The organism is Streptomyces sp. NPDC001156 (assembly GCF_053598275.1).
In genome coordinates this window covers 1-55,866 of record NZ_JBSFJX010000017.1, presented here as the reverse complement: position 1 = coordinate 55,866, position 55,866 = coordinate 1, and the positions used below count along the sequence as shown (strand labels likewise).

54 protein-coding genes, 1 tRNA gene and 2 pseudogenes (1 of these 57 only partly in view) are annotated in these 55,866 nt (G+C 69.5%); 29 read left to right on the top strand and 28 right to left on the bottom strand.

The annotated features are described in order from the left end of the window. The 4 genes from ACWDA7_RS11950 to ACWDA7_RS11935 all read left to right on the top strand — a co-directional run. Positions 1-540, top strand: the 3' portion of a protein-coding gene (locus tag ACWDA7_RS11950) for an RsiG family protein (RefSeq protein ID WP_450603989.1). 63 nt of this gene lie to the left of the window's left edge; 540 of the gene's 603 nt are visible here — the last part of the coding sequence; the start codon falls outside the window, past its left edge; the stop codon is at positions 538-540. Positions 541-677: 137 nt separating this feature from the next. Beyond that, the gene (locus ACWDA7_RS11945) at positions 678-1,658 is read left to right on the top strand and encodes an asparaginase (protein WP_450603988.1); all 981 of its coding nucleotides are present in this window, start codon (positions 678-680) and stop codon (positions 1,656-1,658) included. A 374-nt stretch (positions 1,659-2,032) separates the two neighbouring features. Continuing rightward, on the top strand, positions 2,033-3,289 hold the full coding sequence (locus ACWDA7_RS11940; protein WP_450603987.1) for a GNAT family N-acetyltransferase: 1,257 nt from the start codon (positions 2,033-2,035) through the stop codon (positions 3,287-3,289). A 359-nt stretch (positions 3,290-3,648) separates the two neighbouring features. After that, positions 3,649-4,551: a winged helix-turn-helix domain-containing protein gene (locus tag ACWDA7_RS11935; RefSeq protein WP_450603986.1), complete on the top strand. Its 903-nt coding sequence runs from the start codon at positions 3,649-3,651 to the stop codon at positions 4,549-4,551. Between the two features lie 28 nt (positions 4,552-4,579). Here the strand turns inward: ACWDA7_RS11935 and ACWDA7_RS11930 are convergent, their stop codons facing one another. Continuing rightward, complete coding sequence (locus ACWDA7_RS11930; protein WP_450603985.1) at positions 4,580-4,768, bottom strand: hypothetical protein; 189 nt, start codon at positions 4,766-4,768, stop codon at positions 4,580-4,582. Positions 4,769-4,997: 229 nt separating this feature from the next. Between ACWDA7_RS11930 and ACWDA7_RS11925 the strand changes: the two genes are divergently transcribed. Beyond that, positions 4,998-5,876 (top strand): GntR family transcriptional regulator, encoded by an 879-nt coding sequence (locus ACWDA7_RS11925; protein ID WP_450603984.1) that lies wholly within the window; start codon positions 4,998-5,000, stop codon positions 5,874-5,876. Further along, positions 5,825-6,613: an HAD family hydrolase gene (locus tag ACWDA7_RS11920; protein WP_450603983.1), complete on the top strand. Its 789-nt coding sequence runs from the start codon at positions 5,825-5,827 to the stop codon at positions 6,611-6,613. The genes ACWDA7_RS11925 and ACWDA7_RS11920 overlap by 52 nt, the downstream gene beginning before the upstream one ends. 59 nt (positions 6,614-6,672) lie before the next feature. On the opposite strand, the gene ACWDA7_RS11915 is transcribed toward ACWDA7_RS11920, so the two are convergent. Beyond that, entirely contained in the window at positions 6,673-6,894 is a 222-nt protein-coding gene (locus ACWDA7_RS11915; RefSeq protein WP_450603982.1) for a hypothetical protein, read from the bottom strand. A gap of 135 nt (positions 6,895-7,029) precedes the next feature. Here ACWDA7_RS11915 and ACWDA7_RS11910 point away from each other — a divergent pair, with 135 nt between their 5' ends. Next, complete coding sequence (locus ACWDA7_RS11910; RefSeq protein ID WP_450603981.1) at positions 7,030-7,938, top strand: winged helix-turn-helix domain-containing protein; 909 nt, start codon at positions 7,030-7,032, stop codon at positions 7,936-7,938. Here the strand turns inward: ACWDA7_RS11910 and ACWDA7_RS11905 are convergent. After that, positions 7,857-8,711 carry an HAD family hydrolase gene (locus ACWDA7_RS11905; RefSeq protein ID WP_450603980.1) on the bottom strand — a complete coding sequence of 285 codons (855 nt, stop codon included), beginning with the start codon at positions 8,709-8,711 and terminating at the stop codon, positions 7,857-7,859. The genes ACWDA7_RS11910 and ACWDA7_RS11905 overlap by 82 nt on opposite strands. A gap of 240 nt (positions 8,712-8,951) precedes the next feature. Here ACWDA7_RS11905 and ACWDA7_RS11900 point away from each other — a divergent pair, with 240 nt between their 5' ends. The 4 genes from ACWDA7_RS11900 (at position 8,952) to ACWDA7_RS11885 (ending at position 12,109) form a co-directional block, all read left to right on the top strand. Further along, the gene (locus ACWDA7_RS11900; RefSeq protein ID WP_450603979.1) at positions 8,952-10,094 is read left to right on the top strand and encodes a phosphotransferase; all 1,143 of its coding nucleotides are present in this window, start codon (positions 8,952-8,954) and stop codon (positions 10,092-10,094) included. Positions 10,095-10,408: 314 nt separating this feature from the next. Further along, positions 10,409-10,891: a helix-turn-helix domain-containing protein gene (locus tag ACWDA7_RS11895; protein WP_361825412.1), complete on the top strand. Its 483-nt coding sequence runs from the start codon at positions 10,409-10,411 to the stop codon at positions 10,889-10,891. Between the two features lie 90 nt (positions 10,892-10,981). Then, complete coding sequence (locus ACWDA7_RS11890; protein ID WP_450603978.1) at positions 10,982-11,638, top strand: hypothetical protein; 657 nt, start codon at positions 10,982-10,984, stop codon at positions 11,636-11,638. A gap of 135 nt (positions 11,639-11,773) precedes the next feature. Further along, on the top strand, positions 11,774-12,109 hold the full coding sequence (locus ACWDA7_RS11885) for a DUF2516 family protein (protein ID WP_450604032.1): 336 nt from the start codon (positions 11,774-11,776) through the stop codon (positions 12,107-12,109). Between the two features lie 135 nt (positions 12,110-12,244). Here ACWDA7_RS11885 and ACWDA7_RS11880 read toward each other — a convergent pair whose 3' ends face one another. The 3 genes from ACWDA7_RS11880 to ACWDA7_RS11870 form a co-directional block, all read right to left on the bottom strand. Beyond that, positions 12,245-13,540 carry a PP2C family protein-serine/threonine phosphatase gene (locus ACWDA7_RS11880; protein WP_361825410.1) on the bottom strand — a complete coding sequence of 432 codons (1,296 nt, stop codon included), beginning with the start codon at positions 13,538-13,540 and terminating at the stop codon, positions 12,245-12,247. 342 nt (positions 13,541-13,882) lie between these two features. Further along, positions 13,883-14,965: an NlpC/P60 family protein gene (locus ACWDA7_RS11875; RefSeq protein WP_450603976.1), complete on the bottom strand. Its 1,083-nt coding sequence runs from the start codon at positions 14,963-14,965 to the stop codon at positions 13,883-13,885. Between the two features lie 229 nt (positions 14,966-15,194). Further along, complete coding sequence (locus ACWDA7_RS11870) at positions 15,195-16,013, bottom strand: class I SAM-dependent methyltransferase (protein ID WP_450603975.1); 819 nt, start codon at positions 16,011-16,013, stop codon at positions 15,195-15,197. A 281-nt stretch (positions 16,014-16,294) separates the two neighbouring features. On the opposite strand from ACWDA7_RS11870, the gene mshA reads away from it, so the two are divergent. From mshA to ACWDA7_RS11855, 3 genes are all read left to right on the top strand, one after another. After that, positions 16,295-17,632: a D-inositol-3-phosphate glycosyltransferase gene (gene mshA / locus ACWDA7_RS11865; protein WP_432929546.1), complete on the top strand. Its 1,338-nt coding sequence runs from the start codon at positions 16,295-16,297 to the stop codon at positions 17,630-17,632. Between the two features lie 23 nt (positions 17,633-17,655). Next, entirely contained in the window at positions 17,656-18,156 is a 501-nt protein-coding gene (locus ACWDA7_RS11860) for a YbjN domain-containing protein (protein ID WP_450603973.1), read from the top strand. A gap of 160 nt (positions 18,157-18,316) precedes the next feature. Beyond that, positions 18,317-19,984 carry a glycosyl hydrolase family 28-related protein gene (locus ACWDA7_RS11855; protein ID WP_450604031.1) on the top strand — a complete coding sequence of 556 codons (1,668 nt, stop codon included), beginning with the start codon at positions 18,317-18,319 and terminating at the stop codon, positions 19,982-19,984. 17 nt (positions 19,985-20,001) lie between these two features. On the opposite strand, the pseudogene ACWDA7_RS11850 reads toward ACWDA7_RS11855, so the two are convergent. Further along, a pseudogene (locus ACWDA7_RS11850) lies at positions 20,002-20,580 on the bottom strand (TetR/AcrR family transcriptional regulator). A gap of 86 nt (positions 20,581-20,666) precedes the next feature. Here ACWDA7_RS11850 and ACWDA7_RS11845 point away from each other — a divergent pair. Both ACWDA7_RS11845 and ACWDA7_RS11840 read left to right on the top strand, forming a co-directional pair. After that, positions 20,667-21,038 (top strand): DUF4267 domain-containing protein, encoded by a 372-nt coding sequence (locus tag ACWDA7_RS11845; protein ID WP_450603971.1) that lies wholly within the window; start codon positions 20,667-20,669, stop codon positions 21,036-21,038. Between the two features lie 31 nt (positions 21,039-21,069). Further along, positions 21,070-21,558: a cupin domain-containing protein gene (locus ACWDA7_RS11840; protein WP_450603969.1), complete on the top strand. Its 489-nt coding sequence runs from the start codon at positions 21,070-21,072 to the stop codon at positions 21,556-21,558. A 42-nt stretch (positions 21,559-21,600) separates the two neighbouring features. Here the strand turns inward: ACWDA7_RS11840 and ACWDA7_RS11835 are convergent, their stop codons facing one another. Beyond that, a complete protein-coding gene (locus tag ACWDA7_RS11835; protein ID WP_450603968.1) occupies positions 21,601-22,854 on the bottom strand; it encodes an MDR family MFS transporter in 1,254 nt (417 codons plus the stop codon). Between the two features lie 174 nt (positions 22,855-23,028). Here ACWDA7_RS11835 and ACWDA7_RS11830 point away from each other — a divergent pair, with 174 nt between their 5' ends. Next, positions 23,029-23,790, top strand: a complete 762-nt coding sequence (locus ACWDA7_RS11830) for a phosphoglyceromutase (protein WP_450603967.1) — start codon at positions 23,029-23,031, stop codon at positions 23,788-23,790. Between the two features lie 820 nt (positions 23,791-24,610). Here ACWDA7_RS11830 and ACWDA7_RS11825 read toward each other — a convergent pair. The 9 genes and pseudogenes from ACWDA7_RS11825 to ACWDA7_RS11785 form a co-directional block, all read right to left on the bottom strand. Next, positions 24,611-24,928, bottom strand: a pseudogene (locus tag ACWDA7_RS11825) (tyrosine-type recombinase/integrase); the annotation flags it as partial. A 574-nt stretch (positions 24,929-25,502) separates the two neighbouring features. Next, the gene (locus ACWDA7_RS11820; protein ID WP_450603966.1) at positions 25,503-27,836 is read right to left on the bottom strand and encodes a bifunctional polysaccharide deacetylase/glycosyltransferase family 2 protein; all 2,334 of its coding nucleotides are present in this window, start codon (positions 27,834-27,836) and stop codon (positions 25,503-25,505) included. 16 nt (positions 27,837-27,852) lie between these two features. Beyond that, positions 27,853-28,683, bottom strand: coding sequence for a hypothetical protein (locus ACWDA7_RS11815; RefSeq protein ID WP_450603965.1), 831 nt, complete (start codon positions 28,681-28,683; stop codon positions 27,853-27,855). 1,175 nt (positions 28,684-29,858) lie between these two features. Next, positions 29,859-31,079 (bottom strand): S53 family peptidase, encoded by a 1,221-nt coding sequence (locus tag ACWDA7_RS11810; RefSeq protein WP_450603964.1) that lies wholly within the window; start codon positions 31,077-31,079, stop codon positions 29,859-29,861. A 692-nt stretch (positions 31,080-31,771) separates the two neighbouring features. Continuing rightward, positions 31,772-32,371, bottom strand: coding sequence for a cation transporter (locus tag ACWDA7_RS11805; protein WP_450603963.1), 600 nt, complete (start codon positions 32,369-32,371; stop codon positions 31,772-31,774). A gap of 37 nt (positions 32,372-32,408) precedes the next feature. Continuing rightward, positions 32,409-32,897 (bottom strand): hypothetical protein, encoded by a 489-nt coding sequence (locus ACWDA7_RS11800; protein ID WP_450603962.1) that lies wholly within the window; start codon positions 32,895-32,897, stop codon positions 32,409-32,411. Positions 32,898-33,387: 490 nt separating this feature from the next. Then, positions 33,388-33,804 carry a hypothetical protein gene (locus ACWDA7_RS11795; protein ID WP_450603961.1) on the bottom strand — a complete coding sequence of 139 codons (417 nt, stop codon included), beginning with the start codon at positions 33,802-33,804 and terminating at the stop codon, positions 33,388-33,390. Beyond that, positions 33,801-34,205, bottom strand: a complete 405-nt coding sequence (locus ACWDA7_RS11790) for a hypothetical protein (RefSeq protein ID WP_450603960.1) — start codon at positions 34,203-34,205, stop codon at positions 33,801-33,803. The genes ACWDA7_RS11795 and ACWDA7_RS11790 overlap by 4 nt, the downstream gene beginning before the upstream one ends. A 29-nt stretch (positions 34,206-34,234) precedes the next feature. Continuing rightward, a complete protein-coding gene (locus ACWDA7_RS11785; RefSeq protein ID WP_450603959.1) occupies positions 34,235-34,357 on the bottom strand; it encodes a hypothetical protein in 123 nt (40 codons plus the stop codon). A gap of 942 nt (positions 34,358-35,299) precedes the next feature. Here ACWDA7_RS11785 and ACWDA7_RS11780 point away from each other — a divergent pair. Both ACWDA7_RS11780 and ACWDA7_RS11775 read left to right on the top strand, forming a co-directional pair. Further along, on the top strand, positions 35,300-35,833 hold the full coding sequence (locus ACWDA7_RS11780) for an RICIN domain-containing protein (protein WP_450603958.1): 534 nt from the start codon (positions 35,300-35,302) through the stop codon (positions 35,831-35,833). A gap of 227 nt (positions 35,834-36,060) precedes the next feature. Further along, positions 36,061-36,186 (top strand): hypothetical protein, encoded by a 126-nt coding sequence (locus ACWDA7_RS11775; protein WP_450603957.1) that lies wholly within the window; start codon positions 36,061-36,063, stop codon positions 36,184-36,186. 80 nt (positions 36,187-36,266) lie between these two features. Here the strand turns inward: ACWDA7_RS11775 and ACWDA7_RS11770 are convergent, their stop codons facing one another. The 6 genes from ACWDA7_RS11770 to phoU all read right to left on the bottom strand — a co-directional run bounded on the left by ACWDA7_RS11770 (position 36,267) and on the right by phoU (position 41,036). Beyond that, positions 36,267-36,476, bottom strand: coding sequence for a hypothetical protein (locus ACWDA7_RS11770; RefSeq protein WP_450603956.1), 210 nt, complete (start codon positions 36,474-36,476; stop codon positions 36,267-36,269). Between the two features lie 428 nt (positions 36,477-36,904). Beyond that, positions 36,905-37,789, bottom strand: a complete 885-nt coding sequence (locus ACWDA7_RS11765; RefSeq protein ID WP_450603954.1) for a hypothetical protein — start codon at positions 37,787-37,789, stop codon at positions 36,905-36,907. 388 nt (positions 37,790-38,177) lie between these two features. Beyond that, a complete protein-coding gene (locus ACWDA7_RS11760; RefSeq protein WP_450603953.1) occupies positions 38,178-39,236 on the bottom strand; it encodes an erythromycin esterase family protein in 1,059 nt (352 codons plus the stop codon). Between the two features lie 365 nt (positions 39,237-39,601). Beyond that, on the bottom strand, positions 39,602-39,853 hold the full coding sequence (locus ACWDA7_RS11755) for an SCO4226 family nickel-binding protein (protein ID WP_359405077.1): 252 nt from the start codon (positions 39,851-39,853) through the stop codon (positions 39,602-39,604). A 161-nt stretch (positions 39,854-40,014) separates the two neighbouring features. Further along, positions 40,015-40,167, bottom strand: a complete 153-nt coding sequence (locus tag ACWDA7_RS11750; protein WP_359405074.1) for a hypothetical protein — start codon at positions 40,165-40,167, stop codon at positions 40,015-40,017. A 200-nt stretch (positions 40,168-40,367) separates the two neighbouring features. Beyond that, positions 40,368-41,036 (bottom strand): phosphate signaling complex protein PhoU, encoded by a 669-nt coding sequence (gene phoU, locus ACWDA7_RS11745; protein WP_450603952.1) that lies wholly within the window; start codon positions 41,034-41,036, stop codon positions 40,368-40,370. Between the two features lie 241 nt (positions 41,037-41,277). Here phoU and ACWDA7_RS11740 point away from each other — a divergent pair, with 241 nt between their 5' ends. Together ACWDA7_RS11740 and ACWDA7_RS11735 are read left to right on the top strand one after the other, a co-directional pair. Beyond that, positions 41,278-42,546 (top strand): sensor histidine kinase, encoded by a 1,269-nt coding sequence (locus tag ACWDA7_RS11740; RefSeq protein ID WP_450603951.1) that lies wholly within the window; start codon positions 41,278-41,280, stop codon positions 42,544-42,546. After that, positions 42,543-43,223, top strand: a complete 681-nt coding sequence (locus ACWDA7_RS11735) for a response regulator transcription factor (protein WP_009340348.1) — start codon at positions 42,543-42,545, stop codon at positions 43,221-43,223. Before ACWDA7_RS11740 ends, ACWDA7_RS11735 begins: the two co-directional genes overlap by 4 nt. Positions 43,224-43,778: 555 nt before the next feature. Here the strand turns inward: ACWDA7_RS11735 and ACWDA7_RS11730 are convergent. Further along, the gene (locus tag ACWDA7_RS11730; RefSeq protein WP_450603950.1) at positions 43,779-44,429 is read right to left on the bottom strand and encodes a DUF461 domain-containing protein; all 651 of its coding nucleotides are present in this window, start codon (positions 44,427-44,429) and stop codon (positions 43,779-43,781) included. 689 nt (positions 44,430-45,118) lie between these two features. On the opposite strand from ACWDA7_RS11730, the gene ACWDA7_RS11725 reads away from it, so the two are divergent. From ACWDA7_RS11725 to ACWDA7_RS11695, 7 genes are all read left to right on the top strand, one after another. Further along, positions 45,119-45,601, top strand: coding sequence for a CarD family transcriptional regulator (locus ACWDA7_RS11725; RefSeq protein ID WP_003953493.1), 483 nt, complete (start codon positions 45,119-45,121; stop codon positions 45,599-45,601). A gap of 375 nt (positions 45,602-45,976) precedes the next feature. Next, the gene (ispD, locus tag ACWDA7_RS11720) at positions 45,977-46,765 is read left to right on the top strand and encodes a 2-C-methyl-D-erythritol 4-phosphate cytidylyltransferase (RefSeq protein WP_432929503.1); all 789 of its coding nucleotides are present in this window, start codon (positions 45,977-45,979) and stop codon (positions 46,763-46,765) included. Further along, a complete protein-coding gene (gene ispF / locus ACWDA7_RS11715; RefSeq protein WP_450603949.1) occupies positions 46,755-47,249 on the top strand; it encodes a 2-C-methyl-D-erythritol 2,4-cyclodiphosphate synthase in 495 nt (164 codons plus the stop codon). Before ispD ends, ispF begins: the two co-directional genes overlap by 11 nt. A gap of 54 nt (positions 47,250-47,303) precedes the next feature. Next, positions 47,304-47,711, top strand: a complete 408-nt coding sequence (locus ACWDA7_RS11710) for a pyridoxamine 5'-phosphate oxidase family protein (RefSeq protein WP_450603948.1) — start codon at positions 47,304-47,306, stop codon at positions 47,709-47,711. Between the two features lie 132 nt (positions 47,712-47,843). Continuing rightward, positions 47,844-49,244, top strand: a complete 1,401-nt coding sequence (gene cysS / locus ACWDA7_RS11705; RefSeq protein WP_450603947.1) for a cysteine--tRNA ligase — start codon at positions 47,844-47,846, stop codon at positions 49,242-49,244. Between the two features lie 96 nt (positions 49,245-49,340). Next, positions 49,341-50,279, top strand: a complete 939-nt coding sequence (gene rlmB, locus ACWDA7_RS11700) for a 23S rRNA (guanosine(2251)-2'-O)-methyltransferase RlmB (protein WP_359405050.1) — start codon at positions 49,341-49,343, stop codon at positions 50,277-50,279. 138 nt (positions 50,280-50,417) lie between these two features. After that, positions 50,418-52,127, top strand: a complete 1,710-nt coding sequence (locus ACWDA7_RS11695; protein WP_450603946.1) for a DoxX family protein — start codon at positions 50,418-50,420, stop codon at positions 52,125-52,127. 105 nt (positions 52,128-52,232) lie between these two features. On the opposite strand, the gene ACWDA7_RS11690 is transcribed toward ACWDA7_RS11695, so the two are convergent. The 3 genes from ACWDA7_RS11690 to ACWDA7_RS11680 all read right to left on the bottom strand — a co-directional run bounded on the left by ACWDA7_RS11690 (position 52,233) and on the right by ACWDA7_RS11680 (position 54,797). Continuing rightward, positions 52,233-52,964 carry a nucleotidyltransferase family protein gene (locus tag ACWDA7_RS11690; RefSeq protein WP_450603945.1) on the bottom strand — a complete coding sequence of 244 codons (732 nt, stop codon included), beginning with the start codon at positions 52,962-52,964 and terminating at the stop codon, positions 52,233-52,235. A 42-nt stretch (positions 52,965-53,006) separates the two neighbouring features. After that, entirely contained in the window at positions 53,007-53,453 is a 447-nt protein-coding gene (locus tag ACWDA7_RS11685) for a hypothetical protein (RefSeq protein WP_359405041.1), read from the bottom strand. A 207-nt stretch (positions 53,454-53,660) separates the two neighbouring features. Then, positions 53,661-54,797 carry an ABC transporter ATP-binding protein gene (locus ACWDA7_RS11680; RefSeq protein ID WP_450603943.1) on the bottom strand — a complete coding sequence of 379 codons (1,137 nt, stop codon included), beginning with the start codon at positions 54,795-54,797 and terminating at the stop codon, positions 53,661-53,663. A gap of 228 nt (positions 54,798-55,025) precedes the next feature. Between ACWDA7_RS11680 and ACWDA7_RS11675 the strand changes: the two genes are divergently transcribed. After that, positions 55,026-55,099: transfer RNA gene (locus ACWDA7_RS11675), tRNA-Thr, on the top strand. 81 nt (positions 55,100-55,180) lie between these two features. Here ACWDA7_RS11675 and ACWDA7_RS11670 read toward each other — a convergent pair. Further along, positions 55,181-55,866, bottom strand: a 686-nt coding sequence (locus ACWDA7_RS11670; protein WP_450603942.1) for a tyrosine-type recombinase/integrase, incomplete at its 5' end; no start/stop codon positions are given.

Sequence of the window (55,866 nt, the reverse complement as noted above, 5' to 3'; positions counted from 1 at the left end):
GCCGGGGAGCGCCGGGCGCCCATGCAGCGCACGGACAGCCCGTCGCCCGCGGACCTGCCCGGACCCGACCTGTCCGCGCTGCTGCTGACCGAGCTGCGCGCGCTGCGCCGGGACGCGCAGCGGGACGAGGCCGATCTCAGCTACGTACGGCGGCTGCTCCAGGGCCGGATCGACATCCTGCGGGCGGAGCTCGCCCGGCGCGGCGGACGGATCCCCGAAGGGGTCGTGAACCGGCTCCCCGAGATCCTCAGGGACGCGCCCGCCCGCAACCGTTCCTCGGCCCGCCATGTGACGGTCGGCACACCGCACGGCGAGGAGTACCGGCGGCTGGCGGCCGAGATGCTCGCCGAGGTAGAGCTGTCGGACCTTCAGGCGCGTACGGACGAGGAGTTGGGCGCGGGCATGGGCCGACTCGTGCGGTATGAGCGGCAGGTCTCCCGGCGGCGGCAGCAGTTGCAGCGCACGGCGGACGACTGCAGCGCCGAAATCGCACGCAGGTACCGTGAGGGGGAAGCACAAGTAGACGACCTGCTCATGTGACGCGGAGGCCCCGGCGAACCCGGGGCCCCGAGTGTGCACGGCGGCCCCGGGACCCCGGCGGCCGCCTGCGACGCCGTGCCGGGTGGACCCCGCGGGCGGCACCGGGGCGGGTCCTCCCGTCCAGAAGGCCACCGCCCATGACGACGTCCGTACAGACCCTCCCGTCCGCTCCGTCCTCCGTGTCCCCGGTGCTCGCCGAAGTGGTGCGGTCCGGGTTCGTCGAGGGGCGGCACCGCGGAAGCCTGGTGCTGCTGGCAGCCGACGGTTCCGTGGAGTTCGCGCTCGGGGACGTGAAGGCCCCGGTCTTCCCGCGCTCCTCCAACAAGCCGATGCAGGCCGCCGGCATTCTGCGGGCGGGCCTCGACCTGACCGGGGAACGGCTCGCGATCGCTGCCGCCAGCCACTCGGGCGAGGCGTTCCACCTGGACCTGGTGCGCACGATGCTCACCGAGCACGGTCTGACCGATGAGCGGCTGCAGTGCCCGCCGGATCTGCCGCTCGACCCCGCGGAGGCGGAGGCGTTTCTGGCCTCCGGCGCCGTCCGCGAGCGGGTCGCCATGAACTGTTCCGGCAAGCACACCGCGATGCTGGCGGCCTGCGCGCTGCGCGGTTGGCCGCTGGACTCGTACCTCGATCCCGCGCACCCGTTGCAGCAGCTGATCCACTCGGTGGTGGAGGAGGCGGCCGGGGAGTCCGTGGCGGCGGTCGGTACGGACGGCTGCGGGGCGCCGCTGATGGCGATCAGCCTCGTCGGCCTGGCTCACGCCTTCCGCTCCTTCGTCCTGGCGGCGCCCGGCACGCCGGAACGCCGCGTGGCGGACGCGATGCGCGCCCACCCGGAGTACGTGGCGGGCACGCGCCGTCCCGACACCTGGCTGATGCGCGAGATTCCCGGCGCCCTGTCGAAGATGGGCGCGGAGGCGGTCCAGGCGGTGGCCCTCCCGAACGGCCGGGCCCTGGCCTTCAAGGTGGACGACGGCGCCACGCGGGCACTGGGTCCGGTCCTGGCCCGCGCTCTGAACCTGATGGGCATCGACGCCCCGGTGGTGGACCGCATAGGCAAGGCACCGCTGCTGGGCGGGGGTCGTGAGGTCGGGGAGATACGAGCGGTGTTCTAGGCCGTTCGATGATGCGGCCGTGGCCTCGTTCTTGAGCGAAGGGCCTTGAGAGGACGGCGTGCGCTGCCGCTGGCCGGCCCGTCCACCCGGCCGTGCCGCCCCTCGTCCTCGGCCGGTCCGTCGGACGGCGGTCCTGGGCGGACGGGGCCTCCTGGGCGGACAGGGGCGCCAGTGCGGCAGGGGGCTCCTGGGCGACCGGGCCCTTCTGGTCCGGGGCCCGGCGCGCGCTCACAGGAGGCCAGGCGGCCGAGGCTCGCGGGGTGTCCGGGGCGGCGCCCGGGATGGCGGCCGCGAGGGCGGGGGGCGGCACCGACCTGCTCCGCGCGCGGGAAATCCGCGCGACACCCTGCTGACCGTCCCCCTAGCGTGTTCCCATGAGCCGCAGCGAGGACATCGACGTACGCTCGATCACCGAACCCGAGATCCGGGACTGGAGCCGCGCCCTCAGCACCGGCTTCCTCCAGCCCCCGCACCCCTCGGACCACGACGTCGCCGACTTCGGCACGTACATCATCCCGTCCCGCACCCTCGGCGCCTTCGACGACGGCCGCTGTGTGGCCACCTTCCGCTCCTTCCCGCAGGAGCTCACCGCCGTCGGGGGCACGCCCGTACCCGCCGACGCCATCACCAACGTCTCCGTCACCGCCACCCACCGCCGCCGCGGCATCCTCAGCCGCATGATGGCGCGGGACCTCGCCGCAGCGAAGGAGCGCGGTGACGTGGTCGCCACGCTCATCGCCGCCGAGTACCCCATCTACGGCCGCTACGGCTTCGGCCCGGCCACCCACACCGTGGAGTGGACCGTGGACGTCCCGCGCACCGGCCTCGACCGCCACCGCCCCGCCCCGGACGACGGCGGCCGTATCGACCTCGTGGACGGCTCCGACGTACGCAAGCTCGGCCCCGAGCTCCATGAGCGCCTCCGCCGCAGCCGGCCCGGCGTGGTCAACCGCGACGAGCGCTGGTGGCAGAAGCACACGGGCGTGATCCGCCTGGACGCCCGGCCTTGGACCGAGCCGTTCTACGCCGTTCACCGCTCCGCGTCCGGCGAGGTCGACGGCCTCGCCACGTATGTGTGCGACGACCACTGGGGCGACGACAAGAGGCCTCTGAACACGGCGAAGGTCAGAAGCCTGATCACCACCGGCCCGGCCGCCGAGCGTGCCCTGTGGCACTACCTCTGCTCGATCGACTGGGTCACCGCGGTCAAGTCGGGGTACCGGGCCCCGGACGATCTGCTGCCGCACCTCCTGCCGGACCCGCGCGCCGCGCGTCTCACCACGTACGCGGACTGGTTGTGGGTGCGGATACTCGACGTCGCAAGGGCGCTGGAGGCACGCACGTACGACGCCCGGGGCACGCTCGTCCTGGAGGTCGTCGACGAGACGGGGCTGGCCTCGGGCCGCTACCTGCTGGAGGCGGGACCGGACGGTGCGACCTGCGTGCCGACCGACCGGGAGCCCCATCTGGCCCTGCCTGTGGGCGAGTTGGCGACGCTGTGGCTGGGCGACGAGTCCGCGGTCCGGCTCGCGGCGCTCGGGCGCGTGCGGGAACAGCAAAAGGGCGCCGCCCTTGTCGCCGACGCCCTGCTGCGTACATCCAGGCGACCGTGGTGCCCGGACATCTTCTGAGCCCTTGCGGGCCCTTCGGTGGCACTCCTTCCGTGCGGGTGGTGGCATTCCTTGCTGTGCATCCGTAGCGATTCAGTTGTGGTTGTGAGGGTGCGGGCGATGGCGACCGACCGAGCTCCCGGCTCCCCTCCGGAAGGGAGTCCGATCAGTCGTCTTGCCGGCTTGAGCGCCTGGCGTTCCCGTCCCGGGAACGTGACCAACCTCCCGAAAGTAGGACCATGTCTTGCAAGGCTGCTCAAGCTTGCTCAACTCGCCGAAGTTGGCGACCAACTTCAACTGAGTTATCTCCAGCTGGAGTCGTCTCATAACCACCTATCGTTGAACTGCCCAAAGATGGCGTGAAGTTGTAATGTTTCGCCGTGGAGCCGGAAGGTGCCGCCGTCAACGGGCGGGAGAGGTCACAACGGCCACAGCGGTCACACCACGACGTGGCCGACGAGCTGCGCAGCCGGATCAGGTCCGGAGCGCTGCGGCCGGGCCAGCGCATGCCCACGCAGGCCAAGCTGGCGGACGAGTTCGGCGTGGAACGGGGAGCGGTGCGCCAAGCGCTGCGCATCCTGCAGTCGGAGCATCTGCTCACCAATGTGTCCAAGGGCAGCCCGGCCACCGTCGCACGGTTCGTGGGCGGGGTGCCTTCCGGCCTAGAGGCGACGCCGCAGCCCACGATGGTGGCGCTCGCCCCACGGATATACGCCGCCTTCGCGGCTCCGCACGTGGAGATAGACGCCCTGTGCCTGACGTCGGTGTCGCTGACGCTCGCGATGAGCGAGCCGTTGCGTGCGATTCACGCGGGGCGCATCAAACCGGCCAAAGTCGATGTGCGGGTTCTGCTGCCGAGCGGCCGGATCGAGTTGGCGTTCCCCGCGCCGGTGGAGGACACGGACGACGGCCGGCTGCGCCGGCGCTGGCTGGCCCAACGCAACGCACAGGGCCAGGTACTCAGACACAACCTGCTGACACTGCGCAGCACGCACGGCATCGATGTACACGTGTCCTTCCGTGCGCTGCCCTTCACTCCGCCCGTGAAGCTGTACCTGCTCAACGGGGCGGAGGCGCTGTTCGCCTACTACACGGTGACCCGCCGCGGCGCAGAGATCGACCACAAGTACCTGGAGATGTACGACGCGGAGGGCACCCAGTCCATGTTGTTCCCCTTCGCGCAGGGGACGGGCCTACGGGACACGACCTTCGTGGAGCAGTCGCACCTGTGGTTCAACGCACTGTGGGAGACCATCAGTTCGGAGCTGGAGTTCGAAAGCTAGCCGCCCCCTTGTTCACAGGGCGGGTTGTTCACAGGGCGGGCTGGGTGACCGTCAGGGCGAGGACCACGGCCCCGACGGAGCTGCAGGTGGGGCTCTTCGCCTTGACGCCGACGGTGAGCAGCAGCAGGCCGATCATGCCCATCGTGCCGTACTTCCACTGGACGAACTGGTCGAAGCAGACGACGAAGAGGGCGGAGAGGAGTGCTAGGGCGGGCACGGCGGCACCTCTTTCCTGAAGTTCGGATCTCCCAGATCCGGCGGACGGGGCAGCGGGGGAACGAGCCGTGTGCATGGGATGACTACCTGCGGTTGATGGGCGAGAGGAGGCAAATCTTCCGCCAACTCGGTAGAGTTGGCAGCCAACTTCATTGAAGTTATCCCCAGTTGGTATCTATGTATAAACAATCATCAGACAACTCCACATAGATGGACGTGGGTTGTAGCGTTTGGTCGTGACCCAGGAGAACGTCGCAGTGAACGGCAGCAGAAGACTCTCGCCGCAGGAGATCGCCGACACGTTGCGGGACCGCATCCGTGCCGGCGACCTGAAGACGGGCGACCGCCTGCCCACCCAGGCCGAGCTGGCCGAGGAGTTCGGAGTGGAGCGGGGCACTGTCCGCCAGGCCCTGCGCGCCCTCCAGGAGGACGGCCTGCTCAGCAATGTCACCAAGGGCAGCCCGCCCAGGGTCGCGGAACCGCAGCCGGTCAGGGACGAACCCCAGCCGACAATGGTGGCCCTGGCGCCGCGGCTGACGGAGGCGTTCGCGGTGCCGCACGTCCGTATAGACGCGGCCTGTCTGACCGCGGAGACGCTGATGCTGGCGCTAGGCGAACCGGTCCGCCTGATCCACGAGGGCCGTATCCGCCCCCAGTCGATCGACGTGCGGATCCTCCTGCCCTCCCGGGACATCAACCTGGCGTTCCCGATCTCGGTCAAGAGCGCCGGCGACGAGGACCCGGTCCACCGCCGCTGGCTCGAGCAGCGCAACGCCCAGGGCCACGTCCTGCGTCACAACCTCCAGGTCCTGCGCACATCGCACAAGATCGACGTCCATGTGGCGTTCCGGGCGCTCCCCTTCACACCACCGGTGAAGCTGTACCTCCTCAACGGGTCGGAGGCCCTGATCGCGTACTACATGCTCACCAAGCGCGAGGAGGAGGTGGAGAGCCAGACCCTGGAGATGTACGACACCTGGGGCACCACGTCCCTCCTGTTCTCCTTCGAGCGCAGGACGAGCCAGCGGGACGCGGCCTTCGTCGACCAATCCCAGAAGTGGTTCGACGCCCTCTGGGAAACCATCACGACGGACCTGACACTCTCCTAGTGACTCCTGACACGACGCAGACTGATCCGGTGACAGAACTGACGGAACAACTCCTCGAACTGATCACCAGCGCACGCTTCGTCCTCTTCGACTTCGACGGGCCGATCTGCCGGCTGTTCGCGGGCTACTCGGCGTCGGAGATCGCACGGGAACTCGTGGAGCGACTGGAGGCGCAGGGGCTCCTGAGGCTGCTGACCGAGGAGGAGAAGGAGGACCCCGACCCGCAGGCGGTTCTGCACGCGGTGGATCAGCGGCACCGGGGGAGCGACCTGGTGGCCGACCTGGAGGAGATGCTCACCCAGCGGGAACTGAGGGCCGTCCCCAGCGCGCAGCCCACCCCGTACGCCGACCCGCTGATACGCACCTGGACCGCGCTCGGCGCCCGGCTCGCCGTCACCACCAACAACTCCGCGCGCACGGTCTCCGCGTACCTGACGCATCGCGGACTCGCCGAGTGCTTCACCCCGCACATCTACGGCCGCACCCACGAACTCCACCAGCAGAAGCCGGACCCGTACCACCTGAACCGGGCCCTACAGGCGATGGGAGCGGCCCCCGGGGCCACCCTGATGATCGGGGACACCCCGTCCGACTTCCAGGCCGCTGAACAGGCGGGCGTGCCCTTCCTCGGCTATGCGCGCAACGAGGACAAGGAGAAGCTCCTCAGCGACGCGGGCGCCGAGGTGATCGTGCGCTCGCTCGAATCGGTGCTACGGGTCCTGCGCGCACAGGCCTGATCCGCCGCCGCGCTCTCGCGCGATTGGACTGGTTGACTGGGTGGGTGGCCGGGCGATCCTCAGGCCTGCGACATCAGGAGAACGAAGAGCACGGCGCCGGCAGACAGACATGCCGTGTTCCGGGCCCGCGCTCCGACGCCGATGAAGAAGAGACAGAGGGCTCCCCACACGCCGTATCGCGAGACAAAGACCTGGTGGAGCTCTATGAGCAGTACGCGGTAGAGCAGTTCAAGGACGACCATGACTCCCCCGGGTGGCTTCTGGTGCAGAGAAGCGATCAACCTTCGGTCCTATTGGACTGGTTGACTTAATCTGGTCATCCCCTTGAAGGTTGATCGGTTAACTGGCGGGCCGGTTGGGATGCTTATTTGACTGAAACTGGTTTGCTTGTCAGTCGGGAGCGGTACGGTCGGCGTGTGGGTGGCGAGCGCATCGGTGACGAGGGCGGCGGCAGGGAGTTCGAGCGGGTCTCGAACGAACTGCGGTCCCGCATCGTCGTCGGCCGCTACGCACCCCGCTCGCTGCTGCCGACCCAGCGTGAGCTCGCCGACCAGTTCGGCGTCTCGCGCGACACCGTGCAGCGAGCGCTGGCGAAGCTGAGGGACGAAGGCCTCATCGAGTCCCGGCAGGGCAGCGGGTCCCGTGTGGTCTCCACGGGCGAGCAGCAGCCGGGGCCGGCGGGTGAGCCCCGTCCGGACGCGACGGCGCCCGCTCGGCGGTCGCACAGCACGGTCTCATCGCGGATCTCCGAGGCGTTCCAGCAACCCGAGGTGACGCTCGACGTCTTCACGCTGACGTCCGAGTCCCTGGACTCGAGCATCACCTTGCAGGGAGAACGGATCCGGACCGGGGAGATCGCACCGCAGCGCATAGCCCTGCGCATGCTGATTCCCGCCGGGGACCTTCCTCTGCCCTATCTGCGGGCCCTTGCGGACCCGAAGGACGTACGCCCCCTGGAGCGCCTGCGGAAGATCGCGCACGACAGCACGACGTCGCTGCGGAGGAAGCTCGAGGAACTACGAGCTCAGGGCCACGTCCCGCAGGTCGACGTGAGCATCCGGTACGTCGCCATCCCGCCGCCCTTCAAGCTCTATCTCCTGAACGGCCGTGAGGCGCTGTTCGGCATGTACGAGGTGATCCAGCGGCCCATCGTGCTGCCGACGATGGAGGAGATAGACGCGATCGACGTCGATGGACTCGGGGCCCGTCTGCTGCACTTCGAGAAGAGCGAGGACCCGGACTTCTACGGGACGGCGTTCGTGGACCGCATGCAGTCCTGGTTCGACTCGGTTTGGGGCCTCATCGCCATCGATGCGCAGGGATGACCCGGTGACTGCGCCGCGGCCTCGCGGAGAAGTTCTGCCGCTGCGCCGATGAGCGGGGCGTAGGAGCTGATCACACCCTCCGGCCGAAAGGCGTCCAATTCCCGGGCGCGCGACTCCGTTTGCGCGTAACCGAGGAAGAGCACTCCCGCCTCGCGCGCCGCCAAGAGGTCGGTCACCTGGTCGCCGATCAGCAGCACCGCGTCCGATTCCACCGCGGGAAGGCGCCGCAGGGCACGCAGGACCGGATCGGGATGCGGCTTCATGCGGCGCGGATCCCTGGGGTCCCGGCCGCAGATGCCGTCGAACTTCGGCTCGAGGCCGGTTCGCTCCAGAAAGGCCCGCACCACCCCCGGTGCGTTGTTGGTCACGACCAGCAGCCGTTTCCCGAGGGCATGCAGTGCGTCCACCACGAAGTGCGCGCCGTCGGCGACCCTGGCGGACGCCACCGCCGCGTATTCGTGCTTCTTGACGATGGTGTCGGCCCAGACCGGCGGCCCGCCGAGCGCGCTCTGCCCGTACCGGTCCAACATCCCCGCGAGCTCGCGGAGCATGCCGTGCGAGTCGGTGCACGCCTCGGCCCCGGCGTCCAGCAGGCCCCATTCCTGCCGGGCCCTTACCTTGACCTCGTCGGCGATGGACGTGGTCGACCGCCCCCGGAAGAGGTCGCACAGGGGGCCGTCGAAGTCGAACAGCACGGCACGCACACGGTTCAGAAGCCCTTTCAGGGTCTCCTGGTCGGTGAGTACGTCGTGCGTGCCTCCACTGGTGATCACCTCGTCAGTGTCGACGACCGTGCCATTCGGCGGGAGCAGGCGCGCGCGGCGTTCGGAGGTGCCACGACCGGGAGCGACCACCGTGCCGGGCCACACGGTTGGCCTATGCCAGGTCGTTCGTTCCGCCACGGGGGCGACCGACACGTTGCAAGAATCCTTTCTGGCACCATGCTCATCCGCGGGGGAGTACCGTGCATCACTTCCGCACCACGGGTGCGCTTTCAGGCCAGGGAACGAACGATGTCAGCCGAACGTGTCTCTTTCGCCGCGCGGGATCGCGCCACCGAGATGAGCGCTGATCCGGGCGCGGTCGAAGGGCCGCTCGCGGGTTATCACCACGAGACCTATGTGATCCCCCTGCCCGCCGCGATCACCGGGTCCTACTCCATACGGGGCAAGTGCCGGGAGCCGCGCAGTAACCTGCTCTGGTTCGACCGCCGGTGCTTCGCCTCGGAGGAAACGCTGCTGCTCGCTCTGCAGGGCCGTATCTCGGGCATCCCCGAACTCATCGAAGTCGCCGACGGAGTGCGCCTGCAGAGGTTCATCGAAGGGGAGACGCTCGGGACGCGGTACGCATCCGGCACGGAGGTTCCCGATGGCATCACGGCCCAGATCCTGCGCCTGTTCCGCCAGATGGCCAAGGTGACGCCGACGTCGCTGGAGGTCGAGCGCGAGTGCAGGCCCGAGGACCGGCCTGCCGACGGGGACACCGAGGGGTTCCTGGAGCGCCTCATCTGTTTCGCCGAAGAGCGCGTGTACCGGGACAATCTGACCAGGTTCCCGGATCTGTTCGCCTCGCTGGGGCTCGACGGATCGTCCTTCGACCGGCTCAGAGAGCGTGTCGCCGGCCTGAGCGAGCGGCCCTTCTGCCTGCTGCACGCCGATTTGCACCGGGAGAACTTCATCGTCGACGACCTGGGCGGGCTGTGGGCCATCGACTGGGAACTGGCGATGTTCGGTGACCCTCTCTACGACCTGGCCACTCATCTGTATCTGATGCGCTATCCGAAGGCGCAGCACGACCTGATGGCCAAGCGGTGGTGCGAGGCGATGGAAGAGGAGAGAGAGGGAAGCACGAACGGCTGGGAAGAGGATCTCCCCAGACTGCTCGACTTCAAGCGGGCCCAGTCCGTGTTCACCGACGTCATCCGCGCCACCCAGCTCCTGGACTCCTGGCCGGAGGCCGGCGAGCCCGTCCTGGAGGAGGAGGCCCACAAGGTGCACCAGGTGCTGACCGCCGCCGAGAAGCCCCTCGGTCTCGCCCACGTGCCGGACCTGGACCGTGTCACATCGTCGCTCGCCCCGTGGGCGACGAAAGGGCGTACAGCCCGGGAAGCAATGGATCCGGCTTTCCGGGAGCAGGGCCACCCAGTAGCGCTCTGACGGGTGCGCGTCCGGTTCGAACCACTTACCCGAAGACCTCCTTCGGGTGATTGTCCTTCGGGGTTCACACCCTTCTCATGTACGTCGAGGAGGGTGCGCTTGTGTCTTCCGGGTGCCCGTGTCGGCGCCGATCCGTGGGGTACGCGAGGCCTGTCACCGGTTCGTTCATCACTCGTCCGCGTGGTGGCGCCACGGCGTGTCGCTGTCCAGGCGAGGGTGTGATGTACGTCGACCGTGCGACACCGCGCGTGGCGCAGCGCACTTTTGCAAGCAGGTGCTTGCAATTGTTAGCGCCGGTGCGGCATGGTGGGTACATGGCATCGCTCAACGTCGGCAATCTCGGTGAGTACCTGCGCGAACAGCGGCGCAATGCGCAGCTGTCGCTCAGGCAGCTCGCCGACGCCGCCGGGGTGTCCAATCCGTATCTGAGCCAGATCGAACGCGGGCTGCGCAAGCCGAGCGCGGAGGTGCTGCAGCAGGTCGCCAAGGCGCTGCGGATCTCCGCCGAGACGCTGTACGTGCGGGCCGGCATTCTCGACGCCGAGCGGGACCGGGACGAGGTGGAGACACGTGCCGTCATCCTCGCCGATCCCACACTCAACGAGCGGCAGAAGCAGGTGCTTCTCCAGATCTACGAGTCCTTCCGCAAGGAGAACGGCTTCGAGACGGCCCGGGCGGACACGTCCGGCGAGGACGGCCCGCAGGCCCAGGACACGGATGCAGCCCAGGACACCGCAGAGCCCGACCCCCATACGGCCGGCGACGGCGATGCCGGTCCGCTGCAGACCGCAGGCTGACCCGGAGATCGGATGACCGGGACGAGCGGAAAGCACCCAGCGGACCACCCAAAACCCTCAGCCGAAAGCCGAAGCGGGAGATCCATTTCCATGGCCATCACCAACGACCTGCGCAAGACTCTCAGTGACCCGACCCCGCTCTACTTCGCCGCGGGCACCGCGGACCTGGCCCTCCAGCAGGCCAGGAAGGTGCCCGCTCTGGTCGAGCAGCTGCGCACGGAGGCCCCTGCCCGAATCGAGGCCGTGCGCAACACCGACCGGAAGGTGGTCCAGGACAGGGCCACGGCCTTCTCCAAGGAGGCCGGTGCCCGCGTCAAGGAGACCCAGACGACCATCCAGACGAAGGTCGGCCAGTTCCTCAACGGCCTGGACTCGGACATCAAGAAGTTCGGCAACAACCTCGACGCCGACCTGAAGAAGCTCGGCGAGACCGCCCAGGACTTCGCCCTGCGCGGCGTCGGCGTGGCCGCTGAGTACGCGGTCAAGGCCCGTGAGACCTACGAGAAGGTCGCCGAGCACGGCGAGCAGGCCGTGAAGACCTGGCGCGGCGAGGCGGCCGACGAGATCGAGGACCTGGCCGTCGCCGTCGAGGGCAAGCCCGAGCCCGTCGTGGTCAAGGACGAGCCCAAGCCGGCGGAGGCCGAGGCCAAGGCCGAGCCCACCGCCCTCAAGAAGCCGGTGGCGAAGAAGGCCCCGGCCCCCGCCAAGAAGCCCGTGGCGAAGAAGACCACGCCGCCGGCCAAGTAAGCACCGCGTGTCGGACGACATGCGACGGGCCGGGCACTCCTGGAGTGTCCGGCCCGTTCTCATTGATACACGGCCGCAGGACATGGGTACGGTGGCCATACAAAGGACTCGACCCGGGTGGTGGGCATTGTGCTGATGACGGCATTCGGCGGCGTTCTGTCGCTGCTTTATCTCGCCATGCTGGTGCTCGCCGTGGTGGCACTGGTGATGGCGGTGCTGTACCGGGATGACGCCTACCGGGCGGCCAACAAGCAGAACAAGGGCTTCTGGCTGATCATCCTGGGTATCGCGGTCGCGGTGAACCTGTTGGTGCCGATGCTCTTCCTGCAGCTCGCGGGCCTGGTCGCCTCGATCGTCTTCTTCGTGGACGTGCGGCCCGCCCTCAGGCAGGTCTCGGGCGGCGGCTGGGGCCGTCGCCGCCGCGGAAGCAGCAGCGACGGGCCCTACGGTCCGTACAACGGCGGACGGTGACCGACCGGGCGCGGCACATGCGCCTGCGGCCCACGGCCGCGGCAGGACGGCGGGCGGTGCGGGCCGGACCGCGGCTGTCGTGCCGCGGCCGGGTTATGGCGTGTCTTCGTCCTGCGGCGCGGGCGTGCCCTTGCCCTACGGCGCGCGGCTGAGCAGGACGACGGCCACGTCGTCCGCGAGCTCCCCGCCGTTGAGGTCGCGGACCTCGTTGACCGTCGCGCGCAGCAGGTCCTCGCCGCCCAGGCCCTCGGCCAGCCGGCGACGGACCAGTTCCACCATGCCCTCCAGGCCGAGGCGCTCCCCGCCCTCGCCGACCCGGCCCTCGATCAGTCCGTCGGTGTAGAGCATCAGACTCCAGGCGGGGCCGAGCTCCACCTGCATACGCGGCCAGCGGGCGCGCGGCAGCAGACCCAGCGCCGGGCCGTTGTTGTTGTACGGCAACAGTTCGGCCTGCCGGTCCGGGCGGGCGATCAGCGGAGACGGGTGACCGGCCAGGCACAGTCCGGCGCGGCGACCGTCGGGTGCGATGTCCACCGTGCACAGCGTCGCGAAGATCTCCTCGTTGTCGCGCTCGTGTTCCAGGACCTGCTGGAGCGTGGAGAGCAGCTCGTCGCCGCACAGACCCGCCAGCGTCAGCGCGCGCCAGGCGATACGCAGCTCCACGCCGAGCGCCGCCTCGTCCGGGCCGTGCCCGCAGACATCGCCGATCATGGCGTGCACCGTGCCGTCCGGCGTACGGACCGTGTCGTAGAAGTCACCGCCGAGCAGTGCCCGGGAACGGCCAGGGCGGTAGCGGGCCGCGAAGCGCAGCGAGGAGCCGTCCAGCAGCGGGTTGGGCAGCAGGCCGCGCTCCAGACGGGCGTTCTCCTGGGCCCGCAGCCTGGACTCGGTCAGCCGCCGCTCGGCCGTCTCGGAGCGCTTCCGCTCGACCGCGTAGCGGATCGCGCGGCTCAGCAGCCGCCCGTCCAGTTCGTCGCGGAACAGATAGTCCTGCGCACCGACACGCACCGCGTCGGCACCGCGCTCGGCGTCGCAGGACGCGGTGAGGGCGAGGACGGCATGGCGGGGCGCGAGCTGCAGCACATGCCGCAGCACGGCCAGCTCGTCGTCCTCCGCGGCCGCCCGGCCGGGAGCGGGCAGCGCGAGGTCCAGCAGGATGCACTGGACGTCATGGGTGAGCAGCCGCTCGGCCTCGGTGAGGTTGCGGGCGGTGCGCAGCCGTATGGGGCGGCCTGCCGAATCGAGCATCTCGGGCACGATCGGCGGGCCCGTTGGGTCGTCCTCGATCACCAGCAGGGTGAGCGTGTCGGACGGGGCCTTGCCACGGGGGGCCTGGCCCTGTGCGGCCTGGATCCCGGGCCGGGACTCGGCTTGAGCCTGACCACTCTCCGCGGCCGGCATCGCCCTCGGCCGCGGTACGGGTACGGGCATCGTGTCGGTTCCTTCCCTCCCCCCGAGGGCATGGTGGGGCGAGGGACCTCGACCCACCGACCGGGACCATAGCGGTAGCAGAGGGCGCAACGGAATGCCTTGGTGAGGGGTGCAAGGCAACCGGCCAGCGTCATATGCCGCATCCCCTACCGCAGTTGGACACGGCGCGCCCTGGACGGAGATGACGAATGTCACGTGGGGCCTGGGTTTGGGGGTCGCGTGGAGTGCGCGCGGTCACGTGGGGCGCGTCACGTGGGGCACGCCACTCGGCCGTTCGCTGAGGGGTAGAGCCCGTCCTCCCATGAGCCCGACGGGTGATCAACAGGCTCACGGGGGACGGCCCTACGCGTCCGGTCGTACGACCCCCAGAATCGGCATCGAGCCCGCGCCTGCGATCGTCACCGTCCGGCCCGGCCGGGGAGCGTGGATGATCGCGCCGTCGCCGACGTACATCGCCACATGGCTGGCGTCGTGGAAGTAGATGATCAGATCGCCGGGGCGCATGTCCTTGACGTCGACGTGCTGGAGATGTTTCCACTGCTCCTGCGAGGTGCGCGGAATGACCGTTCCGGCCGCGGCCCAGGCCTGGGAGGTCAGTCCCGAGCAGTCGTACGACTTCGGGCCCTCGGCTCCCCATACATAGGGCTTGCCGAGCTGATCGGCGGCGAACTTCACGGCCTTCCGGCCTTCCCCGGAGGCTTTGCCGCGGAGTTCCTTGAGTATCCCGGAGTCGAGCCAGGCCGTCTGCGCCTTGAGCGCGGCCTCGTCCTCGAGCTCCTGCAGCCGCTTCTGTTCCTGCTTCTTCAGCTGCGACTCGAGCTTCTCCGCCGCGGCGATCTGCTTCTCGATCTTCTTCTTGGCCTTGGCCTTGGCCTCGCGGTTGGCGTCGAGTTCCTGCCACCGATCGGCGGCGTCGCGCGCGTACTGCTCCAAGTCGTGCTGGGTACGCGTCATCTCGGCGAGCAGACCCTCGGTCGCGTGCTCGCCCTGGAGGACGGTGCCGGCGCCGTCGAGGAACTGCTGCGGGTTGTCGCTCAGCCAGAGCCGGACACCCGGCGGCAGGCCGCCTCCGCGGTACTGCGCGCGGGCCGCGGCTCCCGCGCGGTCCTTCAGATCGGCCAGCTTCTCCTGACCCTTGACGATCTCCTGGGCCAACCGGACGATCTGCGCCGACTGGTTCTTGGTTCTCTCCTGGGCCGCGTTGTACGCGTCGGTGGCCACCGCTGCGTCGTGGTACAGGTCGTCCAGCTTCTTGCGGACGGCTTCGAGGTCCTTGCCGGCAACGCGAGTTGAACCGCTGGACGGTGTGGGTGCCGGGGTCGGCCGGCCGGGGGTGGCAAAAGCCCCTCCTGGTGTGCCCAGCACGGTGACCGCACAGACCAGAGCGATGGCCACCGTGGTCAGGGTCCGCTTCCCGGATCCCATACTTCTTCCTCACATCTGATTTACCGTCAGTAACTTACGGTCGCCCGGGGGGATCGTGGCACGTCGGCGCGCAAAGTGACAGAGGGCGGGGCCAGGCCGCACAAAAACTCCCTCCCCTGCCGCACTTCGTACGACGATCACTCTCCCCCGTGCGCGCCCTCTTGCGGCGATCTCCCCGCGAATGTGACGAACGACTCAGGGAGATCGTTCCCTGCAGGTGGGACCGGGTTCAGCGGCGTGGCGCCAATGCTCCCCAGGCCACGGTGACTTCACCCTGGCGCCAGCGCGCCGGGCCGTCCGTGACCGGCCAGTCCGCCGTCAGCCGGCGGACAGTGCGTATCCAGCGCTGGCGCGCGCCGTACGAGGCGTAGGGCGCTGCGGCGGCCCAGGCGCGGTCGAAGTCGCGCAGGAAGTCGTGCACCGGCTCGCCCGGGACATTGCGGTGGATGAGCGCCTTGGGGAGCCGTTCCGCCAGATCGGACGGACGCTCCAGGGACCCGAGCCGGGTGGCGAAGGTCACCGTGCGCGGACCCTCGGGGCCCAGGGCCACCCATACGTGGCGGCGGCCGATCTCGTCGCACGTGCCCTCGACGAGCAGCCCGCCGCGCGAACCGGACGCCGGGTCCGCGGGGGCGAGCCGGGCACGCAGTCGCTCCCAGACCGCGGCGACCTCGCCCTCCTCGTACTGCCGAAGGACGTTCGCGGCACGGATGAGGGACGGGCGGCCCGCCACGGGCACCTCGAAGCCGCCGTGCCGGAAGACCAGGCCCTCACGGGTGTAGGGCTGCGCGGCCGCGACCCGGGCCGGTTCGATCTCGACGCCGACCACACGGGTGAGCGGTGCTGCCGTGCGCAGCCGCTGCAGCAGCTCCACCGCGGTCCAGGGTGCGGCCCCGTACCCGAGGTCGACGGCCACGGGGTGTGCCGTACGGCGAAGCTCCGCACCGTGGACCGCGGCGATCCAGCGGTCCATCCGGCGCAGGCGGTTCGGATTGGTGGTCCCGCGCGTCACCGTACCCACGGGGCGGGACGCGGCGCGGGTTGACATGCGTACGAGAGTAAGCGGCCGGCCAGGGGGCGGGACCAGCCTGTGGACAGCCGACCGCACCGGCCTGTGGACAACCGATCGGCGGGGAAGACGCCTCCGTGCGCCGTCCGTCCCGCGGCGCGCCGCACGCCGAACGGCGTCGAACGGTTGAGCGATAATGGGTAATGATTCGGCAAAGCTGCCGGGGAGGGAAATGGACTGCTTTCCTCCGGCGTTCGGATCACTTGAGAGGCCTTCTGCACTCTCCCATCCGACATGCCCGCGACAAGGAGGAACGCCACGTGAGCCAGTACGTGAGCAGGCTCGGGCGTCGCTCCCCGGCTGCCTCGCGGCTGCGGCTGCCGCACCGCAGGCCGCGTCGTGTCGCCATGCTGTCCGTGCACACCTCCCCGCTCCACCAGCCCGGCACGGGCGACGCCGGCGGCATGAACGTGTACATCGTGGAGCTGGCGCAGCGTCTCGCGGAGATCAACGTCGAGGTGGAGATCTTCACCCGGGCCACCACGGCCGCTCTTCCGCCCGCCGTGGAGCTCGCCCCCGGTGTCCTCGTCCGGCACGTGGACGCCGGACCGTACGAAGGGCTGGCCAAGGAGGACCTCCCCGCACAGCTGTGCGCCTTCACCCACGGTGTGATGCAGGCCTGGGCCGGTCACCGCCCTGGTTACTACGACCTCGTGCACTCCCACTACTGGCTCTCCGGCCATGTCGGCTGGCTCGCGGCCCAGCGCTGGGGCGTCCCTCTGGTGCACGCCATGCACACCATGGCCAAGGTCAAGAACGCCTCTCTCGCCGCAGGCGACACCCCCGAGCCCGCTGCCCGTGTCATCGGCGAGACCCAGATCGTGGGCGCCGCCGACCGGCTCATCGCCAACACCGCCGAAGAGGCCGGCGAGTTGGTACGGCACTACGCGGCGAACCCGGGCAAGGTCGCCGTCGTCCATCCGGGTGTGAACCTGGACCGCTTCCGGCCCGCCGACGGCCGTGCCGCCGCCCGGGCCCGGCTCGGGCTGCCGCAGGACGCGCTGATCCCCCTGTTCGCGGGGCGTATCCAGCCCCTCAAGGCCCCCGACGTGCTGCTGCGCGCCGTCGCCGTCCTGCTCGACGAGCGCCCGGAGTTGCGGTCCCGCATCGTCGTGCCCGTGGTCGGCGGTCCCAGCGGCAGCGGCCTCGCCAAACCGGAGGGTCTGCAGAAACTCGCCGCCCGGCTGGGTGTCGCCGACGTCGTGCGCTTCCGCCCGCCCGTCGAGCAGGACCAGCTCGCGGACTGGTTCCGCGCCGCTTCCGTGCTGGTCATGCCGTCGTACAGCGAGTCCTTCGGGCTCGTCGCCATCGAGGCACAGGCGGCCGGTACTCCGGTGCTGGCGGCCGCGGTCGGCGGGCTGCCCGTGGCGGTGAAGCACGGGCAGACGGGCGTCCTCGTCGACGGCCACGATCCCGCTGCCTACGCGCGCGTACTGCGCGACTTCGCCGACGACCCGGGGCTGTGCGGCCGCATGGGCAGGGCCGCGGCGCGGCACGCCGAGTCTTTCGGCTGGGACACGGCCGCCTCGGCGACGGCCGGGGTGTACACGGCGGCCATGCAGGCGCACCGGCGCCGGGCGCGCGCGTACGGCGCCTGAGAGCCGTCGCGTACGCTGCCCGCATGTCTGACGAACAGCGGGCGGCACAGATCGTCGAAGGGGTTCTCAAAGACGCCGAGCTGGAGTGGGAGAGTCCGAAGTCGGGTTCGTACGTCGTGAAGCTCCCCGGGACGCGCAAGCTGTCGACCACCCTCTCGCTGATCGTCGGCAGGCACTCCCTCTCGCTCAACGCCTTCGTGATCAGGCATCCCGACGAGAACGAGCCGGCCGTGCACCGCTGGCTGCTGGAGCGCAACCTCAAGCTGTACGGCGTCGCCTACGCCGTCGACCCGCTCGGCGACATCTATCTGACTGGCAGGCTGCCGCTGGCCGCGGTCACGGCGGACGAGGTGGACCGGCTGCTCGGCTCCGTCCTGGAGGCGGCCGACGGCAGCTTCAACACCCTGCTCGAGCTCGGTTTCGCGTCCGCGATCCGCAAGGAGTACGCGTGGCGGGTGTCCCGCGGTGAGTCGACCCGCAACTTGGAAGCGTTCAGTCACCTGACCGAGCGATCCGAGAGCTGACCTCCCGGTCCGTACCAATCAATCGCTGCAGGACTCTGTTCCCGCCTATGGCCTGCGTGGCATGCTCACCACCAACGTATCTCTGAACGTTGTTCACATCCATGGATATGTACGTCTCTGAGAGTCCTTGACGTCCTTGGAAGGCGGTTCGGGCATGGGCATGGGTCACGCGGACATCAGCAGAAGGGGCCTGCTCGGCAGCGCCATCGCCGTGGCGGCCGTCGCCGTGACCGGCACGCCGGCGGCGGCCGTCGCACCTGCCCGACCGAGGGGCGAGGTTCCCGCCCTGTGGCGGGAGTTCGTCCGCACGCCGTTGACCCACCCGCAGATTCCGTACGTGGGCCGGGCCGGCTACCGCGCCGGGGCGACGCGTCTGCCCCGCCGTCCCGTGGTGGCCGACGTGACCGTCTACGGCGCCGTGGCGGACGGCACGACGGACTGCGCGCCCGCGATCAACCGTGCCATCGCCGCCGCCGGACGGGCCGGTGGTGGCACGGTCATCATCCCGCCCGGCACCTACCGCATCGACGGCCTGATCCGCATCGGGTACGACGACGTCGTCCTGCGGGGCGCGGGCAGCGACCGTACGACGCTGTCTGCCACCAAGAACCTCACCGAGCTCATCGGCGTCTACGGCTCCCGGTACGGCGGCGACAAGTCCTCCTGGTCCTGGGCGGGAGGACTCATCTGGCTGGCGCCGACGGCCCGTTGGGATTCCCTGATCGCGGCCGTCCAGGCCAAGGCGTGGCCTTTCGAGGGCTGGACGGGCAATAAGCGCGACGAGTGGGAGACGCTGACCGCGGTGTCCCCGGCCAAGCAGGGCTCCTGGTCGGTGACGGTCGCCGAGGCCCGGCGGCTGAGGCCGGGTCAACTCGTCCTTCTGCGCCTGGCGGACGACGCCGGCCACACCCTCCTGGAGCACATGTCCGGCGGTGGCCCCGGCCCCGAGGCGTACTACTGGGACGACAAGACGAAGCTGACGTCGTACGTGCCTTATGAGTGGCCCGTGCGCATCGCGCGCGTGGCCGGCCGGAAGGTCACGTTCGAGCGACCCCTTCCGCTGGACGTGCGTCCGGAGTGGGACCCGCGTCTGACCACGCACATGGGGCCCCTCACCGGTGCGGGCGTGGAGGGGCTGACCCTTCAGGCGGTCGAGACCCCGCAGTCCCCGCACCTGCTGGACAAGGGCTGCAACGGCGTCGTGTTCCAGTGCACGTACGACTGCTGGGCGGACGACGTCGTCGTACGGCATGTCGACAACGGCTTCGGCCTGGTCGCCGCCTCCTCGTGCACCCTGCGGCGCACCCGCGTGGCCGGCCGGGGCTCGCACCACCCGTACTTCTGCCGGGAGGGCTCGCACGACAACCTGATCGAGGACTTCACCATCGAGCAGCGCACCGTCCCGGCTCCGCCGAACACCCAGCTCCACGGCATCAATGTGGAGGGCCTGTCCTCCTACAACGTCTGGTCGCGCGGCGAGATGCAGATGGGCACCTTCGACTCGCACCGGGGGCTGCCGTTCGCGAACGTCCGCACGGACATCACGGTGAACAACAACGGCCGCCACGGTGGGGACGCCTCCGCCGGCCCCCTCTTCGGTGCCCGCTTCACCCACTGGAACGTCCGTGTGACCAACGGCCGGGCGGGTCTGATGAAGATCGACCGACTGGCGCCCTACTCCGCCACCGTCGGTCTGAACGAGGTCACGGAGTTCGACCAGATCGACGTGCCCGACTTCACCGGCGATCTGCACTCCCGCCTGGAGCTGTACGGCACGACGGACGTCGTACGGCCGCGGAACCTGTACGAGGCCCAGCGGGAGCTGTAGCCCGTCGCTTGTGCCGGTCATTTGTCCGGCGGGCAGAAACGGCTGATCAGAAGGGCCAGCCGGCGGTCGTGCTGCTCGCGGCGCAGCCGACCGCTGCGCATCAGCGTGAGCAGGCCGTGCAGAGCGGCCCACACGGTCTCGGTGAGCTCCCCCGGGTCCTCGTCGGTGGCGAGCGGGGTGACGGCCAGGCGCAGTTCGCCGAAGGCGGCGTGCAGCGGGGCGGGTGCCTCGGGGGTCGCGAACGGCAGATCCACGGTGAGCGTGAACATCACGTCGTACAGTGCCGGGCGCCGCTCGCAGAAGCCGGCGTAGGCCCGGCACCGCGCCGAGCGCGTCGCGCGGTGAGGGCGCCGAGGTGCGTGCCGCGTACAGCTCGCCGGCCAGTTCCTCGAAGCCCTGCACGGCGACGGCGGCCATGATTGCCTCCTTGCCCTTGAAGTGGCTGTAGAGGACGGGCTGGCTGTACTCGATCCTGGCGGCGAGCCGCCGTGTGGTCACCGCGTCCCAGCCCTCGGCCCCGCGAGTTCCCTTGCGGCCGTGACGATGAGCTGCTCGCGCTCCGTTCGTTCGCGCTCGCGGCGTGTCTGGATCGACATGTTTGGGATCCTATCACCGCTAGTCTTCCTGTCGACGCTCTGCTAGCTTGGCTCCAACACCTAGCAGCGCTAGCGAGGAGACCGACGTGCTCACCACCACCGCCTACGGCCTTGCCCTTCTGCTCGACCTGTTCGTTCTCGTGATCGGCGCCCGCTTCCTGCTCCAGCCCCGGGCGGCCGCCACCGGCTACGGCGTCCCCGCCAAGCCCGCCGGCGACGCCGCGTACCTGGAGATCAAGGGCCTGCGCGACGCCGCCACCGGCATACTGGGCCTCGCTCTGCTGGCGTTCGCCGGAGTGCGCGCCGAGGCTTGGTTCATGGTGGCCGCCGCGCTGGTGCCGCTCGGCGACACGCTGATCGTGCTGCGCCACGGCGGTACGCGTGCAGCCGCCTTCGGCATCCACTTCGCCACGGCGGTCGTCGTGCTCGCGGCCGCAGCGCTGCTCTTCCTCGTCTGACCCGCCGAAGCGCCTACCGAGGAGTTCTGAAATGTCGCTGTTCGTACCGCACTTCGACTCGTCCGTGATCGTCCGCTCCGCCGACGCCGAGGTCGTCGGCCGTGCCCCCACGACCGTGCGGCTGCTGGCCGACAGCAGCGCGACCGGCGGTGCGCTCTCCACGCAACGCGTCACCCTCAACGGGGGCGCGGACGGGGCGCGGCCCCACTACCACGCCGGCTCAGCCGAGATGTTCTACATGCTCGACGGCACGGCCCAACTGCTGTCCGGCGACCGGATCGTCACGGCGGAGCAGGGCGACCTGGCCGTCGTGCCGCCGGGCATGCCGCACGCCTTCGCCGCCGCCCCGGGACAGGACGCCGACATCCTGATCGTCATCACCCCGGGCATCGAACGCTTCGAGTACTTCCGCCACTTGGCGCGCGTCGGCCTCGGGAAGGTACCGCCCGAGACGCTGCTGGAGGTGCAGGAGCTGTACGACAACCATTTCCTGACGAGCGAGGTGTGGGACGGGCGTTAGCCCGGACCCGGTCCGGGGACACCCCAGGACGGGGTGCCCCCGTCAGGCCGCTCCGGCCTCCGCCTCGGCCACCGTCATCGCCGGGCCCGTCGCGGCCCCCTCGGCAGGGAGGCGGTGCATCAATGCCCCGTACCCGGCCGCCGCGCCCGTGCCGACCACCGCGCACAGACCCCACAGCCATGCCGCGCCGAGCCGGTCGATGACGAAGCCGGACATCACCGGGGCGACCAGGCCGGCCACCGACCAGGACATGGTGTACATGCCCTGGTAGCGGCCGCGTCCGTGCACCGGGGAGAGACGGACGACGAGACCGGTCTGGGTCGGCGCGTTCACGATCTCGGCAAGCGTCCACACGCAGACCGTGAGCGCGAAGATCCCGACCGAGCCGGCGAAGGCCGTCAGCCCGAAGCCGTATCCCGCGAGCAGGGACGAGAACACCAGCAGCCGGCGCGGGTCGCGCTTCTGGATGACACGCGTGACGGGGATCTGCAGTGCGACGATCAGTATGCCGTTGACAGCGATCGCCATGCCGTAGTCAGCTGGTGTGAACCCAGCCTTGCCCATCGCCACGGGCAGGCCCACGGACCCCTGCTGGAAGACCAGCGCGACGAGGAAGGACAGGCCGACCACGCTCATGTAGCGGCCGTCGCGCAGCACGGTGCCCAGTCCCACCTCCTCGACTGCCTCCTTGCCGATCCGGGTGGGCCGTGACTCCGGCAGCTTGGCGAACACCACGATCGCGCAGATCATCGTCATCCCCGCCTCGATCAGGAACCCCGCCAGGTAGCTGAACTCGGCGATGAAGCCCGCCGCCGCCGAGGAGATGGCGAAACCGAGGTTGATGGCCCAGTAGTTGAGGGAGAAGGCGCGGACCCGGTCCTCGGGCCGGACGATGTCGGCCATCATCGCCTGCACGGCGGGCCGGGAGGCGTTGCTCGCCATTCCGACCAGGAAGGCGACGACGGCGATCGCGACCGGATCACGCATGAAGCCGAGCACGGCGACGGAAACGGCCGTCGACGACTGGGCGACGAGAAGGGTCGGCCGGCGCCCCAGCCGGTCGGTCATCACGCCCGAGCCGATGGAGGAGATGACTCCGCCCAGTCCGTACAGAGAGGCGACGAGGCCGGCGTACGACGCGGAGTAGCCGCGGCCCAGTGTCAGGTAGAGCGCCATGAAGGTGGCGACGAAGGCACCCAGTCGGTTGACGAGTGTGCTGGTCCACAGCCACCAGAACTCACGGGGGAGCCCCGAGACGGTCTCGCGGGCGGCACGTCTGAGGGCGGCGAGTGGCATGGCGGGTCCCCACGTATGTAAGCGGCTCGGGCGGCAAGCACAACTTACGATCGAGCGGTCGGGGCCGGCCACTCAATTAACAGAAGCCGTCAACCGGTGGGCGTCCGAGGGGGTGGCGGTCCGCCAGGCGGGCGCGGGCGCGAGTGCGCGGAGGCTTCGATTACGCTCGGAGCCATGGCCGACGCACCGTACAAGCTGATCCTCCTCCGCCACGGCGAGAGCGAGTGGAACGCCAAGAACCTGTTCACCGGCTGGGTGGACGTCAACCTGAACGAGAAGGGCGAGAAGGAGGCGGTCCGCGGCGGTGAGCTGCTCAAGGACGCCGGCCTGCTGCCCGACGTGGTCCACACCTCCGTCCAGAAGCGCGCGATCCGGACCGCGCAGCTCGCGCTGGAGGCGGCCGACCGGCACTGGATCCCGGTTCACCGCTCCTGGCGCCTGAACGAGCGGCACTACGGTGCCCTGCAGGGCAAGGACAAGGCGCAGACCCTCGAGGAGTTCGGCGAGGAGCAGTTCATGCTGTGGCGCCGCTCCTACGACGTCCCGCCGCCGCCGCTCGACGACGACTCGGAGTTCTCCCAGGCGAACGACCCGCGCTACGCGCTCCTGCCGCCGGAGCTGCGCCCGCGGACGGAGTGCCTGAAGGACGTCGTCTTCCGCATGCTGCCGTACTGGTACGACGGCATCGTCCCGGACCTCGCCTCGGGCCGCACGGTCCTGATCGCGGCCCACGGCAACAGCCTGCGCGCCCTCGTCAAGCACCTCGACGGCATCTCGGACGCGGACATCGCCGGCCTGAACATCCCGACGGGCATCCCGCTCTTCTACGAACTCGACGCCGACTTCAAGCCGGTCACCCCGGGCGGCCGGTACCTCGACCCGGAGGCAGCCGCGGCGGCCATCGAGGCGGTCAAGAACCAGGGCAAGAAGAAGTAGTCTTTGTGATCACGCCCCCGACCTGCGCTTATGGCGCGGATCGGGGGCGTTTTCACGGCCTGGCCCACTCTGGGCCCTCAGGGCCCCGGATCTTGCGGCTGGAGCGCTTGGGGGCGAGCCTTCCGGGCACGGGCCCGCTACTGAGGCGTGTGTACAAGAACGGCTCCCGTCAGCCTCACCCAGAACGGTCGGCCGACAGACCGCGCGTGCCGACGACTCCAGGCGCGGCGCGGAGATGGTTCATCGAGCAACTCGGATGAGTGGTCGATGAAAACGGGGAAGGGGGCTGATTGATGCCCATGCCGCAGGGGTGGGAGTGGCTTGATGATCTACCGGATGAGTGGGAGGCGCCCCCTGACCTGCAAAGTCCTACCCCGTACCCCGAGGTCAATTTGGAAATCCAGCTACTCTCATGCGAGTTTCTTGGGTTCGAGGTGCGCGCTGCGATCGGGCGCTTCGTTGCGGAAGAGGCGTTTTACGGCCTGCGGTTTGTGGACAACGTTGAGACCGCTGGTTGGGGGATGAAGAAATCTGCGCTGCTCCGGGAGGTTCCGATGGAACAGACCCCGGATCGTTTACGAGGCTTGGAAGGCACTCGATGCCGTCGGCGAACTCGATGCCCCTAATGATGTGCTGCCCGAGCGGAGGATAACGGCGATCACAGCTCTGAGGGCCGCGCTCCAGGAGACTGCGGAGCGGTTCGTACGTATTCGAGCGGAGAATTCCCCGACCAGCTGGATCGGGACCCACTGATCATGCCCCCGACCTGCACCTATAGCGCGGGTCGGGGCTTTTCGTGCGGTGTGCCCTGTCTGGGCCCTCAGTGCTGTGGATCTTGGGGTCGGAGCGCGCGGCCGAGAGCCTTCCGGGCACGGTCCCGGCTGCTGGGCATGAGGTGCGCGTACACCTTCAGGGTCAGGCCCGGGTCGGAGTGCCCGAGGTACTCGCTGACGCCTTTGATGCTCTCCCCGGCGTCCAGCAGAACGGACGCGTAGAAGTGCCTGAGGGCGTGCATGCCGTGTTCTCGGGCGGCGGCATGCACGCGGCTCTTGGCCTTCGGGATGACGCCGACCTTCGCAAGAGCGGGCTTCCAGTGGTCCTCATTCAGCGACGTACGCCAGACGTGCCCACCGTTGGGCCAGCAAGCTGTGCGGTGTCCAGTTGTGCCTCAACGACGTCTGGACTTCGCAGTGTTCCGAACCGGCGCAGGGCACTCACGGCGTCTATCTCTCCATCGGGACCAGGAACCGGGACGTGCAGGAGGAGTGGCTCGCAGCCACTGGCCTGGCACTCGGCGAACCCCTGCTCGGCTGGTAGGCCGCCCGACAGCCAGGCAGCCCACACCACACGGGAACCGCCGCAGCGGAGCGAGGGAGTATGCCCGCGACCGGTGTGTGAGCAGCGCAGTTTTGCGTGATCTCCGTGCCCCTGCCGTGCCCGGTCCGGCGGGACGCAGCGGGGACTCACGGGCAACAGCGGTGCCGATCGCGCTCCGGCCCAGGTCAGGGAGTTGCCAGGTCAGCCGTCATCCGCATCCGGCGTCTTCCAAACTAGCGACGGCCCCGGGTAGGGATCCCGGGGCCGTCTCTGGGCCGTAGTAGAGCACTCAACGATGACCAGCGTTGACAACCATCGACAGTTCACCAGCAGGTAACAGCTCTGATCGAGTAGGCAGGCGCAAGTTAGAGGACCGCCGCGTCACTTCTCTCAGTTCAGTACAACTGCGGTGTCTCGTGCGGTGCGGGTTGCCGGAAGCCGTTGTGGGGTGGCGGCTGCGGAGGGCCGTCGTAGGGTGCCGGCTGCTGGAGGGCGTCGTACGGTGCAGGCTGGGGATAGCCCTCGTGCGGTGCAGGCTGCGTAAAACCGGGCTCCTGCGGAGAGTGGCCATTGCGGGACGCCTCAGCGCCGATCGGGGCCTGCAGGCTGCCGTACCGTTCCATGCGCTGCCAGCGCAGGCGTGACCCCGTCACGGCGGTGAAGACGGACTGGATCACCACCAGGTACATCAGTTGCCGGTAGACGAATTGCTGTAGTGGCAGGCTCCACAGCGGTCCCGGGCGTTCTTTGTCCAGGTGGAACGCGTACAGGCCCATCAGGAGTTGCAGGAGCAGGAAGGCGAGCCACAGCCCGATGATCCGGACCGGGTCGAGGAAGACCAGCCCGTACACGGCGAAGATGTCCACGACGGGTGCGAGTAGCGGCAGCAGTACCTGGAAGAGCAGCAGATAGACCAGGCCTCTGCGACCCAGTTTTCCGGCGGCGCCGCGCTGCAGCAGAGCGCCGCGGTGCTTCCACATTGCCTGCAGGGTGCCGTAGCACCAGCGGTATCGCTGCCGCCACAGGGCGTTGAGCGACGCGGGCGCTTCGGTCCAGGCTCTCGCGCCTTCCTCGTACACCACGCGCCAGCCGGCGCGGCACAGCGCCATGGTCAGGTCGGTGTCCTCGGCGAGGGTGACGTCGCTGACGCCGCCGAGGTCCAGGAGCGCCCGGCGGCGGAAGGCGCCGACCGCTCCGGGGACGGTCGGCATGCATTCGGCGAGGTCGAACAGGCGGCGGTCGAGGTTGAACCCGACCACGTACTCGATGTGTTGCCAGCGGCCCAGCAGGCCACCGCGGTTGACGACCTTGGCGTTGCCCGAGACGGCGCCCACGCGGGGGTCGGCGAAGGGCTGCACGATCGTGCGGACGGTGTCCGGTTCGAAGACCGTGTCGCCGTCGACCATGACCACCAGGTCCCAGGTGGCGGCGGCGAGGCCGGTGTTGAGTGCGGCGGGCTTGCCCGCGTTTTGCTGGCGGATCACCCGCACCGGCAGGTGGAGCGATTCCACCAGGTCGGCGGTTCCGTCGGTGGAACCGTCGTCCACCACGATGATCTCGACCGGATGGTTGGAGGCGAGCAAGGAGCGTACGGCTGCCTCGATCCCGGCGCTCTCGTTGTACGCGGGGACGATGACAGTGACCGGCTCGGTGACCGGCGGACCCCAGGAGCGGCTCCGTCCGGTCCTCAGGCGCCGGTGCCGCCGGGCGGCGATCAGCACGACCATCGCGCGCAGCACGCTGATCGCTCCGGCGGCGTACATCAGCAGGCCCAGCAGCCACACGGCCCAGTCGCCGCCCTGCAGCATCTTGATAAGGGCCAGGCCCTGCAGATGGTCGCCGAGCCCGGCGGGCTGGACAGGTGCGGCCATGCCGACCGCGTCGGAGACCGTCGCGAACCTGAAGCCCTGTGCCTTGAGCCGTGGGATCAGGGACTGCAGTGCGGCGACGGTCTGGGACCGGTCACCGCCGGCGTCGTGCATCAGCACGATCTGCCCGGCGTGGCCGTGGGGTGTCGCATTCGCGAGGATGCGCTCCACACCGGGACGCTGCCAGTCCTCGGCGTCCTGGGTGGTGAGCACGGTGACGTAGCCTGCCGCGTCGGCCTGCTTGAGGACAGACCAGTCGGCGTCGTCCAGCGCGTCGTTCTCGGAGGAGTACGGCGGCCTGAGCAGTGCGGTGGTGACCCCCGCGGCACCGGCCACTGCCAGCTGACTCTCGCGCAGCTCCAGGGAACGCTGCCAGGGGGCGAGGTGGGCCAGGTCGGGATGGGTGAAGGTGTGGATGCCGATCTGGTGGCCGTCGGCGACGATCCGGCGGACCAGCTCCGGATGGGCGACAACCTGGGTCCCGACGACGAAGAAGGTCGCGTGCACATGATTGCGGCGCAGCACGTCCAGGATCCGTGGCGTCCAGACGGGGTCCGGGCCGTCGTCGAAGGTCAGCGCGATGGTGCGGGCCTTCACCCGGGCGGTGTGCGCAGAGGTGGCGGCGTTCGCGATCACCGGGCCACCGTGGACCACCTGGCTGGGCACTGTGTCGGTCCGGCCACGGGCGCCGGTCACGCTGTCCGAGGTGATACCGAACATGTGGTGGGTGTAGCCCTGCAACAGCAGAGCCATGGACAGGGTCACCGCGAACACACTCAGCAGCAGCCAATGGGCGCGAGGCGTGATCTGGCGGGCGAGTCTGCGCCGACGAGGAGCGCCGGGGCGTCTGCGATTGGTCATGGCAGAGGGCCTTGGATCACTTCACGGGATTGTGGGACGAGCCGACCGCGCGGCCCTTGGAGTGAGAACTGGAAGTGGCGGTGGGGGTTGCGGTCGGGGGCGAGGTCGGGGACGCGATACCGGTGGGTGCCGCGGTGGGAACGGGCGCGGCCTCAGAGGTGGCGGAGTCTGTCGACCCGTCAGCGGAGCCGGAGGCCTTCTGCGTCCGCGTGGGGCTGGAGTTCGTCCGCGCCTCGGAAAGGCCGCCTCCCTTCCCTGCGGCGTGGCCTGTGCCGGGAGAGGCGTCGGGTGCGGTCGCCGAGGGCGTGGTCGGGTGCGGGGAGTCCGGTTGCGGGACGAACGGGGCGTTGAGGGTGGGACCGCCCAGCAGAGTACTGATCAACAGGGCCACGTAGCCGCCGGCCGGGAGCACCAGCAGTTGGGCGGCGCGCAGCACGCGACGCCGGCGTCGCCCCGAGGCATCGACGAAGACGGGCCCCACCGACTCGGTCTTCGGCGTTCCCGGTCCTGGTGCCGGAGGGCCGGGCGGGTCGAGTTCTGGAGGCGAAACGGTGAGGACGTCGCCGTGAGGAGCGTCTCCCGACGTCGTGGCGGGCCCCGGTCCGGCGGCGTGGGGATCCGTCGCGACGACATAGAGATGCGGCCAGGCGGCGTAGGGGTCCGTCCCCGCCGCATGGGCATGGCCCGTCGGGTGCGTCCCCTGCGCGACTTGTTCCGGAGCCCAGGGCAGCGTGGCCGTGTCGGTGGGGGCACTCCCACCGTGCTCGTAGCCGTAGGCATACGCGTACCCGGCGCCGCCGTACGGATCCTCACCGTACGCTCTGCCGCTTTCGTCCGTCCGCTGCACGAGTCGTGCTCCTTGTCCTGGCCGACCGACACAGTCGCCCGCATAGACAGAGCGAACTCGGCCGGAAGTGTTACACCTGGGCCTCGCAGGACAGAACGAATCAACCGAAAGGGACAGGTCGGTCAACGGCGAAACCGACAGGATGACAGCATGGGGCTCGCCGTTCGCTTCCCCGGACACGGCTCGCGGCGACTGCTGTGCCGCGATGCGACGGCGAACGCGCCCGGACCCTGGAATCAGGGGCCCCGGTGAGTCCGTGATCCGCCTGCCCCCGGTCGGTTCGATGCGGATGTGGGCGGCTGGACCCCCGCGCAGTGGGCGGGGACCCGGCCGCCCGGTCCCTCTCCATGCCGCCCCCGGGGGGAGTCAAGAGCAGCATGGGGAGTGGTCTGGGAAGAATGCGGTGTCGACGCCGATGGCAGTCGTCCGTGATCCGTTCGGCACCGACTCGGCACTCACACAGCGCACGGCCGGCGGGAAGCGTCACCGGCCGGAAAGGTCTCGGGTCGCGCACCGGATCAACGGGGCGATGAGCTCTCGGCCCTTCGGGGGCAGGGCGGTGCGGCGCTAGTGGTTCCGTCGAGTACGTGAAGGACGCCTGATGCGTTGTGCCACTTCGGTGACGGTTGACGCTGGTCCTCATGTGGCCGTCGGTGCGATCGGAGCATGTGGGACGGCGCGGACTGGGAATGGATCCGGTGCGAACGAGGACAGCCTTGGACCAGGCACGGCAACCCCGGCGCATGCAGGCGAGCGACGGGGATTTGGGCGCGGCGGTCGCGCGGGCCCAGGACGCCCGTCGTACAGCCGAAGGCATGTCCAAAATAGGACAGCCTGCGCTGCCTCGAACGCTTCATCGCCCGCGAGGGCTACAAGCAGCTCACCCGCCGATATCGCCCAGCAGCCGCTCATCCACACCGCTGACGGCGTATGGGAGCTTCATCAATGTGGGCGTACGACAGCGGGCGATCGCACACCGTTGCCGAGAGCTGGGGGCACCGCGGATGCGGGCCCCGGCAGTTGCCGGCAGGCAAGTGGGAGTTCGCGCGGGAGGCCGGAGTCGGTACAGTCGCCGACTCCGACCCCGTGGCCGAGAACCAGGAGCGCCGCAACAACGCGGCGGTGGTCATCCGCGTGATGCGCCTGCGGCCAGCACGCTTACTCCGTAGGGAGGTTCAGCCGGTGAACGCGGCGGTGCCGTTCGGGACGCCGAGCCCGGACGGGCCGTCGTATCCGGTGGTGGCGGTGCAGAGGTAGGAGCCGCCGCAGCTGCCGTTGGAGCCGCTGGTGACGTCGTACAGCGCCGAGGTGTGCGCGTACGGGAAGGACGCCGGGTAGGAGCCGGCGGATGGGGTGCCGCCCAGCGCGTAGGTCGCCGCGATCAGCGGGGAGGAGGCGCTGGTGCCGCCGAAGACCATCCAGCCGGTGGCCGAGCGGTAGGTGTCGTAGACCGCGACGCCGGTGTTCGGGTCGGCGACCGCCGATACGTCCGCCACGGTGCGGTTGGTGCAGCCGGTGTCCTTCTGCCAGCTGGGCTTGGCGTCGTACGTGGAGCAGCCGGAGCCTGCTCCGCTCCACACCGTGTCGGTCCAGCCGCGGGAGTTCGTGGCGGTCTTCAGGGACGTACCGCCCACCGCTGTCACGTACTTGGAAGCCGCCGGGTACTCGACACCGTAGCCGTTGTCACCGGAGGAGACGGTAATAGCAACGCCCGGGTGGTTGAAGTAGCTGGAGTCGTAGGTCGAGTCGCTGGAGGACTCGGAGCCGCCGTAGCTGTTGGAGACGAACTTCGCGCCCAGCCTGACCGCGGTGTTCACGGCCGTACCGAGGTTGGTCATGGTCGGCGTCTTGGCCTCGACCAGCAGGATCTTGCAGTTCGGGCAGGCCGCGCTGACCATGTCGAGGTCGAGGGAGATCTCCTCGGCCCAGCCGGAGTCGCCGCGCGGGTAGCTCGTGCCGCCGTTCTGGTCGACCTTCGTGAAGCAGCCGTTGGCGGTGGTGCAGGCGGACAGGCCGTACTGGGAGCGGTAGACGGCGAGGTCGGACTCGGCGTTCGGGTCGTCGTAGGCGTCGACGATCGCCACTGTCTGACCCGAACCGCCGGTCGCGGAGGGCAGGTTGTACGCCGCCTGCAGCGAGGCGGGACCGTAGCCGGACGGTGCGGCAGCCGCGGTCAGATCGCTCTCGGCGTGTGCCGACTTCGGGGTGCCCGCGGTGACCTGCAGGGCGTTGCAGGCCATCTCGCCCTTCTTTGCCGGGGCGACGCAGGCGTGGGCGACGGTGACGCCATGGGACGGGGAGGCGGTGGCCTGGGCCGCCTGGCTGACAGGGGCAGCCAGGGCGAGGGCGGACGTGGCGAGCGTGGCCACGGTTGTGAGGGAAACGGTTCTGCGCAACGTACGTCCTCCACGTGGTGGGTGTACCGGGAAGGGCTGTGGGGGGTGCGCGGTACGACCTCGGCGCGGGGTGTGCGCCGTGATCGGGCAGACCGTACGGATGTCGGGGTCACGTCAACAAGGGAGACGTCGAAGCGAGAATGTTCCTTTGCCTTTCCTGGGATGTTCAGATGTCGTTCTTGGGTGATTCATGACTGAAAGTCAGCCCGATCATGGCTTGACTGACCCGGGCGACGGTTCACGGCTTGGTCCAGCCGATAGTCCCAGTCCGAAGCAGGCCGGGATGGAGAGCGTGATCCGCGACGCCTGTGGTTGCTGTACAGCAGCGAAGTACAGCAACCACCACACACCCAGGTGGCCGTTAACAGCCTCCGTCGACCACCCGACCAGCCTCCCGGACCGTGATCGCCGTCCGGCCGATAGTTCGGGACGAAGAGGCCCCGTACCCGTCGCCTGCCCGTTCCGGCGGGACATTGCGGGGGCTCACGGGGAACAGCGGCGCCAACCACGCTCCGGCCCAGGTCAGGAAGTTGCCACGTCAGCTGTCATCCGCATACGCCGTCTTCCAAACTGTGCTCCAGGACCCAGACCGTGCGCTTGACTGAGCCATGGACACTTGGTCGCCCGTGGGCTGTATGGCGGCCTGATCCGGAGCCTGCCAAAACTGTTCGGGCAGGCCACGGCCAGTTTGGTCAGTGGTCGCCGAAGAAGATTTCCTTGACCTCGCGGGCCGCGTAGCAGACGAGCACGTAGCCAGCCGCCGGGTCGGCCCACCACCAGCCAACCGCCAGGTTGAGCAGCAGACCGAGCAGAACCGCGGTGGCCAGCAGGCCGTCGATGAGGGTGACCCGTCCTTCGGTCGTCAGCACCGGATTGTCCAGTGCGGCACCGGTGCGGGCCTTGCCGAAGGCCAGGGCAAACATCATCGCTGCGGTGACAGCCGTCCATGCGATACCCAGCGGCGAGTGGTGCGGGCGGAAGCCGATGGACAGCAGCCATGTGGACTGCACCATCAGGTATACCGCCAGCAGTGCAAAGCCAGCACCGATCAGCCTCAGGGCACCGCGCTGACGGTCCTCACCGCTGCCGGACAGTTCCCAGATCACCACGGTGGAGGCGCCGATCTCGATCAGCGAGTCCAGGCCGAACCCGGCCAGTGCCACGGACCTCGCTGAGATCGCCGCGACGGCGAGGACCACGATGCCTACCAGGTTCCAGCTGAGGGTGACGTACTCCAAGGCGAATCCCCGGCGGAGCAGGGCTGGGTGCGCGTTGTCATCAGTGCTGGTCACCACGCGAGTCTCCCAAACACTCCTGCTCTGATTGGCGTCAGCTCTCGCCTCGCTGCTTCCCTTCAGCGGTGGCATTGAAGAATCCATGGGCTGACAGCAGCAACAGGAGGGGCACCGCGATGTCGGCGATCAGGCTCCGTGTGAGCAGCGTGCTGTCGTGGTGGGCGATGGTGGCTGTGTAGCCGATCGCCGCGACCAGAACGATCCAGCACGCGAACCATGCCCACCGCTCCCCCCGGCGAAAGGGCACAAGAACAATGGCCAAGAAGAGCACCGCGAACGTGAGCTCGTGCAGTGCATAGCCGTACTCCAGGGTCGTGACGTAGTGCGTCACCCCTGGTGCGGAGCTTTTCACCGTGTTGAAAGAGCCGCCGGCCAGCTTCGTGAAGACCGGCGCATGGTCGGATGGCAGACCGTGAGCATGGTCGGAGAGTAGGTCCATGACCGGCGCAATCAGCAGGAACAGCCCGATGACCGTCAACCCGATCCATGCGACGGTCCTGGTCTTCGCCGGTGCTGCCGTCATGTCGCCCCCTGCCTCCCCGTTGCCAGGCGGATGCCCAAGCGGCATCGACGTTGAGCAATTGAAATGATGGGGGCTGAGGCGCCGCCTGCACAGTCCTCGGCAAGTTGGACTGCCGTACAGCAGCGAAGTACAGCAACCACAGCAACCGATGCGGTCCGGTAGCGTCCTCATACGGCCGTAGCGCAACCGGAATGACCCTCAGCGACCGTCTGTGTAGAGCTACGGATCAGAAGGCTGAAGGTTCGAATCCCGCCGAGTACACACAGGCGAAGGGAAGACTGTGACGCAAGCCGGGGAGGCTGCTCTTCTTCGTGCCTGAGGCTCGGGGCGACACAGCCGGGCCCTCTGTGGGCCCTCCGAGGGCGACAGACGACAACCGACAACGACCAACAACGACCGCCCGACCGCAGGTTAGGCTGGGTATCGCTCTCTGACCAGGAGCGAAAGACGGGCCCGCCAGACCCAGGGCAAGAAGAAGTAGTCTTTGTGATCACGCCCCCGACCTGCGCTTGATGTTGTTCTCGCCGGTGCCCTGCAGCGGCACGGCCCGCTGACCGTTCTGGACCAGGACGGCGCCGCCGGACAGCGCCTGCTGCGGCGCGTTGTCCGGGCTGATCTTCTCGGCGACCGAGACGTGGTCACCGACGGGCACGTTCGCGGTCAGCCACTGGCCCGCGGTGCTGTTGGCGACCAGGTCCTCGGTGCCGGCCGGCAGCGCCGGGATGGACTTGACGTTCTGCGAGACCTGGTCGATCACGAGCACGCCGTTGTCGGACGGGTCGCGGTGCCCGGCAACCACCACGGAAGCCGCGATGGTCCCGGTGGCCCCGAGGTCGGGGGTGAGCCGCACCAGCTTGTGGGAGGCGATGTCCTCGACGGTGTTGACCGAGTCGAGTACGTGGCTCACCGAGCCGTCGGTGAGGGTGCCGGAGTAGGACTCCTTGCCGATGCCGATCGAGCCGTCGGTCCGGACACCAGGTTCTGGTTCCAGCTCGGGCTGGGGCTCTTCACCAGTCGGCCGTCGATGACCACCATGCCCTGGGGGCGGCCGGTGTCGTGGATGTTGAAGAAGTCCCCGTTGATGCCCGCGACCGCGCCCGTGCGGTTCGCCATCGAGGTGACGATCTCGCTGTTCGGATCGGTGAGCTTTTCGTGGGACTCGGCGACGCCCATCCGCAGGTTCTGGTCGGTGAGGTCGACGTCGAGCTCGGTGGCGTGCTGAGTGCCGCCCACGGTCTGGTACGTGTCGGTGTGGCAGTCGATACCACGGGTGATCGTCTCGTCCGGGGTCCGGCTCTCGTTGACCACGAGCGGCCACTGTCGGGCGACTTGGGTAGTCAGGACGTGCCGTCCGCGCCGGCGGCACCCGGGTCGGGCGTGACCGGCTGCGAGTCCGCGGCCGCGTTGCCCGCGACGACCAGGCCACCGCCCAGCAGGGCGGCGGCCGCCGCGAGCGACACGACGGTCGTGCCGCGCCTTCTTCTGCGAGGCGGGTTCGGACCGCCTGCACTTCTTTCTGACAACGCTGTCTCCTGACATCAAACGGGCACCGTGCCGAACGAGGTCGGGGGCGCGCGGGGGAGATGTAGCCGAGGGGAGAGCCTCGTTGATCTCTGTGGAGGCCCAATGAAACTTCTCCGACGAGATGAGAAACAGCTATGCCTGGCCGGCGGGGTGCGGGTAGCGAGTGCGCGGCGCGCGCCGACGGGGATCAGAGTGTCGTGAAGGGGGCGTCGCTCAAGATGAGCCAGGCCGCGGTTCCCTCCAAGCGTCAGGGTCGCCGGCCCACCAAGGGCCCCACCGTGGCCCTCGCCGGTGTCCCGCTGTCCCGTATGGCCTTGAAATGGCCGGTCTCTGTAGAGCTACGGATCAGAAGGTGCCCGTGCCCCATCCGTGCCCGATCGCACGGCGAACCGCGGGGAACTGCGGTGTCGAGCGGGCACCGCACAGCGCAGCGGTCTCTGACCGATTCGCCGGCTCGCGCGCGGCGGCATGCTCGCGGCCCTTGCCCGGGGATCCCGGGCCACCTCGATGACGGTCTTCCCGAAGGAGCGCGCGAGCGCGACCGCGTCCCATTCGAATTGCTCCGTGTACCGCTTGCCGCGGTATCTCTTGCTTCCCACCCGGCGCTATTTCCTCTGAAACCACAGTCCCGGACTCCCGGTGCCCACGATCAAAGGGAAGATCACCCCCAGTCGAACCCCGTTGAACGATCATTTCGAGATCGAGCCGATCGGGGCTCATGTGGCCTGAACTACCCTTCGCTGCACAGGATTTGACTATTTCTGCGCCGAGTTCCTTGTGGCTCCCGTCGTGTCCATGCCAGAGTGCGTGCCCAGTGGGACGTAATCGGCAACCGGGGGGTTCATGTGAAGAATCGTCTGCTGCGTCCGCGTCGAAGAGTGACCGTACTCTTGGCGGGCTTTCTCATGGTGTTCGGCATCTTTGCCGCAGCTCCCGCCGCGCAGGCCGCGACGTACGGCCCCTACGTATGGGCCAACCTGCACGCGAGTGAGATAGCCGACCATCAGCTCCTCGACGTCGCCTACCCGTATACCGGGGACGGCACGACCATCCATCTCTGGCACGACAATGGTCCGACCCAGAACCAGCGCTGGTATTTCGACAAGGTGGCGGACCACGTCTACAAGTTCCGCAATGTGCAGAGCAACAGCTGCATGGACATCCAGGGCCCCTGGACGAACGACGGCACCATCGTGCACCAGTGGCACTGCTATGCCACGAGCAGCCAGGAGTGGCGGCAGGTCTTCGTGAAGAACTACTGCAACGCGGATCATTCGATCTGCGCGCCGCAATACGCATTCGTCAACGTCTACGCCAACAAATGCCTGGACGCCAGGGATGCCGGCTGGCAAGACGGCACCCAAGTCCAGATCTGGTCCTGCTCGTACGCGGACAACCAGCTCTGGTACTGACCCGGCCGATCCATGGGGTTCGGCCGGCGGGTTGTCGCCGGGCGAACCTGATCCGACCGCGGGCGTCGGGCCACGGCTGACTGGACCAGCGGCTACCGCGGTCTGGCTGCGAGGTCTTCCCGAAGAGGAGCAGCGCCCAGCTCAACCCGTCGCGGACATGTAGCACTGCGCCCCTCCGGCCTGTAGGCGGAGGGGCGCAGTGCTTCGACTTCACCACCGGACACAGCGTGGCCAACCGCGCGCTGGTCAAGGCCGGCACCAACGGCGAGATCGACCTCTACAACGCGGGCTCCACCTCCGTCGACGTCTACGCCGATCTCCTCGGCGACTACGTCGGGTACCCGCTGGGCTGACCGCCCGGCGGCCGTTTCGTGGCTGATCGACGTACGCCAACCTGTACGCCGATCTCGCGGGATCCGGCGCTTGGTCCGGCCTACTTCGACTTCGGCAGGGCGCGCAGTGCCGTGCGTGGTGCCAGACCTGTGGCGGCGAGATCGTCGACGGCCCGAGCGAACTCCGCGTCGTCCCGCGGCGTGTCCCGGGCTGCGAGGGCGGTGAGCGTACGCAGCGGCCCGGCGCAGGCCTTGATCGCGTCCACAGCGTCGGCGGGGGCGGCCCGGTGAGCCTCCGGACGCCCGGCCACTGTCGCGCCAGCCGGTGCTGGACCAGTCGGCGGTGGGCCTCCAGTGGCGGAGCCGCCTTGACCAGCCGTTCCAGGCTGCGGTCGAAGCTGGCAGCGGACGGGCCGAGATCCGCGGTGCCGGTCCGGGCGCCGCCGAGCACGTCCCGCAATGGGAGGAGTGCGCCGGCGGCCCGGCGGCGCACGACATCAGTGGAGCGGATGGGCAGGACGAACCACGAAGCGGCCAAGCCCAGCTCGGTGCCGACGGCGATCCCACCGAGGCGCTGCAGCAGGTCCGTCCCGGTCTGCCCGTAGTAGCCGTAGAGCAGCGACAGCACGGCGGTGACAGCGCCCGCCCAGTAGGCGTAGCTGAAACGGAACGAACGGCAACGCCCGTCCAACCGCCGCGCCGGCGAAGCAATGCGGCCACAGCACTGGTCTTGGCCCGGTCAGTTCACGTGCCGCACCGGCCGACCCGTGAACGCGTCCAGGAGCACACGGTCGTCGAGCGGCCGGTCCAGCTTCACCGTCACCTTCTCGCGGAGCAACTGACTGGTGCAGGGGCCGTCCTTCGCCCCGACGATGGACGCGGACAGCACCACGCTCCCGCCCGTCTCCAGTACGTCCACGCCAGGACCGTCGTCGCAGGCCCCGTGACCGGCCATCACCGTGACGGACCGGCCGTCCCCCGCTGTCTCGACCAGTCCCTGAAGCGGCCACAACGTGGCGCTGGTCCCCTCCGCGACCGGTGTGACCGGCGGCGTGGGAGCCTTCGAGGGACGCAGGGCGGCCCGCTTGAGCGGAGTGTCGTAGCCGTCCAGGGTGAAAAGCCAGGCCGGGACGGTCGCCGGGCCGCGGCTGGTGGCCAGGGTCATCTCACCGAGCTTCGCCCCGGTCACGGTCAGGTGCGGTCCGTCGTGGCCGCCGCGGGCCACTGTCTCGTACGCCTGCCGCGCCTCCATCAGCGGCAGCGTGAGCGAGGCGCCGCTCTCCCACTTCACCTGGCCGTTCTTCCGCGGAGCGGCGGGCAGTTCGCCGCGCAGGACGAAGCTCTGGGCCTCGTAGGCCTGCTTGTCGTCTCCGTCATGGAAGGCGTGCTCGGGCAGCTGGACCGTCTCGCCCATCGGGTAGTAACCCTTCCGCCATGCCCGGGCGGCCTCGGAGCCGTCCCAGGCGTCGGCGACCTGACGAGCGCGGGCCTTCGCCACCGGGTCGGGGGTGTGGGACCGAGTACCACGACCGCCTCCCTGTTCGCTGTCGCAGCCGGTGAGGGCCCCGCCCGCTGCGGCGAACAGGGTGAGGACGAGAAGCAGTTGGGCGGTGCGTGCGGGCATGGGTCCCCCAGGGTCCGACGGTGACGAGCAGAGGCATCGCGGTGTGGGCTCGCGGCAGTGCCGCTCCTATGACGCACCGGGACCGGGTTGCGTTCGGCGCGCCCCAGTGGGCGACGCGGGTCTGCTCCTCGGCCCTTTGGCGGTCTGGTTGTGCCCGCTCAGAACGTGACCGTGCGGTCCCTGGTCACCGTCGGGGTCGAGATGACCGCGTCGAATGCTTCGCCCAGCGGGGTGTGCATGGCGGCGCTCTGGGTGCGGATGCTGGTCAGCAGCTCACTGCCGTCGGGTCCGCTGGGCGCGTGGCGCAGGTCGGTGAGCGTGGCCCTCTCGCGCAGGCCGGCCTCGATCAGAGCGGCCTCGAGACTGCCGGGCTGCGGGTCGGGCAGAGCTACGTCGCCGAGCTGAACCCCACGGGGGCGCTGGCGTCCGGGTGCATCTCGGGTACATGGCCGTCGGTGTGCGCGACGCCGATCGCCCCGTAGTTCTCGCCGAGCGTTCGTGCCAGGTGCTGTCCCATCGGCGACGCGGTGGTCGCTTCGCCGAAGACGTTCGGGGCCTTCTGGATGTGGTTGTTGTGCGCCGCGAGCACGAACCGGGCGCCGGGCTGGGCGTGTTCCACGTGCCAGCGCAGCGTCTCGGCCATGTAGAGGTCCCGCACCGACAGGTCGGCGGTGATGCCCGTGCCCGAGTACAGGTCGTCCATCGCGCGGAACATGTAGTCCATCGTGCACGCCCCGGCGAGCAGGCGTTCGGCGACGGCGTAGCGGTGGACGTCCGCGCGTGCCTCGGCCGGCGGCCGGACAGCGCGGAGCCGTAGCTGAAGTCGGGCCGGCACGGCGGTCAGCGCGTCCTGCTGGGCGTGCTCCAGTTGGGCCCAGGCCGGGGCGGCGGCAACACCGGAACCGAGGCCTGCCAGGAACGAGTCGCTGATCCGCAGGGCCGTCTCGACCAGGGGAACGGACTCGGGATCGACGTCGGCCAGGTAGTCGGCCAGGGGTTCGAGCACGGGACGCAGCGCACCGCCGGCCTCGGGCACGTCGATCCCGACGAACCGCAACGGGTTGCTGCTGCCGGCGTTGTGCTCACGCAACCAGGCCATCAGCCCGCCCGCACCCCAGTCCGCGGCAGCCGGGCCGACCTCGCCGAGCGGGCGGTCGTCCTGCTCGGCCAGCCAGCGGTCGAGTACGCCCGCTCCGGCGAAACCGAACTCGAACGCGAAGACGCTGAAACCGCAGCGTTCGGCCAGGAATCGCAGCACGCGCTGACGGACGGTGGAGAACTCCTCCACGAAGTGCGCGCTCTCACCGATCGCGACGACGCGGGCGTCACCGACGATCTGCCGCAGGGGTTCGAGGTCGTCCAGGCTCGCGGCCGGGTCGATCGTGGTCAGGGTCGAGGTGTGTGCGCGCATCCAGGCGGTGGGCACGACAGAAGAAGAGGTGTTCACGGACATTCCCGTCTCTGGAAGCAGGGTCGCTTGCCGCTGCCTTCGAGGCAGCACGAGGACAGGCACCTGCGCTCCAGGCCGCCGTGGGCCGGGTCATTGGCCTGTCGTGGCGCCCTGGTCAGAGGAAGAGGAATGCGGTGAACATGCCGCCAAGCTAGCACGGCGAACTGCGCAGTTCGCCGCGGCAGGAGTGTGGGCGAACCCATCATCTGCTCCCTGCACTGCAATTACCTCGGCGACGGTGACGGCGACTCAACCGATCCGCCGACCTGATGCGACCCACAACCGAGGAAGACAGCGGCCGATGACAGCCGTTCAGGAAGAAACGGACCATGTGGCGGCGTGCGTCCGGGGCCGTCGGAGGGTCACCAGATGGACAGCGGGACCGGGTGGACCTCGTCGGGCTTGTGGCCTGCGCGTTCGTGGACGCGGCGGACCGCATCGGCCGAGGGGGCGTCGGAGAGGCAGTACATCGTTCCGGACTCCGGGTCCGCCCAGGCCCTCTCGAAGTGCACTCCCTCTTCCTTCTCTATCGCGAGGTCGGCCTTGTGCGCCTGCTTCAGCTGGTCGTCCGTGATGCCCTTCATACCGTGGTGGACGTCCATGAACTGGGTCATGGCCTCGCACCTCCTTCCGGGTGCGCTCGCCTGCTCTCCTTCCATGCTGCTCCCGCCCGACCGCGGCTGCTACGGACGCGAAGGGCCCCGGCTGCGTGCCGGGGCCCTTCGTGGTCACTCTTTGTGCGAGAGCGCAGCGAGATCGTCTGCTTCGTGCGGCGTCAGCCGCACTGGCACGGCGCGCCCGACTGGCATCCGCACCCGCAGCCGGAGCCGCAGCCGCACGCGCCGACCAGCGGGAGGCTCTTGATCTCGATGGGCTGTTGGGTCTCGCGCTCCTGCGTGGGGTCGGGCGTGCTGGGGGTCTCCGCCATGGGTCCCTCCTCGAGACTGGTGCCTGTTCCCATTTCATGCCCCTGCGGACAGGCGCATCAACGGCGCACAGATGCTCGCGCACGACCGGTCGGGCTCCTTCAAGCCCCCGGGGCGGATACCGGTTCCGGCGACGGTGCTCTCGCCGGAACCGGGGAAACCACCCGTCCGTCAGGCCGGGGCCAGGCGCCCTCGACGCCCGTTACGGCTGGATGTCCGGCTGGAGATCGTCCGCGTGCTCACCCGTCACCAGGAAGACCACACGCTTCGCGACCGCGACCGCGTGGTCGGCGTAGCGCTCGTAGTAGCGGCCCAGCAGGGTGACGTCCACAGCCGTCTCTATGCCGTGGCTCCAGCGCTCGTCGATCAGGTGCTGGAAGAGCGTGCGGTGCAGCTGGTCCATCTCGTCGTCGTCCTGCTCGAGCTGCATCGCCAGGTCGATGTCCTTGCTGACGATGACCTCCGCGGCCTTCGCCATCAGACGCTGCGCGAGCTGCCCCATCTCCAGGATGGTGGCGTCCAGGTCGTGCGGTACGGCGCGCTCGGGGAAGCGCAGCCGGGCCAGCTTGGCGACGTGCTGGGCCAGGTCGCCCGAGCGCTCGAGGTCCGCGCTCATCCGCAGCGACGTGACGACGATGCGAAGGTCCGTCGCCACCGGCTGCTGGCGGGCGAGGAGTGCTATCGCGCGCGCCTCCAGGTCGTGCTGGAGTTCGTCGATCTTCTTGTCGCCCTCGATGACGGCTTCGGCCAGCTTCAGGTCGGCGTCGAGGATCGCCGTCGTGGCGCGCCCGATCGCCGACCCGACGAGCCGGGCCATTTCGACCAGACCCTCACCGATCGAGTCAAGTTCCTCGTGGTACGCGTCCCGCATCAGGATGTCCCTCTCTCACGTCTGCTTCGGGGGCCGGGGGGCCGGGGCCGACGTCACCATGGCGAACACGGCGTACACGGCACCCTGGGCACCCACGGTGCCACGTTCCGGTCCCTACGCGACCGTTTCCGGCACCCCAAATGAACCGATACTGGCTCCAAGGTGAACTCTGGGCGACGAGTGGTCGAGGTCGCACTCTGATGGCTGTGGACTCGCGTATCGGCATGCCTAACCTGGATGCATGGACGTGAACGCGGCGGTCGCCGCAGCGGCTGCGATCGCCGGAGTGCTCACCGGCGTCATCGCCATGCTGGCGTTCCGCTGGAGCGAGCGCGACCAGAAGCGGCCCACGCGCACTTCCCTGCACACGGACCCGGTGCTTCCGCCCGGCGTGGACACAGTCCTGTCCGTGCTGCGGTCCTCGGCCGTCGTCCTGGACGAGGCCGACGCCGTTGTGAAGGCCAGTTCGGCAGCGTACGCCCTCGGGCTCGTGCGCGGCGGCAAACTCGCGGTCGAGCCCATGCTCCAGATGGCACGTGACACCCGGCGCGACGGCGAGATACGACAGGTCGAGCTGGACCTGCCGCGGCGCGGCACCGGACGGGGCGAAGCCCTCGCCGTGTCCGCGCGCGTGGCGCCCCTCGGCTCCCGGCTGGTGCTGCTGCTCGTCGAGGACCTCACGGAAGCCCGCAGGATAGAGGCGGTTCGCCGCGACTTCGTGGCCAACGTCAGCCATGAGCTGAAGACTCCTGTGGGTGCCCTGTCGCTGCTCTCCGAGGCGGTGATGGACGCCTCCGACGACCCCGAGGCCGTGGAGCGCTTCGCGGGCCGGATGCAGATCGAGGCGACCCGGCTGACCAACCTGGTGCAGGAACTGATCGACCTGTCGCGGGTGCAGAACGACGACCCTCTCGAGGACGCCGAACCCGTACGTGTCGACGAACTGGTCGCCGAGGCGGTCGACCGCTGCCGGCACCAGGCCGGCGCCAAGCAGATCACCATGGCCGCGGGCGGCACCGCCGACCTGCATGTGTGGGGCAACCGCGGCCAGTTGGCCGCCGCCCTCGGCAATCTCGTCGAGAACGCCGTCAACTACTCGCCGGCCCGCACCCGGGTCGGTATCGCCGCCCGGCGGGTGTCCGCGCACGGCGGGGATCTGATCGAGGTCGCCGTGACCGACCAGGGCATCGGCATCTCCGACAAGGACAAGGAGCGCATCTTCGAGCGCTTCTACCGCGTCGACCCGGCCCGCTCCCGTGCCACGGGCGGTACGGGCCTGGGCCTCGCTATCGTCAAGCATGTGGCCGCCTCGCACGGCGGGGAGGTCACGGTGTGGAGTTCCGAGGGTCAGGGCTCCACGTTCACCCTTCGGCTGCCGGAGGCGGGTGCGGCCCGCGACCGCGCGACCGACCACCCGTCCGACCTCGATGACGAGGCCGGCCGCTCTGACGGGACGACCACCGTCTCATCCCCGTACGAACCGCTTCCCGCCCCGGAGGTCCTTCCGTGACCCGAGTGCTCGTCGTCGAGGACGAGGAGTCCTTCAGCGACGCCTTGTCCTACATGCTCCGCAAGGAGGGCTTCGAAGTCGCCATCGCGACCACGGGGCCCGACGGTCTCGACGAGTTCGAGCGCAACGGCGCCGATCTCGTCCTTCTCGACCTGATGCTGCCCGGCCTGCCGGGCACCGAGGTCTGCCGGCAGCTGCGCGGCCGGTCCAATGTCCCGGTGATCATGGTGACCGCCAAGGACAGCGAGATCGACAAGGTTGTCGGGCTGGAAATAGGGGCCGACGACTACGTCACCAAGCCGTTCTCCTCGCGCGAGCTCGTCGCTCGCATCCGTGCCGTCCTGCGCCGGCGCGGTGAGCCGGAGGAGGTGACACCGGCCGCCCTGGAGGCGGGCCCGGTGCGCATGGACGTCGACCGCCACGTGGTCACGGTGTCCGGCTCGAAGGTCGACCTGCCGCTGAAGGAGTTCGACCTGCTGGAGATGCTGCTGCGCAACGCGGGCCGTGTGCTGACCCGTATGCAGCTCATCGACCGCGTCTGGGGCGCCGACTACGTGGGCGACACCAAGACCCTCGACGTCCACGTCAAGCGCCTGCGGGCCAAGATCGAGCCCGACCCGGGTGCTCCGCGCTACCTGGTGACGGTCCGCGGCCTCGGCTACAAGTTCGAGCCGTAAACCGAGGGCGAGCCGTAGGCGGGGCGGCGCGCAGGGCCCCATGGGGCGCATGCGCGCCGGACTGCACGCAGGCAGCCGAGTGCGCAGACACCGCGCAGGCGGCCGATCGGCGCACAGATCCGCACAGGCGGAAGGCGGCGTTCACGCCGTGAACGCGCGCGAGGGAGTGCCCAGGCCTCCACGCGCGCGTACTGCACGACCAAGGGCGGCACCCCGCGAGGGGTACCGCCCTTGGTCGTACCAGGCGCGCTTCCTGCCGGGCGCTGGGCGCGGGTGATCCGTACCGGAGCCGGGGTGCGCGGCTGCCGCCGCGGTCGGGGGGCGGCTGCGCCGACGAGAGGGTGTGGTCCGGAGAAGCGAAGGCGGGCCCGGAGCGGGTGTAGCGGCCCGGCCCCGCCGGGGTGAGGGCCCCCGCGAGCACGACGCGGGGGCCCGTGCCGCGGCGGAGGGGCCGGCCCCGGGGGGGGGGGGGGGGGGGTGGGCTCTTGTGGTGGGGGGGCGGCGCCCTGCCGCCGCGCGGCCCCCCTCGCCGCCCCCCCCCCCCCCGCTCCGGTGTCAGTGCCCGCTCGAGCTCGACTCGGTCGCCGTTCCCTCGGCGGAGGAGCCGGCCGCGGGGGAGCCCGTCGCCGGCTTCGACGGCTTGGGGCTCCCGGAGGACCCGGTCGGCGACTCCGTGGCGGTCGGCATCGCCGGGACGTTGCTCGGTCCCCACTTCGTGAAGTAGCTCTCGGCCGGGACGACGAACGCCCGCAGGCTGACGTCGCCGGTCTGGCTGAAGGTGAAGGTGACCTTCTGCGCGTTGCCGTCCTGGATGCCCGGGCCCGGGCTGCTGAGCGTGGCGGCGGCATTGTCCTTGCCGCCGATGACGACGGAGCTGAGGGCCGGAATGGTCAGCGGGCCGCTGCCCTTCGCGGGGCGGAGCTCGGCGGTGCCGCCGCCCTCCACGCTGATCGAGTCCAGCGTCTGGGCGGTGCGACCGGTGTTGAAGATCGTCGCTGAGATCGCGGCGGGACCAGTGGACTGCGCGTTGGGCTGGGTGATCACAAGGGCGTTCTGGACCTTGATGCTCCCGACGCTGGTCGCCGCGTTGTCCGGCTTGATCTCGAGCGTCTGGGCGTTGTTGCCGGCACCGCACGCGGCGAGCGAGGCGATCGAGAACGCGATGGCGGCGGCGGCGAGGGCGCCGCGTCGAAGGCTGCTGCTCACGGCGGCGGCAACTCCTTGAACGTGGGCGGAGCAGGACGACTCCCTGATAAAGCCGCCCTAAGTGTTTGTCAGCGGCCATAGGTTACCGAGCCGTTCCCCGGTCTCCGCACCCGACCCTCCCCAACATCACGGCAAGCTGTCGACTTCGCCCGGGCGGGGCATCCGCGCCGGACGGCGGAGGCGGACGCTCCGGACGGTGAGCCCATCTCGGCGCACGTTCGTCGCAGAGTTCCCAGATGTCTCACCAGCCGCATTGACCTCGATGTTGTCCTGCATTCACATAAGCGTCTCGGATCTCGGCTTCGGGATTTACCTTAAGGAATGCTTGGCGGTCCGAAAATCGATCACAGGGACAACAGCCGGGGGTTCATCCGGCACCTTGATCAATTCAAGATTCGTCTCGTACCGGCCTCCCGAGCACCGAACGGAGTAGCGGAAGTCGATCGCTTGAGGCGGGACAAAAGGGAAGGTTTCGGACCTGTTCAGAGACCTTCGATGTGTGTAACGTGCGGGTTTCCTCCCGCCCGCGCAGCCGCTCCGACCTGCGAATACCCCGTTCCGCTCCCCCTGCGCAGCACGTTCCTGTCGAGGTTGTCAAGCCCCGAGATATGCCCTGACCTGCGAAAACGCCATTCAGAAGACGCGGTTTCCGTGTTACCCTGGATAGCCACGGAAGGGGTACCTGTCACATGACGTTCAAGGTTGGCGACACCGTGGTCTATCCCCATCACGGGGCCGCGCTGATCGAGGCCATCGAAACTCGCCAGATCAAAGGCGTGGACAAGACCTACTTGGTGCTGAAGGTCGCCCAGGGCGACCTGACGGTGCGTGTGCCAGCGGACAATGCGGAGTTCGTCGGCGTACGTGATGTGGTCGGTCAGGACGGGCTGGACCGGGTCTTCGAGGTGCTGCGCGCGCCGTACGCCGAGGAGCCCACGAACTGGTCGCGTCGCTACAAGGCAAATCTCGAGAAGCTCGCCTCCGGCGACGTCATCAAGGTCGCGGAAGTCGTCCGTGATCTGTGGCGGCGCGAGCGTGAGCGCGGACTGTCCGCCGGCGAGAAGCGCATGCTCGCCAAGGCCCGGCAGATCCTGGTGAGCGAGCTCGCCCTCGCGGAGAACACGAACGAGGACAAGGCCGAGGCGCTGCTCGACGAGGTCCTCGCGTCCTGACGCTCGTTCCGCCCCGCCCGCTTCCCGACGGGGGAGTCCGGTGGACGGACCGGCGCACAGCACGTATGCACATGCCGCGGTGCCCGATGACGCATTTTGCAGTCGCCGGGCGCTGCGGCATGTTCGTGCCCGGGCACCACGGCACGAGGCCTCGCCGAAAGGTGGGACTCCGCCCCGGTGCCGTAGGCCGGCGGGACACCCCCGGTACGGGAAACCCCCCGATACTTGGCGGGCCGGGCCCGGGCCGCCGCTCGACCGGAAGGTCACGGAAGGGACCGGTCAGGGCGTCGCGCCCGGCACTACCCCAGCCTGGGGCCGGGGGTACCCCCAAGGCCATACCCACCCCCGCCGAGCAAACAAACCTGACAGGAACCGATGTCTGACGATTCGCGCACTTCGCCCACCGAAGCCTCACAGGCTCTCGGCGCCTCTCGGGCGGGGGAGACCCCCATCGCCGCGGTGATCCCCGCAGCGGGCCGCGGTGTCCGCCTCGGTCCGGGTGCCCCCAAGGCGCTCCGCACGCTGAACGGCACGCCCATGCTCATCCATGCGGTGCGCGCGATGGCGGCCTCCCGCGCGGTCTCCCTCGTGGTCGTCGTGGCCCCGCCCGACGGGGCGCCCGAGGTCAAGTCGCTGCTCGACGCGCACGCCCTCCCCGAAAGGACCGACTTCCTGGTCGTCCCGGGCGGGGAGACGCGGCAGGAGTCGGTGAAGCTGGGCCTCGACGCGCTGCCACCGCAGTACGAGATCGTCCTCGTCCACGACGCGGCCCGCCCGCTCGTTCCCGTGGACACGGTGGACTCGGTGATCGAGGCCGTCCGCGAGGGCGCGCCGGCTGTCGTGCCTGCTCTGCCGCTCGCGGACACGGTGAAGGAGGTCGAGCCGGCGGGTACGCCGGGCGAGCCGGAACCGGTCGTCGCCACGCCCGAGCGCGCCCGGCTGCGCGCGGTGCAGACTCCGCAGGGCTTCGACCGGGCGACGCTGATCCGGGCCCACGAGACGGTGACGGACAACGTCACGGACGACGCGAGCATGGTGGAGCAGCTCGGGCTGCAGGTCGTGGTGGTCCCCGGCCACGAGGAGGCCTTCAAGGTCACCCGGCCGCTGGACCTGGTGCTGGCCGAGGCGGTCCTGACCCGCAGGAGGCTGAACGATGGCTTCTGAGGCGCCGCTGCTGCCCCGGGTCGGCATCGGGACCGACATCCACGCCTTCGAGGAGGGGCGCGAGTTGTGGTGCGCCGGCCTGAAGTGGGAGGGCGAGGGGACCGGTCTGGCGGGCCACTCGGACGCGGACGTGGTCGCGCACGCCGCGTGCAACGCGCTCTTCTCGGCCGCCGGCCTCGGTGACCTGGGACAGCACTTCGGCACCGGGCGACCGGAGTGGTCCGGTGCGTCGGGGGTCACGCTGCTGACGGAGGCCGCGCGGATCGTGCGCGAGGCGGGCTTCGAGGTCGGCAACATCGCGGTCCAGGTGGTCGGCCCCCGTCCCAAGATCGGCAAACGTCGTGAGGAGGCCCAGAAGCTCCTCTCGGAGGCGGCGGGAGCGCCGGTCTCCGTGTCCGGCGCGACGACGGACGGTCTCGGTTTCCCCGGCCGGGACGAAGGGCTGATGGCGATCGCCACCGCGCTCGTGGTGCAGGTGAGCTGAGGGCGTGCGGGGGTACCCGCAGAGCCACCAGTGACCCAGGTTCCGGAGGTAGCCATGCCGGCCGCCGCACTGTCCGACCGGCTCAAGACCCTGCTCGACGGTCCCGTGTTCATCGTTCTCGGGACCGTTCAGCCGGACGGCAGCCCGCAGCTGTCCCCGGTATGGGTGAAGAGGGACGGCGACCATCTCCTCGTCTCCACGACCGTCGACCGGCGCAAGAAGAAGAACCTCGACCGCGACCCCCCGGGTGAGCGTCGTGGTCGAGGACCCCGAGTCGCCGTACGAGTACGCGGAGTTCCGCGGCACGGCGGAGATGACGACGGAGGGCGGGCAGGCACTCATCGACGAGCTGTCGCTCAAGTACACCGGGAAGAAGTACGCGGAGTTCAACCCGCGTCGGCGCAGGACGCGGAACGCGTCGTGGTGCGGATCGTCCCGCGCAAGGTGGTCGGGAGTCTCTGAGAGGCGGCTGCCGGCGTCCTGGCCGGGGGTCGCCGTGTCCGGGGCGCCGGTGTTCCTGACGTTCGTCACGAATGCGTCGCCCTTGGCCGGAAGGGGCGTGAGGCACTGGTCCCGGCCCACTACCCTGGACTCGTGACTATTCGCCTGCACGACACCAGCGCCCGGCAGATCCGTGACTTCACCCCGCTCAAGCCGGGTTGTGTCTCGATCTACCTGTGTGGCGCCACCGTGCAGGCGCCGCCGCACATCGGGCACATCCGCTCGGGCCTCAACTTCGACATCATGCGCCGCTGGTTCGAGTACCGCGGCTACGAGGTCACGTTCATCCGCAACGTGACCGACATCGACGACAAGATCATCAACAAGTCGGCCGAGCAGGGCCGCCCTTGGTGGGCGATCGGGTACGAGAACGAGCGTGCGTTCAACGAGGGGTACGACGTCCTCGGCTGCCTCCCGCCGACGTACGAGCCCCGGGCCACCGGGCACATCCCCGAGATGATCGAGATGATGCGCGGCCTCATCGAGCGCGGCCACGCCTACGAGTCCGACGGCAACGTCTACTTCGACGTGCGCTCCTTCCCGGACTACCTCGAACTCTCCAACCAGGAGCTGGACAATCTGCGCCAGCCCGAGGGCGAGGGAGAGACCGGGAAGCGGGACGAGCGCGACTTCGCGCTGTGGAAGGCCGCCAAACCGGGTGAGCCCTCCTGGGAGACTCCGTGGGGCCGCGGCCGGCCGGGCTGGCACCTGGAGTGCTCCGCCATGGCCCACAAGTACCTGGGCTCCGCCTTCGACATCCACGGCGGCGGACTCGACCTCATCTTCCCGCACCACGAGAACGAGATCGCCCAGGCCAAGGCCTTCGGAGACGATTTCGCGCAGTACTGGGCGCACAACGCCTGGGTCACCATGAGCGGCGAGAAGATGTCCAAGTCGCTGGGCAACTCCGTCCTGGTCTCCGAGATGGTCAAGCGCTGGCGGCCCATCGTCCTGCGCTACTACCTCGGCACCCCGCACTACCGCTCGATGATCGAGTACAGCGAGGAGGCCCTGCGCGAGGCCGAGTCCGCGTTCGCCCGGATCGAGGGGTTCGTGCAGCGCGTCGTGGAGAAGGCCGGCGGCGTCGTCGAGCCCGCCCCCGAGGTGCCGCCCGCCTTCGCCGAGGCGATGGACGACGACCTGGGCGTGCCGCAGGCGCTCGCCGTCGTGCACACCACGGTCCGGCAGGGCAACAGCGCGCTGGCCGCCGACGACAAGGAGGCCGCCGTGGCCCGGCTCGCCGAGGTGCGGGCCATGCTCGGCGTCCTCGGTCTCGACCCGCTGGACGCCCAGTGGGCCGGGGAGGGCGACCGCGGCGAGGATCTGCACGGTGTGGTCGACACCCTGGTGGGTCTCGTGCTCCAGCAGCGCGAGGCGGCCCGTGCCCGCAAGGACTGGGGCACCGCGGACGCCATCCGGGACCAGCTGAACCAGTCGGGCCTGGTCATCGAGGACAGCCCCCAGGGTCCCCGCTGGACGCTCGGCCCGCGCTGAGCCCAGCACCGATCCGATGATCGATTGTGCCGCCCGGCCTTCCGGGCGGCACACTTCATAGACGTACGTACGACGCTTTCAAGAGACGGGTAGGTCATGGCCGCGAACAACCGCCGCATGTCCGGCAAGAAGGGCGCGCAGGTCGGCAGCGGCGGCAAGCGGCGCCGCGGCCTGGAGGGCAAGGGCCCCACTCCCCCCGCCGAAATGCGCAAGGGGCACGCCAAGCAGCGCGCCGCGCAGTCGAAGATCCGCCGGTCGCAGGGGCGCCCCCAGCGCCGTACGGGCGGAAAGTCCTCCTCCGAGCTGGTCGTCGGGCGCAACCCGGTTGTGGAGGCCCTGCGCGAGGGTGTGCCCGCGTCCACGCTCTACGTGCAGCAGTTCATCGACAACGACGAGCGCGTGCGCGAGGCACTGCAGCTCGCGGGCGAGCGCGGCGGGATCAACCTCATGGAGGCCCCGCGCCCCGAGCTCGACCGGATGACCAACGGACTCAACCACCAAGGGCTCGTCCTCCAGGTCCCGCCCTACGAGTACGCCCACCCGGAGGACCTCGCCGACGCCGCCTACGACGAGGGCGAGGACCCGCTGATCGTCGCCCTCGACGGGGTGACCGACCCGCGCAACCTGGGCGCGGTGGTCCGGTCCGTCTCCGCCTTCGGCGGCCACGGCGTCGTCGTGCCCGAGCGTCGCGCGGCCGGGATGACCGCCGGTGCGTGGAAGACATCGGCCGGTACGGCCGCCCGTACGCCCGTCGCGCGTGCCACCAACTTGACGCGCGCGCTCGAGGCGTACAAGAAGGCGGGGATCGTGGTCGTCGGTCTCGCCGCCGACGGGGAGGTCGAAGTCGACGAGCTGGAGGCCCTGGAAGGCCCGGTCGTGATCGTCGTCGGCAGCGAGGGCAAGGGGTTGTCGCGGCTGGTCGGCGAGACCTGCGACTTCCGGGTGCGCATCCCGATGCCGGGCGGCGCCGAGTCGCTCAACGCCGGTGTGGCGGCGGGCATCGTGCTGTACGAGACGGCCCGCCGGCGGGCCTGACACTCATGGGTGTGAGCCCGTACGGGTGTTCATGTGTTCACCCGTACAGGCTCATTCGGTCGTACTGGACGAGCTTGACGGGGTCCGGACAGATCGGCGCGGTCAAAGCAGTGTCCTAACCACACGTCACTCGGTTAGATGAGTGTGGAGACCAGAACGCCCCGCACACCCACGGGGGACCGATCGTCGGGATTCGACGACACTCCCGCGCTGAGCATGGTGAAGGTGCCGAGCGACCCGGCGCAGGTCATCGTCAATCATGCGAGCTTCCGCGTACAGCTGGGCGCGTCCACGCGGCGTGCTCAGTCCCCGCGGATCGCGCGGAACGTGACCTCCCCGCACACCATGGCGCACATGTCCGTCGTCGGTCCGGCCGGCGGAGGCGGGGCGTCCGAAGGCCGTCGTCGGCCCGTCGTCTGGAGCGGCAGGTCCGCGCCCGACGACACCGGGGCCCACCGGCTGCTGCAGGCGGTGCGGAGCTCGAGCGTGGCCCACGGCGAGGAGCTGGCCGTGGACACGGGCGCCACCCAGGTCATCCCCCGGGTCGGGGTCGACGGTCTGCGGGGGGCAGGCGGCTACGACGACGGGCCGGCCACGCAGCCCTTCGAGCCGTCGGCCGTCGGGGGCCGGCACGGCCACGGCGAGACCCGGCTTCTGCCGCGCATGCGGAGCGTCGGCAGCCCGTACGACGAACCGACTTACGCGCCACCCGGCTACGACGAGCCCGCGTACGACACACCCACCTACCCCGGATCCCCCTACGACGAAGGGGAGTTCACGGGCAGGGGCGGGAAGCCGACGCGGCGGGCGCCGCGGCACAGTGCCGACCCGGTGCGTCACGCCTATTACCCCGGCCGCCGGATGAACCTCGGCGTGGTGCTGCTGCCGCTGCGCATCTTCCTCGGCTCCATCTCGGCCTACGCCGGCATGGGCAAGCTCTGCGACCCCGTCTACTTCGACGGCGGCAAGCGGGGCTCCATGGTCACCTGGCTCAACACGCTGCACCCCTGGGAAGTCGCCGAACCGCTACGGCAGTTCGCGCTGCACCATCCCGTCGGCACCGGTCTCGTCGTCGCCTTCCTCCAGGCGCTCGTGGGCGTGCTCACGGTCCTCGGGCTGTGGCAGCGGGTCGCCGCCTCGGTCGGAGGGCTCCTGTCGGCCGCCCTGATCGTCACCGTGAGCTGGCGGACGGCGCCCGCGTACGACGCGCCCGACATCATCTACCTCGCCGCCTGGTCGCCGCTGATCATCGCCGGGGCGCCGGTGTACTCCGTGGACGGGCGCCTCGCGGGCAGCGCCTGGCGCCGGCTCGGACCGCGGGCGGACATCTGGCAGTTGCGGCAGTACGTGCTGCGTCGCGGCGCGCTGGTGACGGCCCTGGTGACCGGGGTGACGCTGCTGGTCGGATCGCTGCTCGGCGGGGCGGTGCGGGACGCGAACCGGGTGGTCGTGCCCGGTCCCGGCGAGGCGCCGCGCAACGAACTGCCGGGCTCGCCACTGCCCGAGACACCGGGCGAGCAGCAGCACAAGGCGAGCCCCTCGGCCTCCCACTCGCCGGCGTCGACGCACGACGCGACATCGTCGCCGTCGAGCGTGGCCACGACGCCGAGCACGGCCGCCGGTGCGACCGGCACGGTCTCCGGCGGCAGCCCGAGCCAGACCCAGGGCACCACGGGCCACGTCCCGCCGCGTCACTCGGCACCGGCGCAGCAGGCACCGAGCACGAGCGCGGGCCCGTCGTCCTCGGGTGGCAGCGGCACCGGCGGCCCCACGGGCGGGGCGAGCGGCAGCACCGGAGGCAGTGGCTCAGGAGGCTCCGACCACCTGGTGGGCGGGCTGCTGGGATAGTCCCCCGGGCAGCTCTGCGGAAGGGGCCCCGCACACTTGACGGTGTGCGGGGCCCCTTCGTGTGGCGGGACGGGACGGAGTGCTACGGGCGGCGCTCAGCGGGCGTCAACGCCCCAGCGCCGCCAGTTCCTTCGCCGCCTCCGTGAGGTCCTTCGCGGTGTCGATGGCCCGCCAGTACGCGCCCTGAGGGATCGGGAAGCCGGCCAGGCGGCGTTCCCGCGCCAGGCGCGGGAAGGTGGTGCGCTCGTGGTCGCCGCGCTCCGGGAGCAGCTTGGCGAACTCGGCGGCGAAGACGTAGACACCCGCGTTGATCTCGAACGTCGACGGCGGGGCCTCGATGAAGTCGGTGATGTGTCCGAAGCCGTCCGTCTTGACGGCGCCCCACGGGATGCGCGGACGAGCCAGCGCCAGCGTGGCGACGGCATCGCGCTCGGTGTGGAAGTCGGCCATGTCGCGCAGCGAGAAACGGGTCCAGATGTCACCGTTCGTGGCGTACCACGGCTTGTCAGGGTGGGGGAGGTGCTCGGCGGCGTACCGCAGCCCGCCGCCGCGGCCGAGCGGTTCGGACTCGACGACCGTCGTGACGTGGAGGGGCAAGTCGGTCGAGTCCAGCCAGCGCTCCAGGACGTCGGCGAGATGGCCGCAGGAGACCACGACGTCCGTGACGCCTTCTTCGGCGAGCCAGGCGAGCTGGTGCCCGATGATCGGCGTCCCGGTGCCCGGGATCTCCACCATCGGCTTGGGCCGGTCGTCGGTGTACGGCCGCAGCCGTGAACCCTGGCCACCGGCCAGGATGACGGCTTGGACGGGGCGCGCGACGGCGCTCGGATCGGTCATGACCGAACTGTACGACGCGCGCCCCGTCCCGGCCGGGCGGCCTCAGCCGCGCTGCGCGGTGACGCCCGAGGCGAAGGAGGTGTCGCAGACCGGGCGGGCGTAGGACTGGGCGCGCGAGGGGCCGTACATGCGGACGGCGGCCCGGCCCAGGGCACGGGCGATGGCGGCGCAGTGCCTCGCCAGCGACGGGCGGCCGTTGACCGCCTGCTGGAGGTGGGTGAGCGCGACGCCCGGGTTCGTCTCCTGGAGTTCCAGCAGGAGCTTGTCGCGCAGCACGTCCTGCGGGGCGCGGGAGGAGGCGCGCGTCGAGACGTCTTCGGCGGAGGCGGCGAGCACCGAGTTCGAGGAACCGCCCGACCAGTTGACGCGGGTGACCGCCAGGGTCCCCGACAGCACCAGGACGACAGGCAGTACGAGGGCGAGGGTGCGGCCGATCCGGCGGGCGGGGCCACGGCCGCGCCGTGTCCGTGGAGTAGTGGTGTGCTTCACGCGAGTGAGGGTAGCGTGGGGTAGTGATTTGGCGACAATTAGTCACCGGTTCGGGGGATGTAGAGGCGGGAATTTCGAGGTATGGGGTTGACGCCGACGTCGAAATGCCTTGTTTGCCGGGGTATTTGTCGACAACGAAGAGGGCCCCGCAGCAGGCTGCGGGGCCCTCTTCGTCAGTCCGTGGCGGGGGACCCGTCCGGGCGGTGCTCAGTCGGTGAGGCGCTCGCCCGTCGAGGTGGAGAACACGTGGGTCTCGCCCGGCCGCGGCACGACGTGCAGCTTCGAGCCCTTCTCCGGCACCTGGCGGCCGCCGACGCGGACGACCAGGTCCTTGGACTCGCCGCCGACCTCGGCGGTGCCGTAGACGTAGCCGTCGGCACCGAGCTCCTCGACGACGTTCACGGAGATGGCGAGACCCGCCGGGGCGTCATCGGCGTGCTTGGACAGGGACGCGGCGGCGTCGCCGTTGTGTTCCACCACGTCGAAGTGCTCCGGGCGCACGCCGACCGTGACCGTGCGGTCACCCTTGTCGGAGGCGGCCTTCAGGGCCTCGCGGTTGACCGGCACGACGCTGTTGCCGAACTTCACTCCGCCGTCAATGATCGGGACCTCGACCAGGTTCATGGCCGGGGAGCCGATGAAGCCGGCGACGAAGAGGTTGGCCGGACGGTCGTACATGTTCCGCGGCGAGTCCACCTGCTGGAGGAGGCCGTCCTTGAGCACGGCCACGCGGTCGCCCATCGTCATGGCCTCGACCTGGTCGTGGGTGACGTAGACGGTGGTGATGCCGAGGCGGCGCTGCAGGGAGGCGATCTGCGTACGGGTGGAGACACGCAGCTTGGCGTCGAGGTTGGACAGCGGCTCGTCCATGAGGAAGACCTGCGGCTCACGCACGATGGCCCGGCCCATGGCGACACGCTGACGCTGACCGCCGGAGAGCGCCTTCGGCTTGCGATCCAGGTACTCGGTGAGGTCGAGGATCTTCGCGGCCTCCTCGACCTTCCTGCGGATCTCCGCCTTGTTCACGCCGGCGATCTTGAGCGCGAAGCCCATGTTGTCGGCGACGGACATGTGCGGGTAGAGGGCGTAGTTCTGGAACACCATGGCGATGTCCCGGTCCTTGGGCGGCAGGTGGGTGACGTCACGCTCACCGATGTGGATGGTGCCGGAGTTCACGTCCTCGAGCCCCGCCAGCATGCGGAGCGAGGTGGACTTGCCGCAGCCGGACGGGCCGACCAGGACGAGGAACTCTCCGTCCTCGATCTCGATGTCGAGCGAGTCGACGGCGGGCTTCTCGGAACCCGGGTATATCCGGGTCGCCTTGTCGAACGAGACAGTGGCCATGGTGAATGGGCCCCCTTCACCGGCAGGAACGTGCCGGACGATCCGTTGTAAAGGTGGTGTGTCCACTACGGGGGTTCCGTCGTGGTGTAGTCCACACGAGTGAACTGGCTCAGGACGGTACCTCGCGTTCACCTGCTCTGTCAGTACTCGGGCCACTGTGAACTTCGCGGAAATTTTCGACAGGGCCGGTCCCGGACCTGGGTACACTGCACAGGCGCGCATGTGCACGCCTCCTTAGCTCAGCTGGTCAGAGCGCCGCTCTTGTAAAGCGAAGGTCGTCGGTTCGAATCCGACAGGGGGCTCCCTTTCCCAGCAGTACCAACGCCCCGGACCATGATCGGTCCGGGGCGTTTGACATCCACGGGTGACATCAACGAGGACGGTCACTCACGGTCGAGGGGGCGCCTGAGCAGACGGTCCATGTGGCTGATGGCCTCACGCTGTGTGTCCGATGTCACGTGCGTGTAGACATCCATCGTGATGCTGATCTGGCTGTGACCGAGGATCTCCATCACCACCCGGGGAGCCACGCCGGCCGCCGTGAGGAGCGTGGCGCAGCCGTGCCGGGCGTCGTGCAGACGAATGCGCCGAAGGCCCGCTGCGGCCGTGATGCGGAAGAACGACCGGTTGACGTTCTGCGGGTCGATCGGGCGGCCGGTGCGGGTGGTGAAGACGTACGAGGACGGGGAGAGCTCCACTCCCTTGCGCCGCGCCGCATCCGACTGCCGCATCCGGTGCCAACGGAGCGCCGCAAGGCAGATCAGGGGGAGGGGCAAGGGGCGCGCCCGGCCGCTCTTGGTGGTGTCCTCGTAGAGCTCCCCACCCACACGCTGCACCTGCTTGCTGACCCGCACCACGCGATGCTCGAGGTCCACATCCGACCAGCGAAGCCCCAGGATCTCGCCGCGCCGTAGGCCCATGGAGACCGCCAGGACGAAGGCGGCGTACAGCGGGTCGCTGCGTGCCTGCTCCAGGAACGCCAGCGTCTCGTCCAGGTCCCACGGAGACAGGTCACGACGGGGCACCTTCGGGGCCTCCACGAGCGAGGCGGCGTTGCGCGTCACCAGCT

What these genes read in the sequence shown, in the direction of transcription:
- ACWDA7_RS11945 (WP_450603988.1), top strand. Translation starts at nt 678, where the DNA reads ATGACGACGTCCGTACAGACCCTCCCGTCCGCTCCGTCCTCCGTGTCC.
- ACWDA7_RS11940 (WP_450603987.1), top strand. Translation starts at nt 2,033, where the DNA reads ATGAGCCGCAGCGAGGACATCGACGTACGCTCGATCACCGAACCCGAG.
- ACWDA7_RS11900 (WP_450603979.1), top strand. Translation starts at nt 8,952, where the DNA reads ATGTCAGCCGAACGTGTCTCTTTCGCCGCGCGGGATCGCGCCACCGAG.
- ACWDA7_RS11895 (WP_361825412.1), top strand. Translation starts at nt 10,409, where the DNA reads ATGGCATCGCTCAACGTCGGCAATCTCGGTGAGTACCTGCGCGAACAG.
- ACWDA7_RS11890 (WP_450603978.1), top strand. Translation starts at nt 10,982, where the DNA reads ATGGCCATCACCAACGACCTGCGCAAGACTCTCAGTGACCCGACCCCG.
- ACWDA7_RS11885 (WP_450604032.1), top strand. Translation starts at nt 11,774, where the DNA reads ATGACGGCATTCGGCGGCGTTCTGTCGCTGCTTTATCTCGCCATGCTG.
- ACWDA7_RS11880 (WP_361825410.1), bottom strand. Translation starts at nt 13,540, where the DNA reads ATGCCCGTACCCGTACCGCGGCCGAGGGCGATGCCGGCCGCGGAGAGT.
- ACWDA7_RS11875 (WP_450603976.1), bottom strand. Translation starts at nt 14,965, where the DNA reads ATGGGATCCGGGAAGCGGACCCTGACCACGGTGGCCATCGCTCTGGTC.
- ACWDA7_RS11870 (WP_450603975.1), bottom strand. Translation starts at nt 16,013, where the DNA reads ATGTCAACCCGCGCCGCGTCCCGCCCCGTGGGTACGGTGACGCGCGGG.
- ACWDA7_RS11860 (WP_450603973.1), top strand. Translation starts at nt 17,656, where the DNA reads ATGTCTGACGAACAGCGGGCGGCACAGATCGTCGAAGGGGTTCTCAAA.
- ACWDA7_RS11855 (WP_450604031.1), top strand. Translation starts at nt 18,317, where the DNA reads ATGGGTCACGCGGACATCAGCAGAAGGGGCCTGCTCGGCAGCGCCATC.
- ACWDA7_RS11840 (WP_450603969.1), top strand. Translation starts at nt 21,070, where the DNA reads ATGTCGCTGTTCGTACCGCACTTCGACTCGTCCGTGATCGTCCGCTCC.
- ACWDA7_RS11835 (WP_450603968.1), bottom strand. Translation starts at nt 22,854, where the DNA reads ATGCCACTCGCCGCCCTCAGACGTGCCGCCCGCGAGACCGTCTCGGGG.
- ACWDA7_RS11830 (WP_450603967.1), top strand. Translation starts at nt 23,029, where the DNA reads ATGGCCGACGCACCGTACAAGCTGATCCTCCTCCGCCACGGCGAGAGC.
- ACWDA7_RS11820 (WP_450603966.1), bottom strand. Translation starts at nt 27,836, where the DNA reads ATGACCAATCGCAGACGCCCCGGCGCTCCTCGTCGGCGCAGACTCGCC.
- ACWDA7_RS11800 (WP_450603962.1), bottom strand. Translation starts at nt 32,897, where the DNA reads ATGACGGCAGCACCGGCGAAGACCAGGACCGTCGCATGGATCGGGTTG.
- ACWDA7_RS11765 (WP_450603954.1), bottom strand. Translation starts at nt 37,789, where the DNA reads ATGCCCGCACGCACCGCCCAACTGCTTCTCGTCCTCACCCTGTTCGCC.
- ACWDA7_RS11755 (WP_359405077.1), bottom strand. Translation starts at nt 39,853, where the DNA reads ATGACCCAGTTCATGGACGTCCACCACGGTATGAAGGGCATCACGGAC.
- ACWDA7_RS11750 (WP_359405074.1), bottom strand. Translation starts at nt 40,167, where the DNA reads ATGGCGGAGACCCCCAGCACGCCCGACCCCACGCAGGAGCGCGAGACC.
- phoU (WP_450603952.1), bottom strand. Translation starts at nt 41,036, where the DNA reads ATGCGGGACGCGTACCACGAGGAACTTGACTCGATCGGTGAGGGTCTG.
- ACWDA7_RS11740 (WP_450603951.1), top strand. Translation starts at nt 41,278, where the DNA reads ATGGACGTGAACGCGGCGGTCGCCGCAGCGGCTGCGATCGCCGGAGTG.
- ACWDA7_RS11725 (WP_003953493.1), top strand. Translation starts at nt 45,119, where the DNA reads ATGACGTTCAAGGTTGGCGACACCGTGGTCTATCCCCATCACGGGGCC.
- ispD (WP_432929503.1), top strand. Translation starts at nt 45,977, where the DNA reads ATGTCTGACGATTCGCGCACTTCGCCCACCGAAGCCTCACAGGCTCTC.
- ispF (WP_450603949.1), top strand. Translation starts at nt 46,755, where the DNA reads ATGGCTTCTGAGGCGCCGCTGCTGCCCCGGGTCGGCATCGGGACCGAC.
- ACWDA7_RS11710 (WP_450603948.1), top strand. Translation starts at nt 47,304, where the DNA reads ATGCCGGCCGCCGCACTGTCCGACCGGCTCAAGACCCTGCTCGACGGT.
- rlmB (WP_359405050.1), top strand. Translation starts at nt 49,341, where the DNA reads ATGGCCGCGAACAACCGCCGCATGTCCGGCAAGAAGGGCGCGCAGGTC.
- ACWDA7_RS11695 (WP_450603946.1), top strand. Translation starts at nt 50,418, where the DNA reads ATGAGTGTGGAGACCAGAACGCCCCGCACACCCACGGGGGACCGATCG.
- ACWDA7_RS11690 (WP_450603945.1), bottom strand. Translation starts at nt 52,964, where the DNA reads ATGACCGATCCGAGCGCCGTCGCGCGCCCCGTCCAAGCCGTCATCCTG.
- ACWDA7_RS11680 (WP_450603943.1), bottom strand. Translation starts at nt 54,797, where the DNA reads ATGGCCACTGTCTCGTTCGACAAGGCGACCCGGATATACCCGGGTTCC.